Annotated in this window: 55 protein-coding genes (2 of these 55 running past the window's edge); 29 read left to right on the top strand and 26 right to left on the bottom strand. The window is 66.7% G+C overall.

The features are described 5' to 3' along the window. Positions 1–1,613, top strand: partial view of an autotransporter domain-containing protein gene (locus ACQR0Z_RS20110; protein WP_434919761.1) — the 3' portion only. 457 nt of this gene lie to the left of the window's left edge; the window shows 1,613 of its 2,070 coding nt (coding positions 458–2,070); its start codon lies beyond the left edge, outside the window; it ends in the stop codon at positions 1,611–1,613. A gap of 199 nt (positions 1,614–1,812) precedes the next feature. Further along, entirely contained in the window at positions 1,813–2,328 is a 516-nt protein-coding gene (locus ACQR0Z_RS20105; RefSeq protein WP_434919760.1) for a GDSL-type esterase/lipase family protein, read from the top strand. Between the two features lie 40 nt (positions 2,329–2,368). Here the strand turns inward: ACQR0Z_RS20105 and ACQR0Z_RS20100 are convergent, their stop codons facing one another. From ACQR0Z_RS20100 to ACQR0Z_RS20090, 3 genes are all read right to left on the bottom strand, one after another. Further along, a complete protein-coding gene (locus ACQR0Z_RS20100) occupies positions 2,369–2,767 on the bottom strand; it encodes a response regulator transcription factor (protein WP_434857268.1) in 399 nt (132 codons plus the stop codon). Beyond that, the gene (locus ACQR0Z_RS20095; RefSeq protein WP_434857267.1) at positions 2,764–3,630 is read right to left on the bottom strand and encodes a S1C family serine protease; all 867 of its coding nucleotides are present in this window, start codon (positions 3,628–3,630) and stop codon (positions 2,764–2,766) included. Before ACQR0Z_RS20095 ends, ACQR0Z_RS20100 begins: the two co-directional genes overlap by 4 nt. A gap of 169 nt (positions 3,631–3,799) precedes the next feature. Next, the gene (locus tag ACQR0Z_RS20090) at positions 3,800–4,531 is read right to left on the bottom strand and encodes an aspartate/glutamate racemase family protein (protein ID WP_434919812.1); all 732 of its coding nucleotides are present in this window, start codon (positions 4,529–4,531) and stop codon (positions 3,800–3,802) included. 160 nt (positions 4,532–4,691) lie between these two features. On the opposite strand from ACQR0Z_RS20090, the gene ACQR0Z_RS20085 reads away from it, so the two are divergent. The 8 genes from ACQR0Z_RS20085 (at position 4,692) to ACQR0Z_RS20050 (ending at position 13,629) form a co-directional block, all read left to right on the top strand. After that, on the top strand, positions 4,692–5,288 hold the full coding sequence (locus ACQR0Z_RS20085; RefSeq protein WP_434919759.1) for a hypothetical protein: 597 nt from the start codon (positions 4,692–4,694) through the stop codon (positions 5,286–5,288). 424 nt (positions 5,289–5,712) lie between these two features. Then, entirely contained in the window at positions 5,713–6,300 is a 588-nt protein-coding gene (locus ACQR0Z_RS20080) for an NnrU family protein (protein ID WP_434919758.1), read from the top strand. 141 nt (positions 6,301–6,441) lie between these two features. Then, a complete protein-coding gene (locus ACQR0Z_RS20075; protein ID WP_434919757.1) occupies positions 6,442–8,037 on the top strand; it encodes a class I adenylate-forming enzyme family protein in 1,596 nt (531 codons plus the stop codon). A gap of 177 nt (positions 8,038–8,214) precedes the next feature. After that, on the top strand, positions 8,215–8,868 hold the full coding sequence (locus ACQR0Z_RS20070; protein WP_434875764.1) for a tetratricopeptide repeat protein: 654 nt from the start codon (positions 8,215–8,217) through the stop codon (positions 8,866–8,868). Between the two features lie 45 nt (positions 8,869–8,913). Beyond that, positions 8,914–9,447 (top strand): hypothetical protein, encoded by a 534-nt coding sequence (locus ACQR0Z_RS20065; RefSeq protein WP_434862444.1) that lies wholly within the window; start codon positions 8,914–8,916, stop codon positions 9,445–9,447. A gap of 84 nt (positions 9,448–9,531) precedes the next feature. Then, positions 9,532–10,902, top strand: coding sequence for a ribosome biogenesis GTPase Der (gene der / locus ACQR0Z_RS20060; protein WP_434919756.1), 1,371 nt, complete (start codon positions 9,532–9,534; stop codon positions 10,900–10,902). Between the two features lie 243 nt (positions 10,903–11,145). After that, the gene (locus ACQR0Z_RS20055; RefSeq protein ID WP_434919755.1) at positions 11,146–12,279 is read left to right on the top strand and encodes a helix-turn-helix transcriptional regulator; all 1,134 of its coding nucleotides are present in this window, start codon (positions 11,146–11,148) and stop codon (positions 12,277–12,279) included. An 81-nt stretch (positions 12,280–12,360) separates the two neighbouring features. Beyond that, entirely contained in the window at positions 12,361–13,629 is a 1,269-nt protein-coding gene (locus ACQR0Z_RS20050) for a TCR/Tet family MFS transporter (RefSeq protein WP_434875768.1), read from the top strand. Positions 13,630–13,733: 104 nt separating this feature from the next. Here the strand turns inward: ACQR0Z_RS20050 and ACQR0Z_RS20045 are convergent, their stop codons facing one another. The 3 genes from ACQR0Z_RS20045 to ACQR0Z_RS20035 form a co-directional block, all read right to left on the bottom strand. Then, positions 13,734–14,960, bottom strand: a complete 1,227-nt coding sequence (locus ACQR0Z_RS20045; protein WP_434862448.1) for an ABC transporter substrate-binding protein — start codon at positions 14,958–14,960, stop codon at positions 13,734–13,736. A 144-nt stretch (positions 14,961–15,104) separates the two neighbouring features. Continuing rightward, positions 15,105–16,241 (bottom strand): hypothetical protein, encoded by a 1,137-nt coding sequence (locus ACQR0Z_RS20040; RefSeq protein ID WP_434862449.1) that lies wholly within the window; start codon positions 16,239–16,241, stop codon positions 15,105–15,107. Positions 16,242–16,333: 92 nt separating this feature from the next. Further along, positions 16,334–16,954, bottom strand: a complete 621-nt coding sequence (locus tag ACQR0Z_RS20035) for a TetR/AcrR family transcriptional regulator (protein WP_434862450.1) — start codon at positions 16,952–16,954, stop codon at positions 16,334–16,336. Positions 16,955–17,132: 178 nt separating this feature from the next. On the opposite strand from ACQR0Z_RS20035, the gene ACQR0Z_RS20030 reads away from it, so the two are divergent. From ACQR0Z_RS20030 to ACQR0Z_RS20020, 3 genes are read left to right on the top strand one after another with little or no spacing between them, the layout of a single operon-like run. Further along, the gene (locus ACQR0Z_RS20030; RefSeq protein ID WP_434919754.1) at positions 17,133–18,023 is read left to right on the top strand and encodes a DUF3313 family protein; all 891 of its coding nucleotides are present in this window, start codon (positions 17,133–17,135) and stop codon (positions 18,021–18,023) included. Next, entirely contained in the window at positions 18,020–19,258 is a 1,239-nt protein-coding gene (locus ACQR0Z_RS20025; RefSeq protein ID WP_434919753.1) for a patatin-like phospholipase family protein, read from the top strand. The genes ACQR0Z_RS20030 and ACQR0Z_RS20025 overlap by 4 nt, the downstream gene beginning before the upstream one ends. Before the next feature lie 56 nt (positions 19,259–19,314). Then, positions 19,315–19,572 (top strand): hypothetical protein, encoded by a 258-nt coding sequence (locus ACQR0Z_RS20020; protein WP_434919752.1) that lies wholly within the window; start codon positions 19,315–19,317, stop codon positions 19,570–19,572. A gap of 190 nt (positions 19,573–19,762) precedes the next feature. On the opposite strand, the gene ACQR0Z_RS20015 is transcribed toward ACQR0Z_RS20020, so the two are convergent. The 5 genes from ACQR0Z_RS20015 to ACQR0Z_RS19995 all read right to left on the bottom strand — a co-directional run bounded on the left by ACQR0Z_RS20015 (position 19,763) and on the right by ACQR0Z_RS19995 (position 25,408). Then, positions 19,763–20,506, bottom strand: coding sequence for an SDR family NAD(P)-dependent oxidoreductase (locus ACQR0Z_RS20015; RefSeq protein WP_434861201.1), 744 nt, complete (start codon positions 20,504–20,506; stop codon positions 19,763–19,765). A gap of 285 nt (positions 20,507–20,791) precedes the next feature. Next, a complete protein-coding gene (gene purF, locus ACQR0Z_RS20010; protein WP_434919751.1) occupies positions 20,792–22,288 on the bottom strand; it encodes an amidophosphoribosyltransferase in 1,497 nt (498 codons plus the stop codon). A 74-nt stretch (positions 22,289–22,362) separates the two neighbouring features. Continuing rightward, a complete protein-coding gene (locus ACQR0Z_RS20005; protein ID WP_434919750.1) occupies positions 22,363–22,989 on the bottom strand; it encodes a CvpA family protein in 627 nt (208 codons plus the stop codon). Between the two features lie 175 nt (positions 22,990–23,164). Further along, positions 23,165–24,664 carry a DNA repair protein RadA gene (radA, locus tag ACQR0Z_RS20000; RefSeq protein ID WP_434919749.1) on the bottom strand — a complete coding sequence of 500 codons (1,500 nt, stop codon included), beginning with the start codon at positions 24,662–24,664 and terminating at the stop codon, positions 23,165–23,167. Between the two features lie 18 nt (positions 24,665–24,682). Next, a complete protein-coding gene (locus tag ACQR0Z_RS19995) occupies positions 24,683–25,408 on the bottom strand; it encodes a sulfite exporter TauE/SafE family protein (protein ID WP_434919748.1) in 726 nt (241 codons plus the stop codon). A 256-nt stretch (positions 25,409–25,664) separates the two neighbouring features. Here ACQR0Z_RS19995 and ACQR0Z_RS19990 point away from each other — a divergent pair, with 256 nt between their 5' ends. Continuing rightward, positions 25,665–25,949 (top strand): hypothetical protein, encoded by a 285-nt coding sequence (locus ACQR0Z_RS19990; protein WP_434919747.1) that lies wholly within the window; start codon positions 25,665–25,667, stop codon positions 25,947–25,949. Here the strand turns inward: ACQR0Z_RS19990 and ACQR0Z_RS19985 are convergent. After that, a complete protein-coding gene (locus tag ACQR0Z_RS19985; protein ID WP_434919746.1) occupies positions 25,941–26,918 on the bottom strand; it encodes a helix-turn-helix domain-containing protein in 978 nt (325 codons plus the stop codon). The genes ACQR0Z_RS19990 and ACQR0Z_RS19985 overlap by 9 nt on opposite strands. 102 nt (positions 26,919–27,020) lie before the next feature. On the opposite strand from ACQR0Z_RS19985, the gene ACQR0Z_RS19980 reads away from it, so the two are divergent. Together ACQR0Z_RS19980 and ACQR0Z_RS19975 are read left to right on the top strand one after the other, a co-directional pair. Further along, on the top strand, positions 27,021–27,746 hold the full coding sequence (locus ACQR0Z_RS19980; protein ID WP_434919745.1) for an alpha/beta fold hydrolase: 726 nt from the start codon (positions 27,021–27,023) through the stop codon (positions 27,744–27,746). A gap of 154 nt (positions 27,747–27,900) precedes the next feature. Further along, on the top strand, positions 27,901–28,389 hold the full coding sequence (locus ACQR0Z_RS19975; protein ID WP_434919744.1) for a hypothetical protein: 489 nt from the start codon (positions 27,901–27,903) through the stop codon (positions 28,387–28,389). 19 nt (positions 28,390–28,408) lie between these two features. On the opposite strand, the gene xth is transcribed toward ACQR0Z_RS19975, so the two are convergent. Then, on the bottom strand, positions 28,409–29,179 hold the full coding sequence (xth, locus tag ACQR0Z_RS19970; RefSeq protein WP_434919743.1) for an exodeoxyribonuclease III: 771 nt from the start codon (positions 29,177–29,179) through the stop codon (positions 28,409–28,411). Positions 29,180–29,206: 27 nt separating this feature from the next. On the opposite strand from xth, the gene ACQR0Z_RS19965 reads away from it, so the two are divergent. From ACQR0Z_RS19965 to ACQR0Z_RS19955, 3 genes are all read left to right on the top strand, one after another. After that, entirely contained in the window at positions 29,207–29,449 is a 243-nt protein-coding gene (locus tag ACQR0Z_RS19965; RefSeq protein ID WP_434875781.1) for a hypothetical protein, read from the top strand. 68 nt (positions 29,450–29,517) lie between these two features. Then, positions 29,518–30,096 (top strand): GNAT family N-acetyltransferase, encoded by a 579-nt coding sequence (locus ACQR0Z_RS19960; protein WP_434861212.1) that lies wholly within the window; start codon positions 29,518–29,520, stop codon positions 30,094–30,096. Between the two features lie 323 nt (positions 30,097–30,419). Next, entirely contained in the window at positions 30,420–31,382 is a 963-nt protein-coding gene (locus ACQR0Z_RS19955; RefSeq protein ID WP_434919742.1) for a hypothetical protein, read from the top strand. Positions 31,383–31,549: 167 nt separating this feature from the next. Here the strand turns inward: ACQR0Z_RS19955 and ACQR0Z_RS19950 are convergent, their stop codons facing one another. Beyond that, on the bottom strand, positions 31,550–32,128 hold the full coding sequence (locus ACQR0Z_RS19950; RefSeq protein ID WP_434919741.1) for a TetR/AcrR family transcriptional regulator: 579 nt from the start codon (positions 32,126–32,128) through the stop codon (positions 31,550–31,552). Between the two features lie 92 nt (positions 32,129–32,220). Between ACQR0Z_RS19950 and ACQR0Z_RS19945 the strand changes: the two genes are divergently transcribed. Together ACQR0Z_RS19945 and ACQR0Z_RS19940 are read left to right on the top strand one after the other, a co-directional pair. Next, positions 32,221–33,039, top strand: a complete 819-nt coding sequence (locus tag ACQR0Z_RS19945; protein ID WP_434919740.1) for an SDR family NAD(P)-dependent oxidoreductase — start codon at positions 32,221–32,223, stop codon at positions 33,037–33,039. A gap of 33 nt (positions 33,040–33,072) precedes the next feature. Continuing rightward, positions 33,073–34,386 carry an SCP2 sterol-binding domain-containing protein gene (locus ACQR0Z_RS19940; RefSeq protein WP_434875785.1) on the top strand — a complete coding sequence of 438 codons (1,314 nt, stop codon included), beginning with the start codon at positions 33,073–33,075 and terminating at the stop codon, positions 34,384–34,386. 52 nt (positions 34,387–34,438) lie between these two features. On the opposite strand, the gene ACQR0Z_RS19935 is transcribed toward ACQR0Z_RS19940, so the two are convergent. The 6 genes from ACQR0Z_RS19935 to ACQR0Z_RS19910 form a co-directional block, all read right to left on the bottom strand. Then, positions 34,439–35,236 carry a hypothetical protein gene (locus ACQR0Z_RS19935; protein ID WP_434919739.1) on the bottom strand — a complete coding sequence of 266 codons (798 nt, stop codon included), beginning with the start codon at positions 35,234–35,236 and terminating at the stop codon, positions 34,439–34,441. 32 nt (positions 35,237–35,268) lie between these two features. Further along, positions 35,269–35,445, bottom strand: coding sequence for a hypothetical protein (locus ACQR0Z_RS19930; RefSeq protein WP_434919738.1), 177 nt, complete (start codon positions 35,443–35,445; stop codon positions 35,269–35,271). Positions 35,446–36,467: 1,022 nt separating this feature from the next. Then, positions 36,468–37,649: an alanine racemase gene (alr, locus tag ACQR0Z_RS19925; protein ID WP_434919737.1), complete on the bottom strand. Its 1,182-nt coding sequence runs from the start codon at positions 37,647–37,649 to the stop codon at positions 36,468–36,470. Between the two features lie 45 nt (positions 37,650–37,694). Continuing rightward, on the bottom strand, positions 37,695–39,203 hold the full coding sequence (locus ACQR0Z_RS19920) for a replicative DNA helicase (RefSeq protein WP_434875788.1): 1,509 nt from the start codon (positions 39,201–39,203) through the stop codon (positions 37,695–37,697). A gap of 273 nt (positions 39,204–39,476) precedes the next feature. Then, the gene (locus ACQR0Z_RS19915; RefSeq protein WP_434861357.1) at positions 39,477–39,599 is read right to left on the bottom strand and encodes a hypothetical protein; all 123 of its coding nucleotides are present in this window, start codon (positions 39,597–39,599) and stop codon (positions 39,477–39,479) included. Between the two features lie 150 nt (positions 39,600–39,749). Next, positions 39,750–41,000 carry a class I SAM-dependent methyltransferase gene (locus tag ACQR0Z_RS19910; RefSeq protein ID WP_434919736.1) on the bottom strand — a complete coding sequence of 417 codons (1,251 nt, stop codon included), beginning with the start codon at positions 40,998–41,000 and terminating at the stop codon, positions 39,750–39,752. Between the two features lie 389 nt (positions 41,001–41,389). Between ACQR0Z_RS19910 and ACQR0Z_RS19905 the strand changes: the two genes are divergently transcribed. Then, positions 41,390–42,109 (top strand): hypothetical protein, encoded by a 720-nt coding sequence (locus ACQR0Z_RS19905; RefSeq protein ID WP_434919735.1) that lies wholly within the window; start codon positions 41,390–41,392, stop codon positions 42,107–42,109. A gap of 57 nt (positions 42,110–42,166) precedes the next feature. On the opposite strand, the gene rplI is transcribed toward ACQR0Z_RS19905, so the two are convergent. From rplI to rpsF, 4 genes are all read right to left on the bottom strand, one after another. Next, positions 42,167–42,757 carry a 50S ribosomal protein L9 gene (gene rplI / locus ACQR0Z_RS19900; protein WP_434919734.1) on the bottom strand — a complete coding sequence of 197 codons (591 nt, stop codon included), beginning with the start codon at positions 42,755–42,757 and terminating at the stop codon, positions 42,167–42,169. Between the two features lie 50 nt (positions 42,758–42,807). Further along, the gene (locus ACQR0Z_RS19895) at positions 42,808–43,755 is read right to left on the bottom strand and encodes a hypothetical protein (protein WP_434919733.1); all 948 of its coding nucleotides are present in this window, start codon (positions 43,753–43,755) and stop codon (positions 42,808–42,810) included. Between the two features lie 132 nt (positions 43,756–43,887). Continuing rightward, complete coding sequence (rpsR, locus tag ACQR0Z_RS19890) at positions 43,888–44,127, bottom strand: 30S ribosomal protein S18 (RefSeq protein ID WP_008963441.1); 240 nt, start codon at positions 44,125–44,127, stop codon at positions 43,888–43,890. 5 nt (positions 44,128–44,132) lie between these two features. Next, entirely contained in the window at positions 44,133–44,594 is a 462-nt protein-coding gene (rpsF, locus tag ACQR0Z_RS19885; RefSeq protein WP_434861223.1) for a 30S ribosomal protein S6, read from the bottom strand. Between the two features lie 372 nt (positions 44,595–44,966). On the opposite strand from rpsF, the gene fabD reads away from it, so the two are divergent. From fabD to gmk, 7 genes are all read left to right on the top strand, one after another. Beyond that, positions 44,967–45,926 (top strand): ACP S-malonyltransferase, encoded by a 960-nt coding sequence (gene fabD / locus ACQR0Z_RS19880; RefSeq protein WP_434875792.1) that lies wholly within the window; start codon positions 44,967–44,969, stop codon positions 45,924–45,926. A 34-nt stretch (positions 45,927–45,960) separates the two neighbouring features. Beyond that, a complete protein-coding gene (gene fabG / locus ACQR0Z_RS19875; RefSeq protein WP_434919732.1) occupies positions 45,961–46,698 on the top strand; it encodes a 3-oxoacyl-[acyl-carrier-protein] reductase in 738 nt (245 codons plus the stop codon). 438 nt (positions 46,699–47,136) lie between these two features. Beyond that, complete coding sequence (locus ACQR0Z_RS19870; protein ID WP_006610957.1) at positions 47,137–47,376, top strand: acyl carrier protein; 240 nt, start codon at positions 47,137–47,139, stop codon at positions 47,374–47,376. Between the two features lie 222 nt (positions 47,377–47,598). Next, positions 47,599–48,864: a beta-ketoacyl-ACP synthase II gene (gene fabF / locus ACQR0Z_RS19865; RefSeq protein ID WP_434919731.1), complete on the top strand. Its 1,266-nt coding sequence runs from the start codon at positions 47,599–47,601 to the stop codon at positions 48,862–48,864. 298 nt (positions 48,865–49,162) lie between these two features. Further along, positions 49,163–50,446: an endolytic transglycosylase MltG gene (mltG, locus tag ACQR0Z_RS19860; protein ID WP_434861227.1), complete on the top strand. Its 1,284-nt coding sequence runs from the start codon at positions 49,163–49,165 to the stop codon at positions 50,444–50,446. A gap of 121 nt (positions 50,447–50,567) precedes the next feature. After that, the gene (locus ACQR0Z_RS19855) at positions 50,568–51,455 is read left to right on the top strand and encodes a YicC/YloC family endoribonuclease (protein WP_434861228.1); all 888 of its coding nucleotides are present in this window, start codon (positions 50,568–50,570) and stop codon (positions 51,453–51,455) included. A gap of 3 nt (positions 51,456–51,458) precedes the next feature. Then, the gene (gene gmk, locus ACQR0Z_RS19850; RefSeq protein ID WP_434875795.1) at positions 51,459–52,118 is read left to right on the top strand and encodes a guanylate kinase; all 660 of its coding nucleotides are present in this window, start codon (positions 51,459–51,461) and stop codon (positions 52,116–52,118) included. A gap of 9 nt (positions 52,119–52,127) precedes the next feature. Here the strand turns inward: gmk and ACQR0Z_RS19845 are convergent, their stop codons facing one another. Together ACQR0Z_RS19845 and ACQR0Z_RS19840 are read right to left on the bottom strand one after the other, a co-directional pair. Continuing rightward, a complete protein-coding gene (locus ACQR0Z_RS19845; protein ID WP_434919730.1) occupies positions 52,128–54,518 on the bottom strand; it encodes a hypothetical protein in 2,391 nt (796 codons plus the stop codon). 473 nt (positions 54,519–54,991) lie between these two features. Continuing rightward, positions 54,992–55,771, bottom strand: partial view of an alcohol dehydrogenase gene (locus ACQR0Z_RS19840; RefSeq protein ID WP_434919729.1) — the 3' portion only. It continues 279 nt past the right edge of the window; the window shows 780 of its 1,059 coding nt (coding positions 280–1,059); the start codon falls outside the window, past its right edge; it ends in the stop codon at positions 54,992–54,994.

Raw genomic sequence — 55,771 nt, 5'->3', positions numbered from 1 at the left:
ACACCAATGTTGGAAACCTGTTGGGGCCGCCCGTTCCGGTGCTGCCGGGCACCGGCACGGAAATCAGCACGTTTGTTGCGGCGGGCGGGCGTTTCGGCCCGCAAGACCTCGTCAGCATCATCACGGCAGGCGGCAATGACGGTGTGCCGATCCTGTTCAACCCGGCGATCACGCAACCCCAGATGAACGCGGCCGCTGCGCAGACCACGGCCAACATCATGTCCGGCGTTCAGAAACTGGTTCAGGTCGGCGCACGCAACCTCGCGATCATGTCAGTGGGTGATCTGTCCTATCTGCCGATCGCCCCCGGCAATCAAAACATCCACTACTTCCAATCCACGTTGACGCAGATGGAGCAGGCCAACCTGGCGCCGCTGGCGCGCTCCGGCGTTCGCATCTTCTTCTTCGATCTTGCCACCCTGACGCGGAACGTCGTCGCAAACCCCGCCCTCTATGGGTTCACCAACGTCACCCAGGCCTGCACGGCCGTTCCGTCCTGCGTCGGTGGCAGTGTCGCGGCGCAGAACCAGTTTCTGTCCTATGACGGCCTACATTTCACGACTGCAGGCTTCGCCCTGATCGGGCGCTATCAGACCAACCAGATCGATGCGCCGTTGACGGTGGCGCCGCAGGGCGACGTGGCGATGTCGATCGCCAACGGCTTTGCCGGCTCGGTGTTCGGCCATATCGACGCCTATCGCAACGTCGCCGGCGCCGCCAATGCCATGAACGCGATGGCGGCGGACATGCCGGTCAAGGCGATCCGCGCGGCCTCAGCCGGCGTGCAGAACCCCTGGTCCGTCTACGGCGACGTCGCCTATGCCGGAGGCAGCCGCGACTCCCAGCAGTTCCTGTCGAGCTACACCTATCAATCACTCGGCGGACGGATCGGGCTCGACTATCAATTGTCGCCGGACCTGATGGTCGGCGGGCTGTTCAGCTACGCCCAGCCGAACGTGAACCTGTCCGTGCAGAACGCGCATCAGAAGATCGATGCCTATCAGATCGGCGGCTACGCGGCCTATAGCCGCGCCAACTGGTTTGCCGATGCGTTGCTCGCCTATGGCCGCCAGGCGATCGCCACCGATCGTCAGGGCGTCATCGATACGATCCGCGGCTCGACCCATGCGGATACGTTCGCGGTCGCCGCCCGCGGCGGCTATCTCTGGGATCTCGGCGCCTTGCGGATGGGGCCGATCGGCGGCCTGTCCTACACCAATGCGCAGATCGCGGGCTATACGGAGACTGGCGACATCCTGCTCACCAACGTGGTCAACCGCCAGAGCCTGGAGAGCCTCACCGGCAGTGCGGGCGTCCAGTTTCGCGCGCCGTTCACGACCGCCGGAGCGTTCTACAATCCCTATCTGAACCTGACCGTTGAGCACGATTTCATCGGTTCCGCACGGACGCTGATCACGACCCAGGTGACGACGCCCTTGTTGCCGGTACTGACGCCGATCGATGGACGCAAGGCGACCTACGGGAAGGCCGCGGCCGGCCTGGCTGCGGCGATCACCGACAAGATCAGCATCAATCTCGGCGTGATCAGCACGTTCGCCAGGTCCGACCGCAACGACTATGGCGTGAACGGCGGAATCAAGATCGCGTTCTGAGCGCCGGTCCGGACGCGCTCGGACGTCCGGTCGATACTGCTGGCGTTGAAGCTAGGCGCGGTGCATGCCCCGCCTGGCTTTCGCGTTGCGGAACGCAAGCTCCGGCGCGGATTTCCTCGGGTCTTGCCGCTTCGCGCTTCTCGGTAAATCATCCCTGGGTTACGCTCGGCGTGGTCGTCAGCAAAGGGGAGGGCGAGCGATGTCAGTCCGCCGACAGATCGCCACGCTGTTCGCTGTCGTGAGCTGTTTTGCGGCTGCGACGGTCGGAGCGACGGAGGCCGCCGAGGTCGTCGCGCTCGGCGCCAGCAACACCTATGGCAAGGGCGTCAATCGCGGCGAGGATTTTCCGGCGCAGCTCGAGGCCATGCTGCGCGCCAAGGGCGTGCAGGCGAGCGTTGCCAACGCCGGCATCAATGGGGACACCACCGCCGGCATGCTCTCCCGTTTCGACAGCGCGGTCGACGGTTCAACCCGCGTCCTCGTGCTGCAGCCCGGCGGCAACGATGCTCGCAAAGGCGCAGGCGATCAGCGCGCGGGCAACATCGGCGCCATCATGGCCAAGGCCTCGCAGCGCCGGATCAAGGTGGTGATGGTCGAGAACGGCATGTTCCGCGGCCTGCCGCACCAGGTCGACGGCGTGCATCTGACGCCCGAGGGATATCGCATGCTGGCCGCGTCTTTGCTGCCGCGCGTCATGGGCGGCCTGCGCAGGTAGTTCGTTGTCCAATCGCGAAACGCGGCGCGCTCCGGCAATCTCAGAGCTCGATGATCCCGCGCCGCGCGGCATGCGCCACCGCATCGGTCCGGCCGGTGGCGTCGAGCTTGTCGAGCAGCGAGCCGACGTGGAATTTTGCCGTGTGCACGGAGATGCCGAGGCTGCGCGCGATCTCCTTGTTGGAGCATCCTTCCGCCATCAGCGCCAGCACGTCGCGCTCGCGCGCGGTGAGCTGGAAGGCGTCGCTCGCTTCGCTGCGACGCTCGCCGTTGTCACGCGTATCGCTGGGAGGCGCGACGACCGCGACATCGGCACTCTCGCCCGCCGCCACGAGCCGCAGGCCGGCGACGCCGCCGAGCAGCGCCGCCAGCCGGTCGGCCAGTTCGGCATCATCGATCGCGATGGCGATCGTGATCGGCGCGTTGTCGTCCGCGCTCACGCGGGGCGCTCGCCGATGGTCAGGGCCAGCTGCAACGGCTCGCCGCCGCGCAGCGCCGCGATCTCGACCACGGCGCCGACGCTGTCCGGACCGAGCTCGCGCATCAAGGCGCGCATGCCTCGGAACGGCTCCTTGTTGAGCGCGGTGATGACGTCGCCCTGGCGCAGGCCGGCGGCAGCGGCGGGGCCATGTTTGTCGATGCTCATCACCATCGCGCCGAGGCCGTCATCGAGCCGGACCGGCTGCAGCCCCGCGCCGAGATAGCCGCGCGCGATGCGGCCATGGCTCTCGAGCTTGCTTGCGACGCGCGTGATCGTGGCGGCGGGAATGACGAGCGTGCGGCGCGGTCCGCGCACGGCCATGCCGATCGCGCGCCCAGTCGCGTCGAGCACGAGCCCGCCTTCGGAGCTGTGCCGCAGCCGTGTGTCCAGCTCGATCCGCGCGTCGATGTCGCCGCCGCGCAGGCTGCGCCAGGGCCCGCCTGATTTCGACACCAGCGCGAGCGCCGCGACCGGCGTGCCCTGGTCGGCGGCGACGATGACGGCGAGCGCGCCGAGTGGCGGGACATCGATGGCGAGCGGCGCGGCAGGCGCGTCCTTGCCGTCGAAGCGGAGCAGGGCGATGTCGGTGGTATGATCGCGGCCGGCGATGGTTGCGGCGCGCGCGGTGCCGTCGGAAAAGGTCAGCGAAATCTCGCCTTCGTCCGCGAGCGCCTCGTCGGCGGTGACGACCAACCCGGACTTCCAGACAAAGCCGGAGGCACGCGAGCGGTGCGAATGAACGGACACGAGCGACGGCGCGGCAGCGGCGACGGTTGCAGAAAGTGCTGACGACAGCGCGGAGAGGGCAGAGAGGTCGGACATCGAAGGCTCCATGGTTGAAACCAATGTGGAGCCTCGGCCGGCGTTTCGGAACTCCCCGGGTGGGCAGGATGAAGCGCTCTAGCCCGGATGAGCGCAGCGACATCCGGGTTCTCTTCCGACGTCTGCGATGAACCCGGATGTCGCTTGCGCTCATCCGGGCTGCGTCATCTCAAATCGTCGTGCGCGCCTTCGGCAGCGGAAACGCGAGATCGCCATGCTTCGACGTCTTCAAGCCCAGCCCGACCAGCGCCTCGGCGAAGCGCACCGCGGCGGCGACGCCGTCGATCACGGGAATGCCGAGCTCGGTCGAGAGATCATGCGCGAGATCGGCCATGCCGGCGCAGCCGAGCACGATGGCGCCGATGCCGTCGTCGCGCAGCGCCGCCCGGCATTCGCCGAGCAGGGTGCCGCGCACGTTCGATTCCGGCTTGTCGAGATCGAGCACGGCGACATCGACCGCACGCACCTTGCGGCAGTGATGCTCCATGCCGTAGTTGCGCACCAGGTGTTCGGCGATCACCTTGGTGCGCGACAAGGTCGTGACGACGCTGAAATGCGTCGCGACGAAGCTCGCCGCATGCATCGCCGCTTCGGCGATGCCGAGCACCGGCACCGCCGACAATTCGCGCGCCGCCAGCAGGCCGGGATCGCCGAAGCAGGCGATCACATGCGCGTGGGCGCCTTCGGCGTCGCCGGCCTCGATCTCCTTGAGCATGCCGACGGCCGCGATCGCCTCATCATAGTGGCCCTCGATCGACGCCGCGCCGAACCGTGCCGTGCGGCCGACGATCCGCGTGCCCGGGCTGGCGCTGGCCTGCGCGGCCTTCGCGATCAGCTCGGTCATCGTCGCCGTCATGTTCGGGTTGATGACGTTGATCACGGTCTCGCTGGCGCGGCTCATCATTGCATCCGTCTGCTGTCGGGTCCTGCCGTGTTCTAGCCGAGTTCCGCAGGCATGGTCGAGAGCCGTCGGCGACGCGGGAACGCACGGATGTGAACGGGATTGAGCTTGCTTATTCCCTGCCCAGAACCAGCTCTCAATCATCCATTTCGAGCGAGCCATGCTGCGTGCCGTCATCCTTCTCCTGTTGCTGTTGGCCGCTCCGGCCAGCGCGGACGCGCGCCGGCGTCAGATCAACCCGGTGCCCTTCGCGCACACGCCGTGCAGCGTGCTCGACGAGCAGCCGTGCACGCCGTCGTTCTGCAGCGTCTACGGGCCGTGGCCGTGCATTCCCGAGATGAACTATCCCTATGGCCAGAACCTGCAACTGACGATCGAGAGCCGGCCGGCCAAGGACCAGGCAGCCAAGTATGAGAGGCCGGATCACGATCTCGACACGATCGGCGATCTGTTCGCGGCGCTGCGCTCCTGCTGGACTCCACCAGCGGAGAGCGACGCCCGTGCCGGCATGCAGATGACGGTACGCTTCAGCTTCAAGCGAACCGGCGACATGATCGCGCCGCCGCGCGTGACCTTCGCGACCTCGGGCGCGTCGTCCGACACCCGCGAGACCTATCTGAAGGCGATCAATGCCTCCCTGGACTCCTGTCTGCCGCTGAAGTTCACGAAGGGCCTCGGCGGCGCGCTCGCCGGCCGGCCGATCGCGATCCGCTATGTCGACAACCGCGAGCTGAACAAGACGTCGCAGCAGCAATAGCTCCACGGCTCCGCGCTATCGACCGCCGTCATTCCGGGGCGACGCGTCAGCGTCGAACCCGGAATCCCGAGATGGTCTGCAAAGAACGCAAGCCGAGCCCGGGATTCCGGGTTCGGCTCTGCGAGCCGCCCCGGAATGACGGCCGGCCATGGGTAGCGTGATCCGGGGCTCGGTCGACGAGCAATCCTGCCAGTTAGTAATTTCGTCATGCCCGGGCTTGTCCCGGGCATCCACGTCGTTCTCAGCATGCCGAGCGACGTGGATGGCCGGGACAAGCCCGGCCATGACGATGCGGAGAGAGGGAGGCGCAAAACTTGGACGGTCAAATGCGATAGCCATGTCGCAAAGCGCCGCCCACGTTGCGAGGCCGCCCCCGAAGATGATACCCAGTTCCAATCGTTTGCGTGCACGAGAGGGGGACGTCGTGGGACTTGTGGTGATGGTGGTGGGGCTGGTGCTGTTTCTCGGCGCCCATGTGTTCACGACCCGGCGCGAGGCGCGGGCGCAGGTGATCGCGAAGCTGGGCGAGGCCCCGTACAAGCTCGTCTACACCGTCGTGGCGCTCGCGGGGCTGGCACTGATCGTGTGGGGCTTCGCCGAGTATCGCAACGGCGGCGGCTGGATCCAGGTCTGGACGCCGCCGAAGGCGCTCAAGCACATCAATCTTGCGCTGATGCTGCCGGCCGTCATCATGATCGTCGCTTCCTATATTCGCGGCCGCATCTACACCACGCTGAAGCATCCGATGCTGGCCGGCGTGAAGCTGTGGGCGTTCGGCCATCTGCTCAGCAATGGCGATCTCGGCGGCATCATCCTGTTCGGCTCGATCCTGGCCTGGGCCGTGTTCGACCGCATCTCGCTGAAGCGCCGCGCCGACGCCGGCGGACCGCCGATCCCGGTCGGAGGCGTCGGCAACGACGTCATCGCCGTCGTGGTCGGCATCATCGTCTATGCGGCGCTGGCCTTCGCGTTCCATCCCGTCGTGCTCGGTATTCCCGTCATCGGCAATTAGCGGTTCTCGGCGGACGCGTTCTGCCGCACACTTCTCGGCGTCGCCCGGATCCGGGCGACGTCCATGACCGGCGTAAGCCGGCGATCAACATGACCGGCGCCAGCCGGCAATCAACAAGAACACGACAGGGGAGGCGATCCGATGGAGTGGTCGCAACATGCCGCCATCCCGCCGATGCGCAGCGAGCAGCGCTTCGGCGACCGTGTGGTGCCGCTCTTCGCGGAGCGTCCGGCCAGCATCTGGGCGATGGTGCAGGACGCCGCCGCGCGCCATGGCGACGGCGAGGCGCTGGTCTGTGGGGCCCGGAGGCTGTCGTGGCGCGAGACCGCCGCGGCCGCGACACGGATCGCCGGCGGACTGCGGGCGAGGGGGCTTCAGAAAGGCGACCGGCTGGCACTCCTGCTCGGCAATCGCATCGAGTTCGTGCTCACGCTGTTCGCGGCCGCCAAGCTCGGCCTGATCACGGTGCTGCTGTCGACCCGGCAGCAGACGCCTGAAATCGCCTATGTGCTCAACGATTGCGGCGCGCGGCTGCTGTTGCACGAGGCGGCGCTCACCGATCGGCTGCCGCTCGCGGCTGACACGCCCCAGCTCGCCGGTCGTACCGCAGTCGATGACGATCCGGCGCGCTCCGGCTTCGCCGCGCTCGCCGATCACGCGCCTGAGGCCGATGGGGTCGCGGTGGCCGAAGAGGACATCGCGATGATCCTCTACACCTCCGGCACCACCGGCCGGCCGAAAGGTGCGATGCTCGCCCACTGCAACATCGTCCACTCCTCGATGATCTACGAGGTGTGCCTCGGGCTGACGCCGGCGGATCGCTCCATCGCCGCGGTGCCTCTGGGCCACGTCACCGGCGTCGTCGCCAACGTCACCAGCATGGCGCGCTGCGCCGGCACCTTGATCATCATGCCGGAGTTCAAGGCCGGCGAGTATCTCAAGCTCGCGGCGCGCGAGCGCGTGACCTACACGGTCATGGTGCCCGCGATGTATAATCTCTGCCTGCTGCAGAGCGACTTCGACAGCCATGATCTGTCGTCCTGGCGCATCGGCGGCTTTGGCGGCGCGCCTATGCCGGTGGCGACCATCGAGAAGCTGGCGGCGAAGATCCCGGGGTTGCGGCTGGTCAACGCCTACGGCTCGACCGAGACCACCTCGCCATCGACGTTGATGCCGCCTGACCTGACCGCCCGCCACATCGACAGCGTCGGGCTGCCGTGTCCGGGCGCCAGCATCCTGGTGATGGATGCGCAGGGGCGGGAGCTGCCGCGCGGCGAGATCGGCGAGATCTGGATCGGCGGCGGCCAGGTCATCAAGGGCTACTGGAACCGACCGGAGGCGACCGCGGAGAGCTTCACCGCCGGCTACTGGCATTCCGGCGACCTCGGCTCGATCGATGCCGACCATTTCGTGCGGGTGTTCGATCGCCAGAAGGACATGATCAATCGCGGCGGGCTGAAGATCTATTCGGCCGAGGTCGAATCGGTCCTGGCGGGCCACCCGGCCGTGGTCGAGAGCGCCATCCTGGCCAAGCCTTGCCCCGTCCTTGGCGAGCGGGTGCATGCCGTGGTCGTCACGCGCGGCCCGGTCAGTGCCGAGGCGCTGCGCAGCTGGTGCCGCGAACGGCTCTCCGATTACAAGGTGCCGGAAACATTGATCGTCACGCCGGACCCTTTGCCGCGCAATGCGAACGGCAAGGTGATGAAACGGCAGTTGCGCGAGTCCTTGACGGCGTGATAGCCGCCTTGCGACGCCGTGGCCAAACCGGGGAGTAACGCCTTGATTCGGCTGGACTCGCCTTGCCACCGCCATACCGATGCGGTATCCGCGCCGGCGCGTGGGCAATCGGCGGCCCGCGCGGCACCTCACGACCACTGGCGCGCGCTCCTAGCGAACCTGACGGGATGTTCATAAGTGTCTGAATTTATTGATGAAGTAGACGAGGAGGTCCGCCGGGAACAGCTCAAGAAGCTGTGGGACCGCTACTCCATCTACATCATTGCGGTCGCCGTGCTGATCATTGCCGGCGTCGGTGGTTGGCGTGGATACCAGTATGTCGAGGGCCAGAAGGCCGCCGAGGCGGGGTCTGCCTTCAACAAGGCGATCGAGCTGTCCGAGCAGAACAAGCACGCCGAGGCCGAAAAGGCCTTTGCCGACGTGGCGGCCACTGCCCCGTCCGGCTACCGCATGCTCGCCCGATTCCATCAGGCTGCCGAAGCCGCGGTGCGCGACAAGGCGGCTGCTGTCAAACTCTATGACGACCTCGCCGCCGATCGCAGCATCGGCGCGGAGCAGCAGTCGATGGCGCGGCTGCGCGCGGCTGGCCTGCTGGTCGATACCGCGCCCTATGGCGACCTGAAGCCGCGCCTCGAGGGCGATACGGTGGCGGGCGCGCCATTCCGGCACGCCGCCCGCGAGCTGCTGGCCCTGTCGGCCTGGAAGGCCAATGACGCCGCGGCGGCCCGCCAATGGCTCGACATGATTTCGCTGGATGCTGAGACGCCGCCCGGCCTGCGCTCGCGCGCCGAAGCGCTGCAGGCGCTGCTGCCTGCCGTGGCCAAAAGCTGATCGCTGATATCGCGACGGCGAAACTGACCGGATTGGAAGACGACCATGCGCCGCCAACGTCTCATCGCCTTGACCGTCCTTGTCGCGCTCACGGGCGCTCTCGGCGGCTGCGCCAGCGGCGGCAGCTTCGACCCGTCCGACATGCTCGACTTCCTCGATACCAAGAAGAAGCTGCCGGGTGACCGCAAGCCAGTGTTCCCCGAGGGCGTCCCCGGTCTCGAGCAGGGCGTGCCGAAGGAGCTCTACAAGGGCGCGCAGCAGCAGAACGCCGATCCGGCCGCCCAGGCCGCCGTGCCGCCGCCGGCTCCTGCCGAGGAGCCGAAGGCCAAGAAGGGCGCCAAGGGCCGGCAGCAGGCCGCCGTGAGCAATCCGACGTCGGCCGATCCGCAGGACGGCGAGGCCGCCGCGGTCGAGGAGGGGGCCGCCGCCGTGCCGCCCGCGCCCAAGCCCAAGAAGATCGTCCGCCGCCGGACCACCGCACCGCCGCCGGACGACGCGGCCCCCGTGCAGCAGCCGCCGGCCCAGCGGTCCAGCGGCGGTTTCCCGGCGCCGATGCCGAGCGGCTCGTTCAGCCGTTAATCTAAGGCCCGCGAATCCAGCGATCAGGCGTTCGGTTTTGCGCTCCGATGCGCTAAAGCTGCGCGCTCACGCGCACGGAACATCATGTCCTTCACCATCGCCATCATCGGCCGACCCAATGTCGGCAAATCGACCCTGTTCAACCGCCTGGTTGGGCAGAAGCTGGCGCTCGTCGACGACATGCCGGGCGTCACCCGCGACCGCCGCGAGGGCGAGGCGAAGCTCGGCGACCTCCATTTCACGATCATCGACACCGCCGGTCTCGACGAGGGCCCGAAGGGCTCGCTGACGGCGCGCATGCAGGAGCAGACGGAGACGGCGATCGCACTCGCCGACGCGCTGTTCTTCGTGATCGACGCCCGCATTGGTCTCACGCCGGCCGACCGCGCCTTCGCCGATTTCGCCCGCCGCGCCGACAAGCCGGTGCTGCTGCTCGCCAACAAGAGCGAGGGCAAGCATGGCGAACTCGGCGCGATGGAGTCCTACGCGCTCGGGCTCGGCGATCCCATCCAGATCTCCGCCGAGCACGGCGAGGGCATGGGCGAGCTCTACGACGCGCTGAGCCGGATCGTGCCCGAGAGCGAGGACGAAGACGACGAGCGCGAGGAGACCGACGAGGAGCGCGCCAACAGGCCGATCCGCGTCGCCATCGTCGGCCGCCCCAATGCCGGCAAGTCGACCCTGATCAATCATTTGCTCGGCGAGGAGCGGCTGCTGACCAGCCCCGAGGCCGGCACGACTCGCGACTCGATCGCGGTCGAAATCGAGCACAAGGGCCGCAGCTTTCGCGTCTTCGACACCGCCGGCCTGCGCCGCCGGTCGCGGATCGAGGAGAAGCTGGAGAAGCTCTCGGTGGCCGACGCGCTGCGCGCGGTGCGCTTCGCCGAGGTCGTCGTGCTGATGATGGATGCGCAGCACCGCTTCGAGGAGCAGGATCTTCGCATCGCCGATCTGGTCGAGCGCGAGGGCCGGGCACTGGTGCTCGCCGTCAACAAATGGGACCTGATGGAAGCCCAGCCCGGCCAGATCTCGATGCTGCGCCGGGATGCCGACCACTGGCTGCCGCAGGTGGCGGGCGTGCCGATCGTCGCGGTGTCCGGGCTGATGGGCGAGGGCATCGACCGCCTGATGCAGGCGATCGTGGAGGCCTATGCGGTGTGGAACCGGCGCGTGCCGACGTCGGCGCTGAACCGTTGGTTCGAAGGGGCGATAGCCAACAATCCGCCGCCGGCGGTGTCCGGCCGCCGTCTCAAGCTGAACTACATCACCCAGACCAAGGCGCGGCCGCCGAGCTTCGTGCTGTTCTGCTCGCGCGCGGACGCAATCCCGCAATCCTATCTGCGCTATCTCACCAACTCGATGCGCGAGACCTTCGAGCTGCCGGGCACCCCGGTGCGCATCACCCTGCGCGAGAAGGCCAACCCGTTCGCGCACAAGCGCAAGCGGCCGAACTAGGCCGGCTGATCAGCAAGCGCTGCCTGCTGCTCCGCAGGGCAGCGTGACCATCGGCACATTCCCGTCGCTCCCGATAGCGCTAACCCGTGCCTCGCCCCGTCATGTCGACGAGGCGACTGGGATTTCGCTGTGGCCTCGCGTTTCGTCGCGTCCGTCCAAGCTCACGGCCTCCTGCGATCGTATGAGATCGCATGGCGGTGAGCTGTCGGGCGCGCGGCCTGAAGGAGGCGAGGAGAGGTTGCGATGGCGCAGGCCGACGAGTTGCTCGATCTGATCGGAGACATCTACCATGCCGCGCTCGATGCCTCGCGCTGGCCCGATGTCGTCGGCCGTGCCGGACGGTTCGTCGGCGGGCAGGTGGCCTCGATCTTCTCCAAGAGCCCGATCGCCGGCGGCGGCGACGTGCTTTGCCAGTCCGGCATCGATCCGCATTATTGCCGCTTGTACTTCGAGAAATACGTCAAGCTTGACCCGGCCACGACCGGGCAGTACTTCGCCGAGGTCGGGCAGCCGATCGCCGTGTCCGACCTGATGCCGCAGGATGAGCTGCGCGAGAGCCGGTTCTATCAGGAATGGGCGGCGCCGCAGGGCATGGTCGATTTCATCTCGACGGTGATCGACAAGTCGGCGACGACGGCCGCGCTGTTCGGCGTGTTCCGCTTCGAGCAGGATGGTCTCGCCGATGATGCCGCGCGCATGCGCATGCAACTGATCGCGCCGCATATCCGCCGCGCCGTGCTGGTGGGGCGGCTGATCGATCTGAAATCCGCGGAGGCCCAGGCCTTTGGCGCGGCGCTGGAGCGCATGACCGTGGGCGTCGGCCTGGTCGACCGGCTCGGGCGGCTGGTGCATGCCAATGCCGCCGCGCGTGCTTTGCTCGAGGCTGGCGATCCGCTGTTCACGCGCGATGGCCGCGTCGCGGTCCGCGATGGCCGCTCCGATCAGGCGTTGCAGGATCTCATCACGAGATGCGCGGCGGGCGACGCGGCGCTCGGCACGGGCGGCTCGGCGATGCTGATGACGGCGCAGGATGGCACGCATCACATCGCGCATGTGCTGCCGCTGACGTCGCACGCGCGCCGTGCGGTCGGACGGATGGTCGAGGCGACTGCGGCGATCTTCGTCCGCAACGCAGCGCTCGAACCGCCGCAGGCGCCCGAACTGATCGCGAAGGCCTATCGGCTCACGCCCGCCGAATTGCGGGTGCTGCTCGGCATCGTCGATGTCGGCGGGGTTCCCGAGGTCGCCGACCTCCTGGGCGTGGCCGAGACCACTATCAAGACCCATCTGCGCCGCGTCTTCACCAAGACGGGGGCGGCGCGGCAGGCCGACCTCGTGAAGCTCACGGCCGGCTTCGCTCTGCCGGTGTCCGCCTGACGCCCGCCGATTGCTGGTCCCGATGGCGCATGTATAAAGCGGCGCCCGCGTCCGCCGGACGGCGGCAAACCAGGGGCCGCGATGGTCGAGACCGGACTGACGAGTTCCGCTGACGTGCCGTCGCCGCAGGCACCGCGCCGCGGCGCGGTCGCCTTCATCTTCGTCACCATCCTGCTCGACATGCTCGCGCTCGGGCTGATCATGCCGATCCTGCCGAAGCTGATCGAGAGCTTCGTCGGCAACGACACCGCGAGCGCGGCGCGCATCTTCGGCCTGTTCGGCACCGCCTGGGCGGCGATGCAGTTCGTGTTCTCGCCGGTGCTCGGCAGCCTGTCCGATCGGTTCGGCAGGCGTCCGGTGATCCTGCTGTCGAACTTCGGCCTCGCCGCGGACTACGTGCTGATGGCGCTGGCGCCGTCGCTCGCCTGGCTGTTCGTCGGGCGGCTGATCTCAGGCGTCACCTCGGCCAGCATCTCCACCGCCTTCGCCTATATCGCCGACCTGACGCCGCCTGAGCGGCGCGCCGCGATCTTCGGCCGCATTGGCGCAGCTTTCGGTGCCGGCTTCGTGCTCGGCCCCGCCACCGGAGGTCTGCTCGGCGACATCGATCCGCGGCTGCCGTTCTGGGCCGCGGCAGGCCTCAGCTTCGCCAACGCGCTCTACGGCCTGCTGGTGCTACCGGAGTCGCTGCCATCGGAGCGGCGCAGCCCGTTCCGCTGGCGCAGCGCCAACCCGCTGGGCGCGCTGCGCCTGCTGGGCTCGGATCGCATCCTCGCGGGATTGTCGACCGTCAACTTCATCACCCAGCTCGCCCATGTCGTGCTGCCCTCGACCTTCGTGCTCTACGCCACCTATCGCTATGGCTGGGACACGCGCACGGTCGGGCTCACGCTCGCGATGGTCGGCGTTTGCGCGATGATCGTGCAGGGCGGGGCGATCGGGCCGATCGTGCGGATTTTCGGCGAACGCGGCGCGCTGATGCTGGGACTGTCCGCGGGCATGGTCGGCTTCTTCATCTTCGGCGCGGCGCCGACCGGACCGCTGAGCTGGCTCGGCATTCCCGTGATGGCGCTGTGGGGCGTCTCGGGCGCGGCGCTGCAGGCGCTGATGACGCGGCTGGTGGCACCGGACAAACAGGGGCAGTTGCAGGGCGCGACGTCGAGCGTGCAGAGCGTGGCGCAGCTTGCGGGGCCCTTCCTGTTCACGCTGAGCTTCGCTTATTTCATCGGTAGCAGTGCGCCGCTGCATCTGCCCGGCGCGCCGTTCCTGCTGGCGTCTGCGCTGATGATCGTCGCGATCGTGATCGCAGTGCGGACGCTGCGGGCGGCCAACGAAAAACCCTCATCCTGAGACGCGCCCGCGAAGCGTCTGGGATGGGGGTTGATCGAGATCGGGGCCTCATGGTTCGAGACGGCGCTGCGCGCCTCCTCACCATGAGGATCTGGAGATGAGGCCTACTTCTTCACCAGCGGGCACTCGCTGGCTTCGAGCGGCTTGGCGGCATCCTCGGGAGCGATGGTCGCGACCAGCTTGTAATAGTCCCACGGATATTTGGATTCATCCGGCTTCTTGACCTCGAACAGATAGGCCGGGATCAGGCGGCGGCCGTCGGCGCGCAGCGGGCCCTTGCCGAACAGCGGATCGTCGGTCGGGATCTCCTTCATCTTGGCCACGACCTTGGCGCCGTCATGCGGATTGCCGCCGAGCGCTTCGAGCGCCTTCAGGTAATGCAGCGTGCCGGCGTAGTTGCCCGCCACCGTCATCGACGGCATCGTGCCCTTCGGCGACAGCTTCTGGAAGCGCTTCGACCATTCGCGGGTCTTGTCGTTGAGATCCCAGTAGAAGGATTCCGTGAACGTCAGGCCCTGCGCGACCTTCAAGCCCAGCGCATGCACGTCGTTGACGAACAGCAGCAGCGCGGCGAGCTTCTGGCCGCCCTGGACGATGCCGAACTCGGAGGCCTGCTTGATCGAGTTGGTGGTGTCACCGCCGGCATTGGCGAGGCCGATGACCTTGGCCTTCGACGACTGCGCCTGCAGCAGGAAGGACGAGAAGTCGGCGGTGTTGAGCGGATGCTTGACCGAGCCCAGCACCTTGCCGCCATTGGCGGTGACGACGGCCGAGGTATCGCGCTCCAGCGCCGCGCCGAAGGCGTAGTCCGCGGTGAGGAAGAACCAGCTGTCGCCGCCCGCCTTGGTCAGCGCCTTGCCGGTGCCGTTCGCCAGCATGTAGGTGTCGTAGGTGAAGGAGATCGTGTTGGCGTTGCAGGCCTTGCCGGTGAGGTCGGCGGTCGCGGCGCCCGAGTTCAGCAGGATCGAGTTCTTCTCCTTGACCAGGTTGGAGACGGCCAGCGCGACGCCGGAGTTCGGCGTGTCCATGATCACATCGACCTTCTGGGTGTCGATCCACTGCCGGCCGATATTGACGCCGATGTCGGGCTTGTTCTGGTGATCGCCGCTGATGACCTCGATGGTCCAGCCCTTGGCCTTCAGGCCGGAATCCTCGACCGCCATGTTGACGGCCGCGACCGAGTTCGGGCCGCCGATGTCGGCATAAAGGCTCGACATGTCGTTGAGCACGCCGATCTTGACGACCTTGTCGTCGGCGAAGGCGGAACCGGCAAAGCTGAGAGCGGTGGCAGCAAGCAGCGCGGCAATGCGCCGCGCATGAGACGTCGTCATCAAAGTCCTCCCTGGTGTCGTGTCGCGGCGGGGCATCTTGGGCGCCCTTTGCCGTCTGCCATCCTGATTAGCCGGTCTTGTGAGTTGCGGCAATGCGCCAAAAGGGGGGAGGACCGCCCAAGCTTTGGGCGGATGGCGCAAGCGTTAACGCAGCGCGTCCGAGGTCAGCCTGAATTTCTGGATGCGCTTTCCGGTGTCGACCTCGGCGGTATAAACGTTGCCCTGCTTGTCGACCGCCATGGCATGGACCCAGTGGAATTGGCCGGCATTGCGGCCGTTGTGGCCGAAGCTTCCGACCACCTGGCCGTCGGCTCGCCGGATGATCCGGATCTCGTTGTTCTCGCCATCGGCCGACAACAAATAAGTCTGCTTCGGGTCGGGCCAGATCGCAATGTCCCACACCGCGCCATTGCCGAGGGTGTTTTTTTCGAAGAACCATTCGGTCACGAAGGTGCCATCCTTCTTGAACACCTGGATGCGGTCGTTGATGCGGTCGCAGACATAGACCAGGCCGTCGTCCGCGAGCTTCACGCAGTGCACGGGATTGCCGAACTGCTGCGACACCGGCGCCTTGGGATCATAGGCCGGCTGCTTCGCATCATCAGGCACACGGCCATAGGCGCCCCAATGGCGCTTGTAGGCGAGCGTCGTCGCATCGAACACGATGACACGCCTGTTGCCGTAGCCGTCGGCGACGTAGATCTCGTTGGCTTCCTTGTCGATCGCGGTCTCCGCGGGCTTGCCGAGCTGCGTGGTGTCGTTCGAGCCCTTGCTCGGTGCGATCGCTCCGATCTGTGCGACGAATTGGCCGTCGAGGGTGAATTTCAGGATGGCGTTGTCATTGTCGGCATTGCCGCCGATCCAGACGAAGCCGCGCTCGTCGACCTCGATGCCGTGCTCGCGGCCGACCCATTCATAGCCGGGACCGGGCCCGCCCCAGGCGCGCAGCAGATTGCCGTCGGCATCGAATTCGAGCACAGGCGGCGCAGGGATGCAGCATTTGGAGCGCGGCGGATTGAGTGCCGCACCCTTCTCGTCGTCAGTCAGCGAACGCGGCCGGTGGATGACCCAGACGTGGCCTTGCGCATCGACGGTGATGCCGCCGACCTGGCCGAGGATCCAGTTGTTGGGAAGCTGCTTCGGCCAGGACGGCTCGACGGCGAAGGCCGGGATGTCGGCGGCGCCGGCGCTGCGCGGCAGCAGGAGAATGGTGGCTGCTAGCGCGGAGACTAGCGTCATCAGGGCAAGATTGAGCGCGCGTCTGCGCGGTGCTCGCGTCATGGCATCCTCCCCGAGATCGGCTGCGACCGGCCGCTTGTTGCAAGCAGTCAATCGTGCGCAGGGGAGGGTGTCAATTGAAGTGCAGGCGGGCGTCAGCTGTGAGCGGCCGTGTGCCTGGTCGCCGCGGGCGGCGCAAGGAAGCGTCTCAGCATGATCCGCAGATGCGCGCTGCTCGCCGGAATGTCGACGGCCGGATTGCGGATCGGCAGCGCGCGGGCGCCGTCGACGATGGCGAGCAGAAGATTGGCCGTCGCCTCGGGATCGAGCCCGGCATCGATCTCGCCACGCTGCTGCGCCTGGACGATGAACTCGACCAGGAGCGTACGCATCGCGCACGTCTGGGCGTGGACGATCGCCGCGAAGTCGGGATTGCGGCAGGCCTCCGCCAGCGCCTCGGTGCTGAGCATCTGGGCCTGCGGCTGGTGGAGGCTGGTGTTTTCGAGTTCCTGCACCAGCGCGTCGATCACATCAGGCGCTGCCAGCACGGCCTGGAGCCGGGCCTCGGCATGGCTGAGGTTGATCTCGACCAGCGCCTGGATCACGGCCTCCTTGCTCGGGAAGTAGTGATAGAGGTGGCCCGGGCTGATTTTGGCCGCAGCGCAGATGTCGGTGGTGCTGGCGCCGTGAAACCCGCTCCTGACGAAGCATGACAGCGCCGCCTGGAGAATCTCCCGGCGCTTCTGTTCATGCTTGACCGGATCGACCTTCCGCATCGCTTCAATTCCGTCGCCCAACTCTCGCCAAAATCGCGGGCTCCCGACAACTCATTGTAATATAAAATAATATTTCGCGCCGCTGTAATCTAGAGAATTTGATCTAGCTTTGTTGGACAAGCGCCGAGGCTTGTGAGAATAAATAGAGTAAGTTCTCTATCAATGGAATTCCCGCGTCATGCGTGTCGCATCGCTGCAATGGACGGCGCTTCTCTCGGTGGCCCTGTCGCAGTCGGGTTGCGCGACCGCACCGCTGGAACGCGCCGGTTCGCTGCGGAATTACGACCGGCTCGCTGACGCCAACGGTCTCGTGACCCGGGCTCAGATCAAGGCCAACAAGCAAGAGTTGATCGAAGCGAAGACCATCCGGATCGAGCCGACCGCATTTCCGCCGCGTCCCGACGTCACCCTTGACGAATCCGAGCGCAAGCTGGTGGCCAATGTGATCAGCCGCGAAATGTGCCTGCGCTTGAGCGAGCGCTTCCGCATCGTCTCGCCGGGAGAGGATTCCGACCTGACGGTGAAGGCGACCGTGACTCATGCGACCGCCACCAACGCGACCGCATCCGCGGCCTCGCAGGCGGCCTCGGTCGCCAAGAGCGTGGCGCTTCCGGGCGTGCCGGTGCCCGTGCCGCGGCTGCCGGTCGGGCTGGGAACATTGTCGGTCGAGGCCGAGGCGCGCAACTTCGCCGGCTTCCAGGCCGCGGCGATGGTGTGGGCGCGCGGCGCCAGTTCGGTCTCGACGGCCCGCATGGCCAATGACGGCGATGCCTACGATCTCGCGTCCGAGTTCGGTGCCGATTTCGCCAGGCTGGTGTCGACCGGCGAGTCGCCGTTCGGCGGCCTGCCGTCGCTGCCGTCGGCGTCGAGCCTGCCAGCCAAGCTGGGCGGCGCGCCGAAATATGCCGCGTGCGAGCAGTTCGGGCGCTTTCCGGGCGTGAAGGGGTTTGTCGGTGCCGGTCTCGGCCTGCCTCCGGCCTGGACCGACAAGGGCGCCGAGGAGGCGAGCTCCACAGCGCAACCGCCGCCGCCGATGGTCGCGAGCATGGAGCAGAAGCCCGCGCGATGACCCCGGCCGTTGATGTCCGCACCGTCGTTTCGCGTGTGTTGCTGACGCTTGCCGTCGCGCTGCCGCTGGCGGCCTGCGCCGCCATCGTGCCGCGCAATGCCGCGCCCGAGCTTGCGGCCGCCAGCGCCGAGCCGGTCGGTTTTCGCGACGTGCGCTATTGGGGCGATGAGCCGGCGCCGCGCTTTGCCGAAGCTTCCGTGCAGCGCGCCTCGGCCGTGCTTCCGGCCCAGCGCTCGCTGAACTTTCTGGCGATCTCCGGCGGCGCGGAGAACGGCGCGTTCGGCGCCGGGCTGCTGGTCGGCTGGAGCGAGGCCGGCAACCGGCCGAACTTCGACATGGTGACCGGCGTGAGCTCCGGCGCGCTGATCGCGCCATTCGTCTTCCTCGGCCGCGCGCATGACGACCGGCTGCAGGAGGTGTTCACAGCCTATGAGCGCAAGGACATCTTCACCTCCAACATTCCCGGCCTGCTGCAAGGCACCGCGCTCGCCGACAACACGCCGCTGTCGCGGCTGATCGAGAAATACGTCGATCGCGACTTCCTGCGCGACGTCGCCCGTGAGAGCGCCAAGGGCCGGGTGCTGCTTGTCGGCACCACCAATCTCGATGCGCAGCGGCCGGTGCTGTGGGACATGGGCCGCGTCGCCGCCGCCGACACGCCGGAGGCGATCGAGCTGTTCCGCAAGGTGCTGCTGGCCTCGGCGACGGTGCCCGGCGCGTTCGCGCCGGTACGCATCAAGGTGCGGATCGGCGACAAGGATTATGACGAGCTGCATGTCGACGGCGGTGTGACCCGGCAGGTCTTCATCGGACCCTCGGTGCTGCGCCTCGTCTCCGGCCGCGGCCCGCGCCGCAGCGTGAACGGCGCGCATCTCTACGTCATCCGCAATGCCCGCATCGATCCGCAATTCGAGAGCGTCGGTGCCGACATGCTCTCGGTGACGCAGCGCTCGCTCGCCACGCTGATCAAGAACCAGGGCATCGGCGATATCTACCGGATCTACTCGGTGGCGAAGTTCAACGGCATCGACTTCAACCTCGCCAGCGTGCCCGGCGATTTCCAGGTCAAGGCCGACGGCCCGTTCGACCGCACCTACATGACCGCTTTGTTCGATCGCGGCCGCGACATGGGCCGCAGCGGCTATCCCTGGGTGAAGGCGCTGCCGGGACTGCAGTCCAATGAGCATGGCATCACGGCGCAGAGTTCGGCGCCCACGATGGCGCTCGCGCGATGATGTCGCCTCGTGGTCTATCAACGATGGGGCGGACGGCGCTCGCGGCCGCGCTGTTGATGCCGCTCCTGCTCGGCGGCTGCACAACGACCGGCACGACGCCGACGTCCGACAGCGCGCAATACGGCGCCGCGTACAACTATCTCCCCGTCAACGACGTGCCGCATGATGATCAGCGTCCGGTGCTGACCACGGAGCAGCAGGAGAAGCTGCGCAAGGAGTTGGCGGCCGTGCGCGATCGCCAAGTGCCGGCGGCGGTGAAGGCCACCGCCGCAAAATCGGCGCCAGCAAGTTCTTCCACCTCTACTGTGAAATAGCCGCGGCTCACATCACGCGCTTCATCTTCAGGCGAGATGGTTCTCCACCCCGTCATTGCGAGCGCAGCGAAGCAATCCAGAGTCTTCGCGGGACCCCTCTGGATTGCTTCGCTGCGCTCGCAATGACGGAGGATAGAGGAATGGACGCTCTCGACAGTCGTTGTTCAGGATGTACTTGGCAAGCGGACGACTACGCCGGCGGCTGAAAACTCTTCAGCGTGCGGGTCTTGTACTCGTAGATCTTGCCGGTCTCGGTCCAGGACGGCAGACACATCGGCAGGATGAACTCGGCGACCTGCTCGGGCGTCTCCAGCGTCATCGGGTCCTCGCCGGGCATCACCGTGGCGCGCATGCGGGTGCGGATCGGGCCCGGGCTAAACAGATTGACGCGGAGCGGCGTGCGCTCGGTCTCGTGGGCCCAGACGCGCGCCAGGGTCTCCAGCGCGGCCTTCGTGACGGCGTAGGGGCCGAGATAAGCCTGGGCCTTATGGGCGGCGCCCGAGGTCAGGAACACCGCGCGGCCGGCGTCGGAGGCCTTCAGCAGCGGCTCCATGCAGCGGATCAGCTGGAAATTGGCGGAGAGGTTGACGGCGACCACGTCGTTCCACGGCTTCAAATCGATATGGCCGAGCGGCGAGGACGGGCCGGGCACGGCGGCGTTGCCGACGAGGATGTCGAGCTTGCCGTGGCGCTCATGCAGCGCCGCGCCGAGCCGGGCGATGCCGTCGCTGTCGGTCATGCTGAGCGGCACCAAAGTGGCGCCGTTGCCGGTGTCTTTCCGGATCTCGTCGTCGAGCTCCTCCAGCCCTCCTTGCGTGCGGGCGACGGCCACGACATGCGCGCCGGCGCGGGCGAGCGCACGGGCGGTCGCATGGCCGATGCCGCGCGAGGCGCCGGTGACGAGGGCAATCCGATTGGCGAGGGGAAGGGTCATGGCCGCAGGTCTCAATTGTCGTCATCCCCGCGGAAGCGGGGATCGATACTCCGCGGCGGTTATGAGGGAGTTGGCTGGTCGTGGCTAGTCCTGCCGGCCAAACGACGTTCGGTGGCTATGGGTCCCGGCTTTCGCCGGGACGACTGCCAACCTTATGCCGTCATTCCGGGGCGTGGCCGCAGGCCTCGAGCCCGGAATCTCAAGGTGAGTCGCGCAAGACAATGTCGAGATTCCGGGTTCGATGCTGCGCATCGCCCCGGAATGACGTCGTGAGGAGAGAGAGCCTCAGCTCGCCTCGGCCAGCAACGACAGCTGATGCTGGGTCGGCTCGACCAGCGACTGGTCGGTGAGGTTGGTCGGGTAGCTGCCGGTGAAGCAGTGGTCGGCGTATTTCGGCGCCGCGGGGTCGCGGGCCGGTTCGCCCATCGCGCGGTACATGCCGTCGATCGACAGGAACGCCAGCGAATCCGCGCCGATCAGCTCGCGCATCTCCTCGAGCGAATGCGTCGCCGCCAAGAGGCCGCCGCGGTCCGGCAGGTCGATGCCGTAATAGTCGGGATAGAGGATCGGCGGCGAGGCCAGCCGGAAGTGCACCTCGGTGGCGCCGGCGTCGCGCATCATGCGCACGATCTTGCGCGAGGTGGTGCCGCGCACCAGCGAGTCGTCGATCAGGATGATGCGCTTGCCCTCGATGGCGGCGCGGTTCGCGGAATGCTTCATGCGCACGCCGGATTCGCGGATTGCCTGGGTCGGCTGGATGAAGGTGCGGCCGACATAATGATTGCGGATGATGCCGAGCTCGAACGGCACGCCCGAATATTGGCTGTAGCCGATCGCCGCCGGGACGCCGGAATCCGGCACGGGGACGACGACATCCACCTCGGGATGGCTCTCGCGCGCGAGCTGCGCACCGAACGCCTTGCGCACCTCGTAGACCGAGCGGCCGCCGACCACGGAGTCGGGACGCGCGAAGTAGATGTATTCGAACACGCAAGGACGCGCCGGCTTCGGCGGGAACGGCTTGTGGCTGTGCATGCCGGTCTCGTCGAAGATCACGACTTCACCCGGCTCGATGTCGCGGATATACCGCGCGCCGATCATGTCGAGCGCGCAGGTCTCCGATGCCAGGATCGGGCAGCCTTCGAGCTCGCCATAGACCAGCGGACGAATGCCGAGAGGATCGCGGGCGCCGATCAGTTTCTTGTTGGTCATGCAGACCAGCGAGTAGGCGCCTTCGATCGCGCGCAGCGCCTCGATGAAGCGGTCGATGAAATTGCTGCGGCGGGAATGCGCGACCAGATGCAGGATGACCTCGGTGTCCGTGGTCGACTGCATGATCGCGCCGGCGCGCACCAGCTCGCGGCGCAAAGTGAGGCCGTTGGTGAGGTTGCCGTTGTGGCCGACAGCAAAGCCGCCCGCGCCGAGCTCGGCGAACAGCGGTTGCACGTTGCGCAGGATCGTCGCGCCGGTGGTCGCATAGCGGACATGGCCGATCGCGGCATTGCCGGGCAGCCGCTCGATCACCTCGCGGCGGGAGAAGGTATCGCCGACCAGGCCAAGACGACGCTCGCTGTGGAAGCGCGCGCCGTCATAGGAGACGATGCCGGCGGCTTCCTGACCGCGATGCTGGAGCGCATGCAGGCCGAGCGCGGTGATCGCAGCGGCATCGCTGTGCCCATAAATGCCAAACACGCCGCACTCCTCGCGCAGCGTGTCTCCATCTAGGTCTGGGTCTCTGGTGTAGGCTTGGGGTCCGAAGTGCAGATCCGCGTCGGAGTCCATGTGGGCTTGGCCTGAAGAGTGTTGGCCGGAAGAATCGTGGTGCTGGTCCATCGCGCCTCTCTTCTGGGCTTGGCTCACTTGGCCGCGGGTTTCTCGATCAGCTTCTTCAAGCTGTCGCGGGCAGGCTTGCTGTACCCATCGCCGCCCGCTCCGGGCGACTCGGTGTCAGTCTGGTCTTCGTCCGGCTTGTTCTTCTTGAATTTCTTTAAAATGGTGTTCTCGGGATCATCAGGCAAGAGCGACATCAGCCAATCCCCGGTTCCCTGCAGGACCACACGGGATTTTGCGCCTGTAACCCAGTCTGGACGCTGCTTGTCCGGCACCAGCCAGCTGAAGAACAGGAACGCGACCACGACGATGAGCAGGCCGCGGCCCAGTCCAAACAGGAAGCCGAGGGTGCGGTCGAGCGCGCCGATCCGCGAATCGAGGATCATGTCCGAGATCTTGACGGTGATGATCGAGACGATCAGCAGCGTGCCCACAAAAGTACCGGCGACCACGACGACGCTCGCCACCGTATCGTTGTTGAAATAGGTCTTGGCGGTCGGCAGCAGCTTCGAGAATGAATAAAGCGTGACCAGAGCGGCCGCGCCCCAGGCGGCGATCGAGAGAATCTCGCGCATGAAGCCGCGGACCATCGCGAGCAGCCCCGAGATCAGCATGACACCGAGCAGGATGAGATCGAGGATCGTTACGGGCATCGGCTGCTCAGGTCCGCTTCACAGGTCCAAGGTTCGCTTCGAATCGCCCGGGATCGCTGCTGCTCCAGGTGGAGCGGAGCAGGGTTCCCCAGCAAGTCCGGATCCGGCACGATGCCGTGCGCGCGCCCGGTTGCGGCGTTGTATAGCGGCGAGTCACGGGAACGTCACGGTCCGGCTAGCCGTCCTGGCGGCGGAATCTCGCTGGTGTGGCATTTTTTTCGGCATGGCTCGGGGCGCGGCGGCCCTGATCGCGCGAATCGTCGTCGTCTCGGCCGCTGCTGTGGCGCGCGCGTGGCGTACCGCGCGCGGCGATGTCTGCAACCAACGAGGTGAGTCCGCCGACGGTATTGAGGTTGAGGCCGGCATCGCCGCCGGCCTCGCCGCGGGCGCGCTCCGGCAGCACGACGCGGAGAAAGCCAAGCTTGGCGGCTTCCTTCAGCCGCGCGGACGTTTGCGCCACCGGGCGTACGGCGCCGGATAGCGAGATTTCGCCGAAATAAACTGCGTCGGGCGGCAACGGCGCGTTCACCAAGGAAGAGACCAGTGCTGCAGCCGCCGCTAGGTCCGCGGCGGGCTCGTGGATGCGCAGGCCGCCGGCGACGTTGAGATAGACGTCGTGGCCGGACAGCTTGACGCCGCAATGCGCCTCCAGCACCGCCAGCACCATCGACAGCCGGCTCGGATCCCAGCCGACCACGGCCCGGCGCGGCGTGCCGAGCGACGTCGGCGCCACCAGTGCCTGCATTTCGACCAGTACGGGCCGCGTGCCCTCGATGCCGGCAAACACGGCGGTGCCGGGGCTGCCGAGATCGCGCTCCGACAGGAACAGCTCCGAGGGGTTGGTGACCTCGCGTAAACCCAATCCCGTCATTTCGAACACGCCGATCTCGTCGGTCGGGCCGAAGCGGTTCTTCACCGCGCGCAGGATGCGGAACTGCTGCGAGCCTTCGCCCTCGAACGACAAGACAGCATCGACCATGTGCTCGACGACGCGGGGACCCGCGATCTGGCCGTCCTTGGTGACGTGGCCGACCAGGATGATGGCGGCGCCGGATTTCTTGGCGAACCTGATCAGCTTCTGCGCCGAGGCGCGGACCTGGGTCACCGTGCCCGGGGCCGATTCCACCGTGTCGGTCCACATCGTCTGGATCGAATCGATCACGATCAGCCGCGGCACAGTGCCTTCGGACAGGGTCGAGATGATGTCCTCGACCGAGGTCTCGGCCGCCAGTTGCACCGGCGCATCCGCAAGCCCCAGCCGCTCGGCGCGCAGCCGCACCTGGGCGACGGCTTCCTCGCCCGAGATGTAGACGGCGCGGTGGCCGGCACGCGCCATCATCGCGGTGGTCTGGGTCAGCAGGGTCGACTTGCCGATGCCGGGATCGCCGCCGACCAGGAGAATGGAGCCGCGCACAAAACCGCCGCCGGTGACGCGGTCGAGCTCGGTCATGCCCGACGACAGCCGCGGCGCATCGATGCTCTTGCCGGTCAGCGATTCCAGCTGGAAGGTGCGGCCCTTGCGCTTGGAGCGCAGCGACACCGGCGCGGAGGTCGCACCCGTGGTGTCTTCCTCGGCCAGCGTGTTCCACTCGCCGCAGGCCTCGCATTTGCCCTGCCAGCGCGAATAGGCCGCGCCGCAATTCTGGCAGACAAAGGAGAGGGCGTTCTTGGCCATGGGGAAGAATCGATGCGGTCAGGAATGGGTGGCGTTCCATAACATACTTAGGCCCGCGGCCAGCATGATGCCATCCATCACCAGCCGGAACACGTCCGGCTTCATGTGCAGCACGAAGCGCTTGGCGACGAAGGCGCCGGCCATCAGCGAGCCGCCGGCGATCAGGCCTTTCAGCAGGATATCCGGCGTCAGCGCGCCGAACCGCTGGAAGGTGATGGATTTCGAAACGTAGAGCCCAAGCGAGCTCGCCGCCTCCGTGGCGAGGAAGGCGCCCTTCGACAGACCATAGAACAGAAACAGCGGCACACTGAGCGGTCCGGTCGAGACCACGATGCCGGTCAGAAATCCGATCACCGCACCGCCGAGCGCGAGGTGCCAGAGGCTGGCCTTGATCTCATGCCGCGCCAGCCAATGCCGCACCGGCACCATGGCCATGAGAAACAGCCCGATGGTGATGTCGACGGCGTGTGACGGCAGGATCAGGAGCGTGCGCGCGCCGAGGGCCGCGGCGGGAATGCCCGTCACCGAATAGGCTGCGCAGGCGCGCCAGTCGACCTCGCGCCACCACGCCAGGATGCGCGACAGGTTCGCCATCACGGCCGCCACCGCCATGATCGGCACGGCTTCTTTGGGCCCGTACTGATAGGCGAGCACCGGCATCAGCATGATCGAGGAGCCGGTGCCGACGATGCCGGACAGCGTGCCGGCGACAAGGCCGACGGCGAGGACGAACAGGAAGCCCAAGGGTGTCGTCCTCCGCAGGGATGAGGCACGACCTTTCCGCCCGTCATTGCGAGGAGCGAAGCGACGAAGCAATCCAGGGCTACGCCCGCGGCCCTGGATTGCTTCGCTGCGCTAGCAATGACGGAGGAGAGAGCTGCGCCGGTGGTTAACGGGTGGTTCGACCCGACTCGAAATCGCCGATGATTGTGCGTCTGCATCTTTAAAAGTTGAAGCGTATTCGTCGCAACACGATCCGATGTTTTCGAGCGAGACGACGATGCGCAGCGACCACCGGCCGAGACTTACGCCATCCGCATCCGCGTTTCCGCTGTTCGCAGGCGCGATGCTGGCGATGGAGGCGGGCGAGGTGATCCGCCTGCGGCTCGAGAAGTTCGCGCGCTGCGATCAGGACGCCTCTCAAGAGGCGCAGTTGATGGTGGCCGAGAAGATCGCGGCCGCCTTCGAGGCCGCGGCAAGCCTTTGCGCCGGTGCATCTCCGGCGTCGATCGTCGGCCGCTATCGCGAGCACGTCGCGGCCAATGCGCGACGGCTGTCAGCCTGAGTTGGACTGCGCGCGCCAGTCGCGCGGGCGCTGGCCGAAGCGCTGCTTGAAGCGGCGCGTGAAATGCGACAGATCCGAAAATCCCCAATCGAACGCGATGCGGCCGATGTCGCGGTCCGCGCAGGCGGGATCGCGCAAGTCGCGCGCGACGCCGTCGAGCCGGCGCGCCATCACGATCTCCGAGAAGCTGGTGCCGGCGCGCGCCAGGAGCTTGTGCACGTAGCGCTCGCTGATCCCCACGACGGACGCGATGGTGGCGACCGTCAGGCCGGGCTCTCGCAGCCGCTCGTGAATGGCGCGGCGCAGCGCCAAGGTCGTGGCATCCGCAAACGAGGCCGTGGCATGCGCCTCCCCGCTGCGCGACACGCTCAGCGCGACCAGATCGAGCAGCACGTCGAACAGCGCCGTGGCGTCATCAGCCGAGAGTCGCAGCGCATTGGCATTGAGCGAACGGGCGGTCTCGACGATCAGCGCGCCGAGGCAGGGATCGTCCGACAGACGCGTCGGCACGATGTCCTGAACGGCCGGCAGCCGGCCGAACAACGCAGTGGCGGGCACGCGAAACGAGATGACGCCGAGCGACGGGCCGCGATCGTGCTGCAGCACGAAGGTGCGGTCGCTGTCGAAAATGCCGACCTGTCCGGCCGACAGGCTGACCTCGTGCTCGTCCTGCTGGATGGTGCAGCGGCCGGCGAGCTTGAGGTTGAGGTAGAAACAGCGCTGGTCGGAGGCCGCGATGTCGGTGCGCGAGCGGCGCACGATGTGCTCCGGGAAGGTGACGCGATTAATGGCGCCGCTGCCGAGGCTGACATGCTGCACCTCCGCCGTAAAGCCGGTGCCGCGCGCGGGCTCAGGCGTAAGGTTCATGAAGGCCTGGCAGATCGCCTCGCGATAGTACGAGAACTGCTCGGCCGGCCGCACCGCCGCCGTATTCCAGCTCCGCTGACGCTCAGCCTCCACGCCCGGCATCGGTTCACTCCGAGACCAATTGGTTCAGTTGCAGCCAAGCGCGGCGACCGCGGTCCGGCCATCCTCCTTGCACCGTCCCTCATCGTGCAAAGGAACAAGATCATGTCAACCTACGTCCTGGTCCACGGCGCCTGGCATACCGGCGCCGAGCTCGAGCCGGTCGCTGCGCCGATCCGCGCCGCCGGCCACACCGTGCATCTGCCGACCATCCGCGGCAACCGTCCGGGCGATCCCAAGACCGTGGGCCTCGACGAGGCCATCAGCTCGATCGTCGACTACTTCACCGCGCACGACATCACCGACGCCGTGCTGATGGGTCATTCCTATGGCGGCATGGTCATCACCGGGGTCGCCGATCGCATCCCGGAGCGCATCCGCCGCCTGATCTACTGGAATGCGTTCGTGCCCAATGACGGCGAATGCCTCAACGACATGGTGCCGCCGCACTATGTCGCGCTGTTCGATGCCGTCAGTAAAGAGCGCGGCGACGGCTCGGTGGTGCTGCCGTTTCCGATCTGGCGCGAGGCCTTCATCAACGATGCCGATCTCGCCACTGCAACGCGGACCTATGAGATCCTCAATCCGCATCCGAACAAGACCTTCACGGATCCGATCAAGCTGAAGACCAATCCCGCCGAAATGACGATCGCCAAATCCTACATCAACTGCACCGAGGACACGGCGCTGCCGCACAGCCTGTCATGGCATCCGCGCCTGTCCGGCAAGCTCGGCCTGTTCCGGCTGGTGCAGGTGCCCGGCAGCCACGAGCTGTGCTTCTCCGATCCCGCGCGGCTGGCGCAGGCGATCATGGATGCCGGGCGGGACTGACGCCGCGACGGTTCTCCGTGTGACGCCGGTTCGACAATCATTTCTGGTTGTGACCGGCGTCACATTCGCTGGGCGCGGGACCTGTCAGATTAATCTCCGATGAACGGACCCGGTTGGTCAGCAGTCTCTGTCACAGGCATCGGAGAACGCAGTCATGGCCCAGCTCCATCTCACCTCGTCCAAGCTTCTCAGTTCGAAATCGGCCGCGCCGTCGGGCGGATCGAAAACCGGCTGGCTCGCGATGGCCGCCGGCGTGATCACCACGGTGTTCGCCGCGATCGGCGCGGTCAACAGCGTCATCCCCGCCGCCGCCAATGTCGGCACCAAGGTGCTCGAGACGCTGAACCTGCCGGCCTGCCTGCGCTACAGCGACCGCTATGAGGGCACGCAGAGCGCCTTCCGCAAGGAGGGCAAGCTGTGGCGCGAATATCCGCGGGGGTCGGAGACCTTCAGCTACGAGTTCAAGGAGATCCGGCGCACGCCCCAGGAGATCATGCTGTGGAACGTGACGCCGCGCGCCAACGTGCCGGATGCGGCAAGCCTCGTCGTGCATCTGCCGGTGTGCGGCGGCATGGCGGTGCTGACGGAGGGGCTGCCGGAGCACTCCACCAATCTCGAGCAGGTCTGGCCGGATCGCGGCTGACGCCGTGACGCGGCCGCGCCTACTTCAACACGATCCAGGCCGGCGCGTGATCACTGGCGCCGTCCTCGCCGCGAATGGCGCGATCGACGCCGGCTTTCTTGAGCCGCGGCGCGAGTTGCGGGCTGAGCAGCAGATGATCGAGCCGCAGTCCGGCATCGCGTGGCCAGCGGTTGCGCTTGTAGTCCCAGAACGTGAACATCGGCGCCTCCGGATGCAGCATGCGGATCGCGTCGCACCAGCCCTGATCGACCAGCGCGCGAAAGGCCGCGCGGCTCTTCGGCTGGATCAGCGCATCCTTGTCCCACGACTTCGTTGGGTAGATATCCAGCGGTGTCGGCGCGACATTGTAGTCGCCGGCGAGCACGACCGGCAGATTGTCCTTGATGAACTTGGCCGCATGCCTGTGCAGCCGCTTGAACCAGGCGAGCTTATAGTCGAATTTCGGCCCCGGCTGCGGATTGCCGTTCGGCAGATAGAGACAGCCGACGACGATGCCGCGCACGGCGGCCTCGATGTAGCGCGCCTCCTTGTCGGCGGGCGCGCCGGGCAGGGCGGTGCGGATCAGCACCGGCTCCGCCTTGCGCGCGAGGATCGCGACGCCGTTCCAGGTCTTCTGCCCCTGCCACACCGCGCCATAGCCGGCCTTTCCGATCTCATCGATCGGAAATTCGCCTTGCGCACATTTCAGCTCCTGCAGGCAGACGATGTCCGGCTTGGCGGCGCGCATCCAGGCCAGCAAGTTGGGGAGACGCCGCCGGACATTGTTGATGTTGAACGTCGCGATCTTCATGATGCCGCCGCTTGGGGGAAGGGTCGGATGAAAAAGCTCGCAACCGCCATTTTGTTCACGCTGACGATTGCCGCCGTCCCTGCGGCGCAGGCGCAGCGGCTGCCGACCGACGAGGAGCGTGCCGCCTGCCAGGCCGATTACGACAAGTTCTGTATCGGCCTGATCCCCGGCGGCGGCCGCATCATCGCCTGCCTCACGCGGAACTATGCGCAACTCGCCGACGCCTGCAAGAAGATGGTCGACGCCTACAAGGCCGAGGTCAAGGAGTAGATTGCATCGGAGATGCGTCCGGCGCTCAGTGCTGCTACGCTGGCAGGATCAATGCACGAGTACGTCCCATGGCCAAGCCGCCGATCCCGCATCCGATCCTGTCGACCTCGCGGCTGACGCTGCGCCAGTTTCGCCCCGATGATGCGGAAGGCCTGCATCGCTGCTACGGCGACGCGGCCGCGATGCGGTTCTGGAATCACACCGCTCACACCAAGCTCAGCGAGAGCGAGCGGAGCGCCCGCCGCTTCATCGATTGCACGCCGTCCTACTACCGGTTCTGGGCCGTGGCGGAGGCCAAGAGCGACCGCTGCATCGGCATGGTCAACTATCACGACGGTCAGATGAAGAGCCGGCGCGTCACGATCGGCTACATCGTCGATCCCGCCCGGCAGCGCGAGGGCATCGCCTTCGAGGCTGTGGCTGCGATGCTCGACTTCTGTTTCGGCGAGCTCGGCCTGCGTCGGGTGCAGGCGCTCATCCATCCCGACAACGCCGCCTCGCGCGGATTGGCGGAAAAGCTCGGCTTCCACTGCGAGGGCCGGCTGCGCGATCATCTGCGCGTCGGCGGCGAATGGCGCGACGACATGCTCTACGCGCTGTTGGCGACGGACGCGCGCGGGTGGACGCCGGGTCTCCGGACCACCTGAGCGCGGCGCCCCGCCGGTTGTGTCGGGCGTGTTTGGGGGCCATGCGGCCGAATGCGGTCGCCCGCCTTTGGCCAGGCTTGCCGCGGGGGATCTCGCGCGGGCCGCATGCGGCGCGTTAGGAGGATCTTAACTACGATCCGGTCGCCGCAACTATCGAGCTACCGCTCGAAGTGTTTCTGAATGTATCATGTAACCTCTCACTCTTGACCCTCACCTCGGCAACCCACGAGCCCCAGGCGGCCAGACGCTCGCCTGGATGTTCGACCTCAGGTCGAGAAATGGGAAGAGCGCCATTCAAGAATTGAAACGCGCGAGATAGTGACATGAATGTTCCTGCACTTCTGATTGCGACCGCTTTCGGCGCGGCATTTCTGGCCGCGGAGCTGCGCTGGCAGATCCATCCGTCGACCACGATCAGCCCCACCGTGGTCATGAGCGCCCTGTCTTCCGAGCACATGAAAGCGCGAACGGCGGTTCGCAATGTGCTGCTCGACCCGGACTCGGCGCAGTTCGAGAGCATGCGCTCGGTGACCGAGGGCACCTCGAAGCTCGTTTGCGGCCTCGTCAAGGCGAGGGATCGAAGCGGCAGTCTTTCCCAGGCCGCCTTCGTCTATGCCGTCGACATCGATTTCGCCCGTGTCGATGATGGCGGACGGATGACGCGCCAGCAGTCGGCCTACAGGCCATGTCCGGCGCCGGAGGCCGAGCAGACGATCGCGCAGACCGACAAGAAACTCACGCTATCGCCGACCGCGCTCGCTCTGGTGAAGACCGCCCAGAAGCTGATCCCCGAGGGCGATCCCGCGACCTTGACCGAGTTGTCGGCGACGCTCGCACCTGGGGGAGCCTCCGGTGGAGGCGGGGCAGGCGGCCAGCGCCTGGAGCAGCAGATCGGCGCGCTCGCCGCGCGCACGGCGCTTCCCGCGTCGGGCGGCATTTCAGGGCAGGGTGGCGCTGGGACCGAAAGAGTCGCCGTCAGCAAGCCGGTCGAATGGCGCGCCGATCAGCCGCCACGTGCCTGGCCAAAGTTTCCGCAAGGCCATCCGCTGGCGGAGCCGGCGCCGAAGCGACCGCCGGCGGACGCGCTGGCCATGGCGAAAGACGTCGAGGAGCGCTGGAAAAAAGCGGAAGCCGCCGGCGATCCGCGGCTGCGTCCGTCATCGAAGCAGATCAGGGAGGCCTGCCGGGCGCTGCTGACGATCGACACCATCGACATCGAGTATCGCCAGGCCTGGGCGGCGTTCGTCCGCCTGCAGGAGATGGATAGGGTCGTCGCGGCTGGCTAGTCCGCCGGGATCACCAGCATCGGGCCAAACGAGGCTACGCGACCGCCCCGTAGCCAGCGTGAGCGTCGTGACAGGGAGGCCGGCCTGTCATGCGCGGTTTGCGTCGCATGTCGCTGCAGGCGACCGAGGCGTGGAACGCCGCAACGACGAGGGAGAGCGCCGCGCGGTCACGGCGCGGCGAGCCGATCCTGTGCGGCCGCGATGATCTCGTCCTGGAGCGGCGAGGGACCGAGCGCGCGCGCCATCACGACCGTGCCGACCAGCATCGTCAGCGTGCGGATCGCGTCCGCGCGCGCCGCCTCGGTGGCCACGCCGCGCGCAACCAGGCCGGCCGTCACGCGGGCAATCAGGTGTTCGGCGCCGTCGGCAAACTCCGCGCCGAGCACCTCCGGCATCCGTCCGGCGTCGGTGCCGAAGCCCGCGGCAGGGCAGCCCATGCCCGGGTTGGCGACGTGCTCGCGGGACAGATAGCGCGCCACATAGGCGGAGAGCGCGGCGTCGGCGCCGGCCGCGTCGATGTCGCGGTCGATGCCGCTCGCCATGGTCGCGAAGGCGTGCCGCGAGGCGGCAGTCAGCATGTCGTTCTTCGAGGCGAAGTGCCGATAGAAGCCGCCCTGGGTCATGCCGGCGGCCGCCATGACGTCCGCAATGCTTGCGCCTGCGACCCCGCGCTCGCGCAGCAGCCGCGCCGCCGTTTCGATGATTTTCTCTTTGCTTTCAGCGGCTTGTTCTCTGGTCTTGCGCATCCGGTCGAGCCTGTTCCGTTTCGCTTGACAATTTAGCGGTCGTTCGACATCTTTGCAATTAGAGTTCGATCGTAATCTAAAAGGGGTGATCCATGACCAGCCGAGTTCAATTGCCCCTGGCCGAAGCCCAGCGCCTCCGGCGGGCCTATGGGGCCTGCGCGGTCGTCACCGGAGCGTCTGACGGGATCGGACGGGCAGTGGCGATGCGGCTCGCCGAAGCCGGCTTCGAGCTCGTGCTGGTCGCGCGGCGTCTGGCGGTGCTGGACGCGCTCGCCGATGAACTGGCGCCGCAGATGCGCGTCCGTCCCTTCGTGATCTCAGCCGATCTCTCGCGGCCCGACGATGTTGCCGGTGTCGCGCAGCAGACCGCGCATCTCGATGTCGGCCTGCTGGTTGCGGCCGCAGGTTTCGGCACCTCTGGTCCGTTCGTCGAGGGTGATCTGGCAGCCGAACTCGACATGATCGACGTCAACTGCCGTGCGCTGGCGCAGCTCACGCATCTGTTCGGCCGCCGCTTTGCCGCGCGACGGCGCGGCGGCATCGTGCTGATGAGTTCGCTGGTGGCGTTCCAGGGCGTGCCGCGCGCCGCCAACTACGCGGCGACCAAGGCGTTCGTGCAGAGCCTTGCCGAGGGGCTGGCACCGGAGCTCAGGCCGCTTGGCGTCGACGTCCTGGCCTCGGCGCCGGGGCCTGTGATGAGCGGCTTCGGCCGGCGCGCCCGGATGACGATTGCGAGCGGCCAGACGCCCGACGAGGTCGCGGTCGGCACGCTCAAGATGCTGGGCCGCCGCACCACGGTGCGGCCCGGCTTTCTCGCCAAGGCGCTGGAGGCGAGCCTGATGCTGCTGCCGCGCTCAGGCCGTGCCGCGATGCTGGCGCGGGTGATGGCCGGCATGACGAAGACGGCGTGAGCCGATGCGTCCCAAAGCCCGGAGCGCGAAACCATGACCACCGAGACGCTGTCCGCCTTTGCCGTTCCGTCGCCTGCGCCGCCGCGGCTCTCGGCCCAAGAGCTGCTCGATCTCGCCCGCGCCTGCGGCGCCGACGATAGCGGGCTGGCCTCGATCGAGGATCCCAGCCTCGCCGAGGATCGTCCGCATATCCTCGCGGCGTTTCCGAAGGCACGGACGCTGCTGGTGCTGGTCGGGCGAATGCATCGCGAGCCGGTCCGCTCGCCCGCGCGCTCGGTCGCCAATCTCGAGTTTCATCGTTCGGGCGACCACATCGACGAGGTCGCGCGCGGCATCGTGCGCGCGCTCGAGGATCGCGGCATCCGCGCGCTCAATCCGGCGATGGCGTTTCCGATGGAGATGGACAACTTCCCGGACCGCGCCTGGATCGTGTCGCACAAGCGCGCCGCCGAGGCCGCCGGGCTCGGCCGCATGGGCATCCATCGCAGCGTGATTCATCCGCGCTTCGGCAGCTTCATCCTGCTCGGTACGGTGCTGATCGCCGCCGAGGTCGATGCGGTCGCAACCCCGCTCGATCACAATCCATGCCTGGAGTGCAAGCTGTGCGTCGCCGCCTGCCCGGTCGGCGCGATCAAGCCCGACGGCGCGTTCGACTTCTCCGCCTGCCTCACCCACAATTATCAGCAGTTCATGGGCGGCTTCGTCAACTTCGTCGAGGACATCGCCGAGGCGAAGTCCGTGAAGGATTTGCGCGGCCGCACCAGCTACGCCGAGACGGTGACGCGCTGGCAGAGCCTCGCCTATGGGCCGAACTACAACGCCGCCTATTGCCTCGCGGTCTGTCCGGCGGGTCACGACGTCATCGGCCCCTATCTCGCCGACCGCAAGCAGCACGTGACGGATGTGCTCGAGCCGCTGACGCGCAAGACCGAGCCGGTCTATGTCGTGCCCGGAAGCGACGCCGCCGACTACGTGACGCGGCGCTTTCCGCACAAGAAGGTCCGCTTCGTCCGGTCGAGCGCGCGGGCGACCTCGATCCGCGGCTTCCTGCAGGGCATGCCGCTGACCTTCCAGCCCGGCAAGTCGAAGGGCCTGGAAGCGACCTATCACTTCACCTTTACCGGCCAGGAGGCGGCGCAGGCCACCGTTACCATCCGCGACCGGCGTTTGACGGTTCAGCCGGGCCATGTCGGCAGGGCCGACCTCAGCATCACCGCCGATGGCAAGGCGTGGCTGCGCTTCCTCGCCAAGGAGATCTCGGTGGCGCGGCTGATCCTGACCCGCGCGCTGCGGCTGAAGGGGCCGGTCCGCCTGATGGCGGCGTTCGGCAAGTGCTTTCCGTCCTGATGCCGGACAAGGCGTCAACCCAGTGAGGCAAGGAAGCGCTGTTGCCGGGATTTCACACGGTCCGGTCGGATCGGTGGTCCTGATGAAGCGGTCCTTCGCTCACCTGACGGTCGTCATCCGCCAGGCTGCTGTGGTTTGATGGTTGTTCGGCGCTGGTGCCGCCGCCCGTGTCTGTCGAGGCGGCAGGCGCGTCAACGTGTTGCTCCTCTGCCGGCGATGAAGATGGTTGCGGTTGATCGTCGTCGCGACCGCCGCGCAGACGCCGGTGCAGCTTTTCGCCCTGGTCGAAGATGATGCCGAGCAGCCAGCCGGCGATCGGCCGCGCGATCGCGCGGAACGATCGGGCGATGATGAAGCCGCCCTTGACGTTCTCGATCGGGAAGGCAAGCGCGTTGATCAGCGTGTCCGCTGTGACGTGCCGGTAGTTGTTCGCCAGATGCTCGGAGTTGATCAGCATCTGGATGGCAGGCTTGTCGTCGTCGCCGTTGACCAGGATCTTCGCGAAGAACCTGACCGACCCGGTCACTTCATTGGCGGCCGCCGCGGGGAGGGGATGCAGGCGCACCACGCTGGCTTCGGTTTCCTTGCGGTAGTGGATCGCGAGCGTGAGCTCGCCCATCTGCACGGCGGCCAGCAGCGTGTCGAGGTAGGCCGCATCGATCTCGGGGCGCTCGAATTTGACGCCCGGCACCATCTCGATGATATCGAGAATGCGGCCGAGATCCGCCGCCGCCGCCGCACGGGTCGCGAGGCTCGCGGCGAGGTCGGCAATGGCGCTGGAGGCTTTAGCAAACTGCCCGCCGACGCTTTTGGCGGCGCCGCTGGCAAGATCCTTGAGCTTGGAGAACACGGCTCACTCCCCTCCGTGACCATGCGGCAGCATTATGCGGTTGCCTCATGGGCCGCCATCAGCATCTGCTCGACGATCGCATCGAATTCTGACTTGCCAATGGGATCGGTCGCAGCCAGTTCGTCGTACGATTTGCGGTAAGGCTCCCACCAATGGTGATGAACTCCCGCGCGATGAAGCACCCGAGCAGCGGCCTCGACTTCTGCCAATGATGGCCGCCACATGCCCGATACCCCCTGAGCCGCGTTCTGTCGACGGACGGTCCGACTGATAGCTTTTCACGCCGCTTGCCTGATTTGGAGGGCAAACATGATCGTTGCAAGAGCGTGTACAGCCGAAGGGTGCGCCGAGATGCCAATTTGTCGAATGATCTCAAGGCGACTCACCCTGTCCAGTGCTACGCGGAAAAATATTTGCCTTTCGTTTTTCCGAAAATCATGATTGTATAGCGCCGTCCCGCCTCGATACGAGGGGCGCATCGCGATCGTCACGACACGCGGGGTGGGATGCGGTGGGCGCTTCGGGTCGCAGCATGGCTTGGCCGTGCGGACGAACGGCTCGGGGCGCACGTCGAAAACGTATGGTCCTGGCATCTCGACGCTGATGCTACGCCGGCGGTGATGATCCGCTAGCTACGGGGGCAAGAACGCCCGATCCCCGGGGAGAGTACGCATAAGGCGTAGACCCATCGCGCAGGGAATGCCGGTTGACCGGCTGGACCTGTGGTGACTGCCGCCTGCTACATTTTCTGCAGGCGGGCCATGGGTTGCGGCCAGCACCCGGCATTCCCTGCGCCCTCGTTTTGAGAAGAGGGCGAAAACGAGATGCAAGCCTCGGCGCAAACTGCGCGCGAGAACGATGAGACGTGTCCTGTCATGAGGCGGAATGACAGCTCTTCAAACGCGGTCGTCATCCCCGCGAAGGCGGGGATCCAGTACGCCGCGGCCCATCGAGAACTCACAGCTGTCTCTGGAATACTGGATCGCCCGGTCAAGCCGGGCGATGACAGCAGAGGGGGCGGACGATCATCGGGCTTGCAGGCGCAGAGCAGCGCAATTGGGCTACGGCCGCGAGAGGCGTCGCAAATTCGGGCCGATATCTATCAGTTCGTCATTGCGAGCGTGGCGAAGCAATCCAGGGCGGCGGGCGGGATTCTGGATTGCTTCGCTGCGCTCGCAATGACGTCGAGGAGGCAGCAACGCAAAACAACGTCGACCGCCGCTGCGAAAACTCAGCTCTCCGCGAGCGCCGCACCACCTTTGTAGATGCGATGATAGCGCCGGCCGAGATTGGTCAGGACTTCGTAGCCAATGGTGCCGAAATGATGCGCGAGTTCGTCGACGGTGATGCCTTCACCCAGCAGGGTGGCGAAGTGGCCGCGGCGGGCGGCTTTCGGCGGCAGGTCAGTGACGTCGACGGCGATCAGGTCCATCGACACGCGGCCGGCGACCGGGCAGCGCTGGCCGGCGATGATGACGTCGGCGCCGCGGGTGCCGTCGTTGGACGAGGCCGCGCGGAAATAGCCGTCGGCATAGCCGGCGGAGAGAATGGCGATCTTCGTCGGCCGGCGCGCCGTCCAGGTGCCGCCATAGCCGACCGTGTCGCCGCGGGCGAGGTCGCGCAGCTGCACGATGCGGGCCTTGATCTCGGCGACCGGCTGCATCGGGTTGTCGGCCTCCGGCGTCGGGTTGACGCCGTAGAGCGCCGCGCCGGGGCGCACCATGTCGAACTGGAAGGAGGCGCCGAGGAAGATGCCGGAAGAGGCCGCGAGCGCGGCCGGCACGCCGGGGAACACGCTGGTGACCTCGCGAAAGGTCGCGAGCTGGCGCGCATTCGCGGGGCTGTTGACCTGCTCGGCGGAGGCGAGATGGCTCATGACGAGGGTGATGCCATGGTCGCCGCTCTGGATGCGCGGGATCATGCCTTGCGCATCAAGCGGCGTCAGGCCGAGCCGGTTCATGCCGGTATCGACATGAATGGCGGCGCCGCCCTTCCAGCCGGTGCGGCGGCAGAACATGTCCCACTCGGCGAGCTCGTTGAGATCACCGATCACGGGGCGGCAATTGATCGCGGCGTAGTCGTCGCCGGTGTTCTGGAAGAAGCCGTCGAGCACATAGAGCGCGGCCGAGTCAGGCAGGGCGCTGCGGGCGACCTTGGCTTCGCCGAGCGTGGCGACGAAGAAGGTCTTGCAGCCGGCCGCGGCCAGCGTGCGCGCCACCTGCGGGATGCCGCAGCCGTAGGCGTCGGCCTTGATCACGCCGGCGCATTCGGCCGGTACCGCGGTCTTTTCCAGCTTGCGCCAATTGGCGGCGAGCGCGTCGAGATCGATGGTCAGCACGCCGGTGGCGCTGGCGGGGATGTCGTCCACCGCCGAAGCGGAGGGCTCGGCGGGTTTCGGTTCGGGAACAGTCATGCGGCGCTTTTACGCGCCGCAGCGCATCCGTTCAACAGCACACGGTCAATAGTCGTGATGCTGCGGCGGCATACCATCATGCGCAAGATCGCCGAACCGGGTGACCGAGGCGTCGAAGTGCAGCTCGACGGTGCCGGTCGGACCGTGACGCTGCTTGCCGATGATCACTTCGGCCTTGCCCAGCGCCTGTTCCATTTCCATCTGCCACTTCTGGTGCTCCTCGGTGCCGGGGCGCGGCTCCTTGGCGGCGAGGTAGTATTCGCCGCGGTACACGAACAGCACGACGTCGGCGTCCTGCTCGATCGAGCCGGATTCACGCAGGTCGGACAGTTGCGGCCGCTTGTCGTCGCGGTTTTCGACCTGGCGCGACAGCTGCGACAGCGCGATGATCGGAACGTTGAGCTCCTTGGCCAGCGCCTTCAGGCTGGTGGTGATCTCGGTGATTTCCTGCACGCGGTTGTCGCTGCCGCGTTTGCCGGAGCCGGCAAGCAGCTGGATGTAGTCGATCACCAAGAGGTCGAGGCCCTTCTGACGCTTCAGCCTTCGGGCGCGCGCCATGACCTGAGAGATCGAGATGCCGCCGGTTTCGTCGACATAGAACGGCAGCGACTGCAATTCGATCGAGCATTCGCGCAGCTTCTCGAAATCGGCCTCGGTGATGCCGCCGCGGCGGATCATGCTGGAGGGAATGCCCGAGCGCTCGGCGACGATACGGGTGGCGAGCTGCTCGCCGCTCATTTCGCACGAGAAGAACCCGACGACGCCGCCCTGCGCCGCCTTGTAGGTGCCGTCAGGCTGCAGTTCCGGAACGTAGGCCTGGGCGACGTTATAGGCGATGTTGGTGGCGAGCGAGGTCTTGCCCATGCCGGGACGGCCGGCGAGGATGATCAAGTCGGAATGCTGCAGGCCGCCCATCTTGGCATCGAGGTCGCGCAGTCCCGTCGAGATGCCCGACAGCTTGCCGTCGCGCTGGAACGCCTTCGCGGCCATATCGAGGGCGGTGGTCAGCGCCTGCGAGAATTTCTGGAAGCCGCCGTCATAGCGGCCGGATTCGGCGAGCTCATAGAGCCGGCGCTCGGCGTCCTCGATCTGGTTGCGCGGCGCGAAGTCGACCGGCGCGTCATAGGCGACGTTGACCATGTCCTCGCCGATGCCGATCAGGTCGCGTCGCAACGACAGGTCGTAGATGGTGCGGCCATAGTCCTGCGCGTTGATGATCGTCGTGGCTTCGGCGGCGAGCCGCGCGAGATATTGCCCGACGGTCATGCCGCCGAGATCGACGTCCGCCGGCAGGAATGTCTTCAACGTCACGGGCGTGGCGATCTTGCCCATGCGGATGAGACTCGCCGTCGTCTCGAAGATCGTCTGGTGCAGCGGCTCGTAGAAATGCTTCGGCTCAAGGAAGTCGGAGACGCGATAGAACGCGTCGTTGTTGACGAGGATCGCGCCGAGCAGACCCTGTTCCGCCTCGATGTTGTGAGGCGCGCTGCGATAGGTCGGCGTCGCGGCGTCCGTCGGAGCAAGCTTGAGTACGTTCGAATCGGTCAATGCCATGGCCGTGTTTAGCAGCTTTGAAGGGGAGGGGATAAAGCGCCAGTCGCCGACGAAGCGGAAGCGAAAGCTGCGCGCTATTCACCGTCCGGTAAATTTGGTGGATGAATCCGGACTCGCCAGATGCCGTGCTTGACGGAACCTGGAGGACTCAAAGCCGCACTGGCCGGAATTCACGTTTCATGCCGGGGAAGGGTGCAGCACGTTCGATGGTCTGCGAGACGGAGACAGGAACTGGCGCGTCCACTGCGGCGGCGCGTGGACCGGCGCGGCGGGTCAGACCAGCAGCAGATAAATCAAGGCGATGAGGGACGCGCCCACACCGGCAGCAATCAGCGCGTAGTCGGTGCTGAAGTCGGTCTGAGGTTCCAACATGGCTCGTGCAGTGCTCTGGGACATGCCGGGACTTTACGGCCGGAGTTCACCGGGGTCTGTGAGCCAGTTCACAGACCGCACGGTTTGTTCGAAAATTTGAGACGGATCAGCGGGAATTCGTGCTGGAGATGTCTCTTTACAATTTGTCAGCCTGAGATTGAGGCGCCGCGCGTCCTACTCGCCCGCCATCCGCAACGCCGGCCGATAGCCCCGCTCGACGGCGCGCAGGCGCGCCTCCTCGCGATGGATGTAGTCGCGCGTCATCGGCACGATGCCCTGCCGCTTCGTCAGCTGGATCTGGAAGTTCATCATGTTCTGCTTGCGGAACGCCATTTCGGAGGCGGCAAGGTAGAACTCCCACATCCGCGCGAAGCGCTCGTCATAGAGCTGCACGGCGTCTTCGCGGCGGGCCATGAAGCGCTCGCGCCACGCCTTCAGCGTCTCGGCGTAATGCAGCCTGAGGATCTCGATGTCACACACCAGCAGGCCGGCGCGCTCGATCGCGGGCAGCACTTCCGAGAGCGCCGGAATGTAGCCGCCGGGGAAGATGTATTTGGCGATCCACGGATTGGTGGAATCCGGTCCCTCCGAGCGGCCGATCGAGTGCAGCAGCATCACGCCGTCGTCGTCGAGCAGCTCGGCGCAGCGGCGGAAGAACGTATCGTAGAACGCGACGCCGACATGCTCGAACATGCCGACCGAAACGATGCGGTCGAAGGTGCCGGGCACGTCGCGATAGTCCTGCAGCAGGAAGCGCGCGGATGCGGAGAGATCGCGCTCGGCCGCGCGGGTGTTGGCGACCTGCAATTGCTCGGACGACAGCGTGACGCCGGTGACGTCGGCGTTGCACATCTCCGCGAGGTAAAGTCCGAGCCCGCCCCAGCCGCAGCCGATGTCGAGGATCCGCTGGCCGGGATCGATCAGCAGCTTTGCCGCGAGGTGGCGCTTCTTGGCGAGCTGGGCGTCATCCAGCGTGGTGTCGGGCGTGTCGAAATAGGCGCAGGAGTATTGCCGGTCGGCATCGAGGAACAGCGCATAGAGCCGGCCGTCGAGATCGTAGTGATGCGCAACGTTTTGGCGCGACCGTGCCCGGATGTTGAGCTGGCGCAGATGCCGGACGAGGTAGCGCAGCCACCATTGCGGCTTGGCCCATTCCGGCATCACGGCCGGCTGGCTCATCACGATGGACAAGAGGTCCGTGATCGATCCGCGCTCGATCACGAACGTCCCGTCCATATAGGTCTCGCCGAGGGCGAGCTCGGGATTGACGAGCAGCCGGCGCTCGGCGTCCCGGGTCAGAAAACGCGCCGCCACGGGGACGCCGGTCCCGTCTCCGCAAGCGAAGGTAACACCGTCGGCGGTCGTGAAGCTGATCGACCCACGGCAGATAAAACGACTCAACAGACTACGCAGCAAACGGTCCATTCCCACCACCCAACGAGCTATCCCCGTGAGATGCTGACTTGCCCGGCCGTCGCACTCGACGCGTTGAGAACCGATTGGTTCCCATTCTACCTTTCCATATGTTAGTCAGCAGGCATAAAGCGTGCCATGGCCACGGACACAAAGCCGTTATTCCGAAATCACATGAGCACGGGACATCTCCGCGCAGGAACACATGTGCGCTTTCAATCCCGCCGCAATTCGCTAAAAAGGCCGCGGCCAACGGCCTTTGGGCCGGTGTCCGGCGGGGGAGCCGGGCCAGGTCTTCGAGGGTACGTCGTCGACGATTGCGAGACGGCGTGAAGGGAACACGGTTGCGGATGTCGCGCAGAACGGCGCCGTGTGGGCAGAACCATAGCTGGAGAATGAGAATGGTGGGCCGAGCGCTCAATTTGGCGACGGTGGTGGCTTTGTTCTGCATCGGCTTGGCCGGTGCGGCTGCGGCGCAGGAAAATCTCGACGCGGGCAAGAGCCCGGCGCAGATCTTCAACGGCACCTGCGTGGTCTGCCACAAATCACCGCGCGGTCTCGCCAAGAACACATCGCCGGGATCGCTGCCGGGCTTTCTGCGCCAGCACTATACCACCAGCCCCGAAATGGCCGGCGTGCTCGCCAACTACCTGATCTCCAATGGCGCCACCGATGCCCGCTACATGGGGCATTCGGGCAAGGACGCCCGCGAGACGCGCTCCGAGCGCCGCGCCCGGTCGGCCGCGACCGAGCCCGCCGAGGCGAAGCCGGAGGCCGATGGTGCTGCTCAGCAGGACGGTCGCCGCGGACACCATTCCAAGCGACGGTCGGCCCCGACCGAGGCCAAGCCGGAAGCAGGGGCTGAGCCGCCGGTGGCGGCGCCCGACGGCGAGGCGCGTCCGAAGAGCAAGGGCAAGCGCAAGAAGCCGGACCAGGACGGTGCCTCCTCCGAGGACACGCCGAGCGAAGCGACCGGCGCGACCAGGGCGTCGGCCGTGCGCGGCGAGAGTGCGGCGCGCTCCGAGCCTCCCGCGCTGGAGACGCCGAAATCGAGCGATGCAGCGCCTGCGCTGCGTGCCGATCCGGTTCCGCCGGTGACGCCGGCGCCGGCCAAGGACTGAATGAAAAAAGCCCGGCTCGATGAGCCGGGCTTCGTTTTTTGGCAGATGCCGCGCGGCTTACTGCGCAGCCGGCTCGGCAGCGCCTTCGTCCTGGGCCTCCGGATCGAAGAACTCGCCGGCGGCGGCGATGGCTTCGGCGGCGGCGTCGAGGTCCTCCTGGCGGGTCGAGATGTCCTCGCCGCGCTTGATGCGCTCGGCCTCGTCGGCGCTGCGGGCCACTGTCACGGTCACCGAGGTCTCGACCTCCGGGTGGATCGCGATGGTGATCTTCTGCTGGCCGATGGTCTTGATCGGCGCATCCAGCCAGACCTGCGGACGGCTGACGGTGATGCCGTCGGCGGCGAGCGCGTCGACGATGTCGCGGACCGAGACCGAGCCGAACAGCTGGCCGGATTCGGAAGCTTGGCGGATGACGACGATGTCGCGGCCGTCGATCTTCTCGGCAACCTTGGACGCCTCGCCCTTGGCCTTGATGTTGTTGGCCTCGAGCTCGGCCTTCATGCCCTCATACTTGGCCTTGTTCTCGGCGGTGGCCCGCAGCGCCTTCTTGCGCTTGAGCAGGAAGTTGCGGGCGAACCCGTCCTTCACTTTGACGATCTCGCCCATCTGGCCGAGCTTGGCGACACGTTCCAGCAGAATGACTTCCATCGATGTTCTCCTTCAAGATGTTCGGAAGCGGTTGGTGTGAGGTTGGTCTTTCAGGGCACCGGCAACGGCGGCGGCCGCCGCGGCCCAAACCGGTGGCGGAGGTCGAAGGCGGCGTCGGCGAGGCCGAGCGCGACCATGGCGAAGACAGGGATTGGCCAGATGAAGGTCAGCATCAGCGCATAGGCGAGGCCGAGCCAGAGCGGGCGGGTTCGCAGCGGCAAGGTCAGCGTATGCAGCACGGCAAAGCCGGTGAGCGCATAGGCCGTCAGCAGCGCCGCCGCGGCGATCCGCGCCAGCAGGCCGATCAGGCCGTCCGGGAAGCAGAAGGCGATGATGGCGAACAGCGCGGGGAGCGTCATCACCGGCAGCTTGGTCTCGCGCAGACGCGGCCATGGGCGCATCAGCCGGCCGGAGATCGCGGTGATCTTGGCGGCGATCACCACGTTCAGCGCCAGCACCGTGGTCATGATCATCGCGACCATCATCGGCGCCAGGAAGACCAGCAGGTCGAGCAGCCGGGGAATGTCGACGCCGTCGGGCGCACCGGTCTTGGCCAGCACGCGTTCCAGCATCCGCCTGAAGGATTGATTCGTGGCCGTCGCATCCGTCCCGAAGGCGAACGCGATGATCAGCGCGGCGATCACGGCGATCCAGAGCAGGATATGGCCCGCCGGATACCATTCGACGAAGTCTTGACCCGATGGGCCGGTCGTCGCCCGGCCGAGCAGGATCAGGTGGCCGAGCCACCAGGCGGGAAGGGCAACGGAGATCGCAAAGATCTCGGCGCGCGTAAAGCTGAAGGCGGCCAGAACGCAGGCCGTCGCGAACAGCCCGCCGATGACGGCGCAGAGGCGGCCCCAGGTGATGCCGGCGACCAGCAATGGAACGGGAGCGAACAGCGCGAGCACGATCGACATCATCACGCCCGACATCGTCGAGGCGAACATGACAGCGGAGGCAGCGCCTGCCGCGAGCGCGATGAGAATCTGTGCGATCATCAGCTGTCCCGCTCCCTTCGAGCGGTTAGAGGCGACGGGGCCCCAACCATCGGCGACCGGACGACCCGGAAGCCTTATGAGAATTCGAGAAAGAGAACCGGCGGCGCGAGGCCGCCGGTCTCGGGTCCACTATCAGCGGATGACGTAGGGCAGCAGGCCGAGGAAGCGGGCGCGCTTGATGGCGCGGGCCAGCTCACGCTGCTTCTTGGCCGAGACGGCCGTGATGCGGCTCGGCACGATCTTGCCGCGCTCGGAGACGTAGCGCATGAGCAGCTTCGAATCCTTGTAATCGATCTTCGGCGCGTTCGGGCCCGAGAACGGGCAGGTCTTGCGGCGGCGGAAGAACGGGCGACGTGCGGGGGCTTCAGCCATTGATGTTACTCCTCGTCCGCAGTTTCTTCGTCACGGGGCCGGCGCGGGCCACGATCGCCACGGTCACCGCGATCGCCACGGAAGCCGCCGCCATCGCGCTCACCACGGAAGCCACCGCCACGGTCGTCGCGCTCACGGTCGCGATCGGCCTTGCGCATCATCGCCGACGGGCCTTCCTCGAGCTCCTCGACGCGGACGCTGAGGTAGCGGATGACGTCCTCGCTGATCCGCTCCTGGCGCTCGATCTCGGCGATCGCCGCGGACGGCGCGTCGATGTTGAGCAGCACGAAGTGCGCCTTGCGGTTCTTGTTCATGCGGTAGGTGAGGGAGCGAACGCCCCAATTCTCGGTCTTCGTGACCTTACCGCCGAGACCCTCGACGATACCGGTCATCTGAGCCGTCAGTTCTTCCACCTGCTGGGTGCTCGCGTCCTGACGCGCGAGGAAAACATGCTCGTAAAGCGGCATGGCTGTCCTTTCCAAGTTGGCGCAAATCCCGGCGTCAAGCCCTTCGAGACCTTGTGGAAAGGACTCGCAGACGTCAGCTCAGAAGGCGGGAACACGGGACGACGGGCCGACTGGCCCTGCCACATCAAAGCCGCCTGGACGTCCTGGAGGTTGGAATTCCCCAGGATGAAGCAAAGCGATTTTGCTGGGACCGTCCGTTCAGCTCCCGGCTCGGGATTCACGGATGGCGGGCCTTATACCGATTTTCGCAGCCGAGGCAAGGGAAAGTGGTCGAAGTGCGCCCGTCGCGCGCTTGACATCACGGGGCCGGCCAGTGTCTTTCCGGCCAAAGTTACTCAATTCCAGGGATTTTGGAACGTTCAGGGAGCGGCCATGACGGCAGCATTCACTTTTCCGGGGCAGGGGTCCCAGGCCGTCGGCATGGGCAAGGCGCTCGCGGACGCGTTTCCGGCGGCCCGCGCCGTGTTCGATGAGGTCGATGCCGCGCTCGGCGAGAAGCTGACCGCGACGATCTGGGAAGGCCCCGCCGAAACCTTGCAGCTGACCGAAAATGCCCAGCCGGCCCTGATGGCGGTGTCGATGGCGACCCTGCGCGTGCTGGAGACCGAGGCCGGGTTCGCGGTCGGCCGCGACGCCGCCTTCGTGGCAGGCCATTCGCTCGGCGAGTATTCGGCGCTGGCCGCCGCCGGCAGTCTGACGATCGCCGATACCGCCCGCCTGCTGCGGACGCGCGGGCTGGCCATGCAGAAGGCTGTTCCCGTGGGTGTCGGCGCCATGGCTGCGCTGCTGGGGATGGATTACGAGGCGGCGGTGGCTGTCGCCGAGGAGGCGGCCCAGGGCGAGGTCTGCCAGGCAGCCAATGACAATGGCGGTGGCCAGGTGGTGGTGTCCGGCAACAAAGCTGCCGTTGACCGCGCCGTGGAGATCGCACGCGGCAAGGGCGCCAAGCGCGCCATGCTGCTGCCGGTCTCCGCGCCCTTCCACTGCCAGCTGATGCAGCCGGCTGCGGACGTCATGGCCGAGGCGCTGGCGAGGGTCACGATCAAGGCTCCGGCCGCGCCGCTGGTGTCCAACGTCCTGGCCGCGCCGATCAGTGATCCCGAGGAGATTCGCCGGCGCCTGGTCGAGCAGGTCACGGGAACGGTGCGCTGGCGCGAATCGGTCGCCTATATGGCGGGTCAGGGCGTCACGCGCTTCTTCGAGATCGGCGCCGGCAAGGTGCTGAGCGGGCTGGTCAAGCGGATCGCCGACGGCGCGGTCGGCGTCGCCGTCGGCGGGCCGGCGGATATTGCGGCGGCGAAGGATGCGCTGGCCGCGGCGAAGGCATCGTAAGAGGCTGCGTCAAAGCGGCAGTGAGGAGAGTTGAATGTTCGATCTGAGTGGCAGGACCGCACTGGTGACTGGCGCGACCGGCGGCATCGGCAATGCGATCGCCAGGGCGATGCATGCCCAGGGTGCGACCGTGGCCATCTCCGGCACGCGCCGCGAGGTGTTGGAGACGCTGGCGGGCGAGCTGGGCAGTCGTGTGCACGTGCTGCCTTGCAACCTGTCGGACGCGGCCGAGGTCGAGGCGCTCGTTCCGGCGGCCGAGCAGGCCATGGGACAGCTCGACATTCTCGTCGCCAACGCCGGAATCACCCGGGACAACCTGTTCGTGCAGCTGCGCGACGAGGACTGGGACGAGGTCATCAAGGTCAATCTGACCGCCACCTTCCGGCTGTCGCGCGCCGCCACCAAGCTGATGATGCGCAAGCGCTTCGGCCGCATCATCGCGATCACCTCGATCGTCGGCGTCACCGGCAATCCGGGGCAGGGCAACTACACCGCGTCCAAGGCGGGCATCATCGGCATGATCAAGACGCTCGGCGCCGAATACGCCAAGCGCGGCGTCACGGCCAACTGCATTGCCCCCGGCTTCATTAAGACGCCGATGACGGACGCGCTCAACGACAAGCAGCGCGAGACCATTCTCGCCAAGGTGCCCGCTGCCCGACTCGGGACTCCCGAGGATATTGCTGCAGCTGCGGTCTATCTCGCCTCCAACGAGGCCGGCTACGTGACCGGCCAGACCATTCACGTCAACGGCGGGATGGCCATGATCTAACCGGCGCCCGCGGGGCGGAATGCGGCGAAAAAACGTCGCATCGGCCGCCCCGGATGCCGTGGGCAATGATTCGCGTGTATGGTAACCGGAGCACTCACGGCGGACCGAAGAACGCCATTGCAGGATTTCGAAACCCTGTATATTGGCGGGGCGAGCTGCCATCGTTCGCCGGGCCTCCGACGGCTGGTGCTGCTGATCCGGGTTCCTGTTTGAGCGCTCGGGGTTGGAGGCGTACCGGACTCAAGGAGTCCTCAGGATTGGAGTTTGTGAGTGGCCCCGTTTCCGAAGTTTTCGGACCGCAAGTTGTCCGCCAAACTTCGGTAAAGGGGCGCTGCGGGGCAAATCTGGTTTTGCGCGATCGCGAAGGAAGTTTAACGGCCGGGGTGACGCGGATCATCCGGGGGTCGGGTCTTAAAGGAACAAGCACGAGGTTGAACGATGAGTGAGATTGGCGAGCGGGTTAAGAAGATCGTGGTCGAACACCTTGGTGTCGAGCCCGAGAAAGTGGTCGACAACGCGAGCTTCATCGACGATCTCGGTGCTGACAGCCTCGATACCGTTGAGCTCGTGATGGCGTTCGAGGAAGAGTTCGGTTGCGAGATTCCGGACGACGCCGCCGAGACGATCCTCACGGTCGGCGACGCCACCAAGTTCCTCGAGAAGAACGCCAAGAGCTGACGCTCACGGCGAGAGTTCTTTGAAACCGGCCGATCGTCACGCGCGGTCGACCGGTTTCTTGCTGTTGGCGGCGTTGTTGCGGCTGCTGCCGCCAGCCACCGGCGTACGACCAGCAAGCTCCGTCATGCGCCGGGAGAGTGTTGCTCGAAACGATGACCCGAGGCGCAGGTGTCGGCCGCAAGCCCACCGGTTGCGCGCGAGGGCTGTTCTGGAGAAACGGATATGAGGCGGGTTGTCGTCACGGGCCTTGGCATGGTTTCGCCGCTTGGCTGCGGGGTGGAAACGACCTGGCAGCGAATCCTCCAGGGCAAGAGCGGCGCCCGCGTGATCCAGACGTTCGACGTTTCCGATCTGCCGGCCAAGGTGGCCTGCCAGGTGCCGCGTGGTGATGGCACGGACGGCACATTCAATGCTGATCAGTGGATGGAGCCGAAGGACCAGCGCAAGGTCGACGACTTCATCATCTTCGCGATGGCTGCGGCGCGCCAGGCGCTCGATGACGCCAACTGGCATCCTGCGACCGAAGAGGACCGCTGTGCTACGGGCACGCTGATCGGTTCCGGTATCGGCGGTCTCTCCGGCATCGCCGACACCGCGATCCTCCTGAAGGAGCGCGGCCCGCGCAAGGTTTCGCCGTTCTTCATTCCCGGACGTCTCATCAACCTGGCCTCGGGCTATGTCTCGATCGAGCACGGGCTCAAGGGGCCGAACCATTCGGTGGTCACCGCCTGTTCGACCGGGGCTCACGCGATCGGCGACGCGAGTCGTCTGATTGCGCTCGGCGATGCCGACGTCATGGTCGCGGGGGGCACGGAGTCGCCGATCTGCCGGATCGGCATGGCCGGCTTCTGCGCGGCGCGCGCGCTGTCGACGGGCTTCAACGAGACGCCGGAGCGGGCCTCGCGTCCCTATGACAAGGATCGCGACGGCTTCGTCATGGGCGAGGGTGCCGGCGTCGTCGTGCTCGAGGAGTACGAGCATGCGAAGGCGCGCGGCGCGCGGATCTACGCCGAGGTCTGCGGCTACGGCCTGTCGGGCGACGCCTATCACATCACCTCGCCGTCTCCGGATGGCGATGGCGGCTTCCGCAGCATGAGCGCGGCGATGAAGCGCGCCGGAATCACCGCCGCCGACATCGACTACATCAACGCCCACGGCACCTCGACTCAGGTCGGCGACGAGATCGAACTCGGCGCCGTCGAACGCCTTCTCGGCAATGCCGCGTCGAAGATCTCGATGTCCTCGACGAAGTCCTCGATCGGGCATCTGCTGGGAGCTGCCGGCGCGGTCGAAGCGATCTTCAGCATTCTCGCGATTCGGGATAACATCGCGCCGCCGACGATCAATATCGAGAACCCGTCGGTCCAGACCGCGATCGACCTCGTCCCGCACACGCCTCGCAAGCGCGAGATCAACGTGGCGCTGTCGAACTCGTTTGGTTTCGGCGGCACCAATGCGTCGGTGATCCTGCGGCGCGTGGTGAACTAGTGCGGAAGGACGGACTGCCGCTTGGGCCCGTTATCTCTTGGTCACGCGGATATCCGACTGCAGCCACACTAGAACCCAAGACTTCGCGTGTGTTGACTTCGCGTGTCTTGACTTCGCATGTCTTTCGCCGATCGGACGCTGGCCGACGCGGGAGGCAGATGCGCACGGCGGCAAGGCCCGGCGTAAACACCTTTTCGCCGTATTCGATGACGAATCGTTAGGATGGGCGTGGACTTCAGGTCGCTTGCGTGGGGAGCGCACGGCCGCGACGAGAGCGACAGGACTGAAGGTTGCATCGATGAGTGAACGGCCGCCCATCTCGCCCCGTAGTCCGCGCGCAGCGCTGGAGCCCGAACGCGTGCCGCCGCCGCCGCGGCGCTCGGAGCGCGCCCGCAATCCGTTCGTTGTCGTGGGCAATGCGATCATCACGCTGCTGTTGTTCGCGATGCTCGGCGCCGGCGCCGCCTACTACTACGGGCGGCAGATCCTGGAGACGGCCGGACCGCTGCAGGAGGACAAGATCGTCAACATTCCGCAGCGTGCCGGCAAACGCGACATTGCCGACGTGCTCGCGCGTGAGGGCGTCATCGACGTCAATCCCTGGATCTTCATCGGCGGCGTGTACGCACTGAAGGCGAGTTCCGACCTCAAGCCGGGCGAGTATGCATTCCAGAAGAACGCATCGCTGCGCGACGTCATCGGCGTGATCGTCGAGGGCAAGGTCGTCCAGCATTCGGTCACGGTGCCCGAAGGTTTGACCTCGGAGCAGATCGTCGCCCGCCTGTCCGAGAACGAGATCTTCACCGGCAGCGTGCGCGAGATTCCGCGCGAGGGAACGCTGCTGCCCGAGACCTACAAGTTCCCGCGCGGCACCAGCCGCGATCAGGTGATCCAGCGCATGCAGCAGGCGCAGAAGCGCGTGCTGGCCGAGATCTGGGAGCGCCGCAGCGCGGACCTTCCGGTGAAGACGCCCGAGCAGCTGGTCACCCTTGCTTCGATCGTCGAGAAGGAAACCGGCAAGCCGGACGAGCGCAGCCGTGTCGCTGCGGTGTTCGTGAACCGGCTCAAGCAGAGGATCAAGCTGCAGTCCGATCCGACCATCATCTACGGCCTGGTCGGGGGCAAGGGAACGCTGGGGCGCCCGATCAAGCGTAGCGAGATCACGCAGCCATCGCCTTACAATACCTATGTGATCGAGGGCCTGCCGCCCGGGCCGATCTCGAATCCCGGCCGTGCCTCGCTCGAGGCGACTGCGAATCCGGCGCGCACGCGTGACCTCTATTTCGTCGCCGACGGCACCGGCGGTCACGCCTTCACCGAGACCTACGACCTGCATCAGAAGAACGTCGCCAAGCTCCGGGCGATGGAACGGCAGACCCAGAACGACACTGTCGAACCGGACGAGGCGCCGGCCCCGGCCGTCGCCGGCTCGCCGGTGGATCCGGCTGCCGGAGCGGCGTCCCCGCGGACGCCGGCCGGCGCCAAGAAACCGCCGGCCAACCGCGCAACCGGCGGCGCCGCTCCCGGCAACGGTGCGCGGCAGGGCGCGGCCCAGCCGAGCCCGCCGGTCGTTCAGCAATAATTTCCCACGCAGACCGGCCGCGCAGAACCGGGCTTAACATTTGCCCAAAAGACCGTAAGGTTCGCGCACTTTTGGCGGGCGAGTCTGTCGCCCGTGCTGATCTGCCGGAGACATTGACGAAATGGCGCTGTCGAGCATGACCGGCTTTGCCCGTCACCACGGGGCAAGCGGTCCCTACTCGTTCGAGTGGGAGTTGAAGTCCGTCAACGCCAAGGGATTGGACGTCCGGGTGCGGCTACCGCAGGGCTGGGACGAGGTCGAGGCCTTCGCGAAGAAGCGAGCCACCGAGGTGCTGTCGCGCGGCACCGTCTATGCGAACCTCACCGTCAAGCGCACCGAGACCGGCTCGACGGTGCGCATCAACGAGGACGTGCTGGCGGCGGTCGTGAAGGTGGCGAGCTCGCTGTCCGGCCGGATCGACGCGGTCGCGCCGAGCATCGACGGGCTGCTGTCGATCAAGGGCGTCATCGAAGTGGCGGAGCCGGAGACCGACGAGGCCGAGGAGAAGGCCGCCAAGGACGCCGCGATCGCGGCGTTCGAGACCGGGCTGAAGCACCTCGTCGAGATGCGCCGGCGAGAGGGAGATTCGCTGGGCCAGATCCTGAACCAGCGCGTCGATGAGATCGAGGCGCTGGCGAAGCGGGCGGAAGCGTCGCCCGGCCGCAAGCCCGAGGCGATCAAGGCACGGCTCGCCGAACAGGTCGCGGCCCTGCTCGAGACATCCGACCGTTTCGATCCCGATCGCCTTGCGCAGGAGGCGCTGCTGATCGCGGCCAAGGCCGACGTGCGCGAGGAGCTCGACCGCATCGCCTCGCACATCGCGCAGGCGCGCGAGATGCTCGGCAAGGGCGGACCGGTCGGCCGCCGGCTCGACTTCCTGTCCCAGGAATTCCATCGCGAGGTCAACACCACCTGCTCGAAGTCGAACGACATCGAGCTGACCAATATCGGCCTCGAGCTGAAGACCGTGGTCGAGCAGTTTCGCGAACAGGTTCAGAATCTGGAGTGATCCATGGCGGCTCACGACGGAAGCTTCGATGGAGTTGAGCGGCGCGGCCTGATGTTCGTGCTGTCGTCGCCCTCCGGCGCCGGCAAGACGACCTTGTCCCGCCTGCTGATCGATCGCATGCCCGGACTGCAGATGTCGGTCTCGGCGACGACGCGGCCGATGCGGCCGGGCGAGGTCGACGGCCGCGACTATCACTTCGTCGACCGCGCGCGCTTCGAGGAGATGGTCAAGCGCAGCGAGCTGCTCGAATGGGCGACCGTGTTCGACAACCGCTACGGCACGCCGCGCGGTCCGGTCGAGGCCGCGCTCTCGGCCGGCAAGGACGTGCTGTTCGACATCGACTGGCAGGGCACGCAGCAGCTGCGCGAGAAGGCCCGGCAGGACGTCGTCAGCGTGTTCATCCTGCCACCGTCTGCCGCTGATCTGGAAAAGCGGCTGCACACGCGGGCGCAGGATTCGCACGAGGTCATCCGCGGGCGGATGAGCCGCGCCAGCCATGAGATGAGCCACTGGGCGGAGTACGACTACATCGTCATCAACCGCAACGTCGACGATGCCTTCGCCGAGGTGCAGTCGATCCTCAAGGCCGAGCGGCTGAAGCGTGAGCGGCGCACCGGGCTGACGACGTTCGTACGCGAACTGCAGAGCCAGCTCGACAGCTGAAGCGCTTCGTCAGGCCCGGCGGCCGAGGCGCGCCAGGATATCCTGGATGCCGTCGAGCGACTCGTCGTGCTGAATGCTGTGCGCGCGCGGCCGCAGCGCCTGCGGTCGCGGGATGAAGTCGAGCGGCGGCGAGGCCGGATCCTCGAACGGCGCGGGAGCGAATTGCGGACGCCGCTGCTGAACCGGTTGCTGCCGCTGTGGCTGCTGCTGCCGTTGCGGCGGTGGCTGCCGCTCCACGGCAGTCGGTGCGGCGGGTATGCTGGACCGTGACTCCAACATGCTCAACAACTGAGCCGCCGGATCTTCGTGGAAGTGGGCAACGGTCTGCGGCGGCTCGGGCGCCGACGTCTCGGGCGTGTCCTGCGCCGTGTCCGGCTCCAGTTCATCTTCGGGCAGTGAGAACCGCGACTGTAGCAGATTGATCAGCGCCGCCGCGGGATCGTCGAGCTCGTCGTCCTCAGCGGACGCGGGCGCGTTCGACATCGGCATCCGCCCGGCCGGGGTGTCGTGCTCCTGGCCGTCCCGCTCATAGGTCGGCTGCCGCGCGGCATGGGCGCGAAGTGTCTCGATGAGCGCAGCGGCCGGATCGCCTGACTGAGCAGCCTCAGGTGCAGCCATGGCCTGAGCCGGCATGAGGGGAGCGGGCTGTCCGGCTTCCTCTCTGCCGTCCCGGAAGCGATCGATGAGATGCTGGGCGGCCTGCATCGTCTGCACCGCGGCAACATCGGCCGCCGGCTGCGGGGCCGCCTGGGTCATGGCGCCGGCAGCAGGGCGCGCGGCACCGGCTTCGTCTGGACCAGATTGAGCCGCGCGCCGCTTGGCGGCGCGCGACACCAGCAGGGCCGCGATGACCTTGGCGGCGTCCACCGGCGCGCCGCCGCCGGCTGCAGGGCCGGCTTCGCCCGCGCGGGCCTTGCGCAGGGCTGAAACGATTTCGCCCACGTCGACCGGTGCCGGTGGGGCGGATGCGGGTTCCGGTGCAGGGGCAGGCGCGAACGGCATGGCCGCTCGGTTGGGGGGCGGACCGGCCGGCGCACCTCTCTGTGCGTTCGGCCAGGGCTCTACCGGCGGCATCGGCGCGGTGTGGTAGGGCGGACTTTGTTGCGGACCGCTTGCGGCCGGGGCGTTGCCGGCGGGGATCGGGGGTGCCGCGATCTTCGCGTTGGCGGCCTGGGCGGCTGCCATCTGGATTGCGGTGACCTGGGCGGCCGTCATTTGCGTCCGTGGCGTGGGTGCAAGATTAGCTGTTGCGAACGGTTGTGCGTCGGGCGTCGGTGCTGGTCGTGCCGCGTCCACGGGCCCGCCATGCGACGGGATGCGGTCGGCGAGTTGATCGACGGCCTGCCAAACCGCCTCGTCGTTGGCCTGTGTCCGCTGCATCTCGTCGGCTGCGTCGCGGTCACGCCGGCGCGCCGCCAGCGCGGGATGGTCCTGTTGAGGGGCCGGATGGGCAGGGCGGTACACGCGGGGATCAACCGGCTCCGGGTCGGCCGCGGACAGCCGCGCGCTGGCGAGGTCGAGCGCCGACTGCGGCGGATACGAGCTGCGTCCGCCGCCCGCCGGGGCCGCTGAGCCGCCGCGGTTTCCGCGCATGGCGGTTTGCGTCGCGGTGTGCGTTTTGGGCCGCGACTTCATGCGGCCACGTCGCGCTCTTGCGTCCGCATGCCAGCTGCCGTTGCGCCGCCGCTGCCGTCCCATCCGGCTGAGCCGATAGAGCGCGCTCGCCAGCAGGCCGGAGATCGCCAGCGCGCCGATCACGACCAGCATCAGCACATGGATCGGCGCTTCCGGCTTGGACGACTTTGCGGGTGAGATGATCGGACCATCCGCTGACGGCGGCGTGTTGGCGTCCGGGTCGAGGTTGCCATCGTCGGCCATCGCCGCGGGAGCGACGCCGGTGGTCGTGGGCTCAGCCGGTTGCGGTGGTGCGGAGGACCAGGGTGAGGTGTCGAGGTTACGCGGCAGGCTGGCGTCCGACGCGGTGAGCGTCGTCGGCGTGATCGCAACGTTTTGCGGCCGCGGCGTGCCTCGCACGGCAAGGTCGGTGCGCAGGCGCGGCTGCGGCGTCTCGGCGAGCGCGTCGCTGCTGCGTACCACCGGACCGTCGGCGCGCTTCGGCGTCAGCTTCGGTGGGGCGGGCTGGGCGAAATCCCACGGCGCCGGCTGCTGCCCGGCGCGCACGGGAGCCGTCGTGTTGCCGTTGGCATCCTTCAGGTACCAGCAGCGGCGGTTGGTGCCGCGGTCGAAGCGGTAATACCAGCGCTGCGCATCGGTTTTCTCGCCGGTGGGCTCGGTCAGACAGTCCTCGGCAGCGACGACGGCGCGCGGCACCACCAGCACAGCCGTTCCGAGGAATCCGGCTGCAATGGCGAATGCAACTCCTGCCGTTCGGCTTGCCATTGACGACTCCGGATACGCGACGCAACGGCGCGTTCTCGGAAACAAGTTGGGTCGCAATGAGCCGCAATTCCGGATTAATTCTGTCTCGGTTTTTTCGCTGTGGACTGCGTCTTTTTTCCCACAAGAGAGTCTGCGCGGCGTCGCGATTTCGGCCGCGATGTCGCGCCAAATCGGTCACATCGGTGAAGATCGACGGCGTAACTCGGCTATGCGGATCATCGACGTCGAATCCGCAATCCCCGGCGTTTGTGGACAAATGATCTGCGCCGACGTCACGCGGCTGAGTTCCGGAATCCGGGCGTTGCGGTCGCAGAGCAGCGGATCAAAACGGCGAGCCGCAGGCGGCAACCGCATTCGCGGCTCGCCGCAAAGTCGTCGGCTCCATCATCGTGTCCGATCCAGGCGATGAGCAGAGGAGAAGCGAGCGGCGAGGGTGCAAGCACCGCCGCCCGCCAGTTCGAACGACGAACTAATCAGTTCGTCAGCACCACGCGGCCGACGACGTGGCCGGCGCGCAGCGCGTCGATCCATTTCTGGACGTCGGTCATCGGCTCCTCGCGCATCGGCGGCGGCTTGATCTGACCGGCGCGCGCCAGCGCCATCAATTCATGGCCCTCGGCCAGCGTACCGACCATGAAGCCTTCGATGGTCATGCGCTTGTACACCCATTGAACCATCGGCAGCGTGAACTGGCCGCCCATCAGGCCGGAGACGACGATCTTGCCGCCGCGTGCGACGGCCGCGACGGCGAACGCCATCGACTTCTCGTTTCCGGCGAAGTCGACGACCTCGTCGAACCCACCCCCGGTTTCCTTGAGGATGCGCTTGATCACGTCCGGTTCGGCCGGATCGTAGGCCGTGGCGGCACCATTCTTGAGCGCGGTCTCGCGCGCGGCGGCCGAGAGATCGGCCACGGAAATCGGCTGCTTGAACATCGCCTGCGCGAACGACAGCCCCATCATGCCGACGCCGCCGAGACCGATCAGCAGGAGATTGCGCTGGCGCGGACGATCGACGAGGCGCTTGAGCGCGCCATAGGCCGTGACGCCCGAGCACATCAAGGTCGCGGCCTGGTTCACCGGCAGCGGGTCATATTCGAGCAGATATTTCGCGTCGGGCACCAGCACATGCGTGGCGAAGCCGCCGTCGATCGAGACACCGAGGAAACGCTGCTTGGCGCAGAGGTTCTCGTCGCCGTTGACGCAGTCCCGGCATTGGCCGCAGCCGATCCACGGAAACACCGCGCGCTTGGC

Origin of the sequence: Bradyrhizobium sp. HKCCYLS3077 (assembly GCF_051167555.1) — a bacterium.
Lineage (GTDB): Bacteria > Pseudomonadota > Alphaproteobacteria > Rhizobiales > Xanthobacteraceae > Bradyrhizobium.
This window is presented reverse-complemented; position numbering and strand designations above follow the sequence as displayed.

Coding starts and splice junctions, on each gene's coding strand:
- ACQR0Z_RS20105 (WP_434919760.1), top strand. CDS start 1,813: ATGTCAGTCCGCCGACAGATCGCCACGCTGTTCGCTGTCGTGAGCTGT.
- ACQR0Z_RS20095 (WP_434857267.1), bottom strand. CDS start 3,630: ATGTCCGACCTCTCTGCCCTCTCCGCGCTGTCGTCAGCACTTTCTGCA.
- ACQR0Z_RS20090 (WP_434919812.1), bottom strand. CDS start 4,531: ATGAGCCGCGCCAGCGAGACCGTGATCAACGTCATCAACCCGAACATG.
- ACQR0Z_RS20085 (WP_434919759.1), top strand. CDS start 4,692: ATGCTGCGTGCCGTCATCCTTCTCCTGTTGCTGTTGGCCGCTCCGGCC.
- ACQR0Z_RS20075 (WP_434919757.1), top strand. CDS start 6,442: ATGGAGTGGTCGCAACATGCCGCCATCCCGCCGATGCGCAGCGAGCAG.
- ACQR0Z_RS20065 (WP_434862444.1), top strand. CDS start 8,914: ATGCGCCGCCAACGTCTCATCGCCTTGACCGTCCTTGTCGCGCTCACG.
- der (WP_434919756.1), top strand. CDS start 9,532: ATGTCCTTCACCATCGCCATCATCGGCCGACCCAATGTCGGCAAATCG.
- ACQR0Z_RS20055 (WP_434919755.1), top strand. CDS start 11,146: ATGGCGCAGGCCGACGAGTTGCTCGATCTGATCGGAGACATCTACCAT.
- ACQR0Z_RS20050 (WP_434875768.1), top strand. CDS start 12,361: ATGGTCGAGACCGGACTGACGAGTTCCGCTGACGTGCCGTCGCCGCAG.
- ACQR0Z_RS20045 (WP_434862448.1), bottom strand. CDS start 14,960: ATGACGACGTCTCATGCGCGGCGCATTGCCGCGCTGCTTGCTGCCACC.
- ACQR0Z_RS20040 (WP_434862449.1), bottom strand. CDS start 16,241: ATGACGCGAGCACCGCGCAGACGCGCGCTCAATCTTGCCCTGATGACG.
- ACQR0Z_RS20035 (WP_434862450.1), bottom strand. CDS start 16,954: ATGCGGAAGGTCGATCCGGTCAAGCATGAACAGAAGCGCCGGGAGATT.
- ACQR0Z_RS20030 (WP_434919754.1), top strand. CDS start 17,133: ATGCGTGTCGCATCGCTGCAATGGACGGCGCTTCTCTCGGTGGCCCTG.
- ACQR0Z_RS20025 (WP_434919753.1), top strand. CDS start 18,020: ATGACCCCGGCCGTTGATGTCCGCACCGTCGTTTCGCGTGTGTTGCTG.
- ACQR0Z_RS20020 (WP_434919752.1), top strand. CDS start 19,315: ATGCCGCTCCTGCTCGGCGGCTGCACAACGACCGGCACGACGCCGACG.
- ACQR0Z_RS20015 (WP_434861201.1), bottom strand. CDS start 20,506: ATGACCCTTCCCCTCGCCAATCGGATTGCCCTCGTCACCGGCGCCTCG.
- purF (WP_434919751.1), bottom strand. CDS start 22,288: ATGGACTCCGACGCGGATCTGCACTTCGGACCCCAAGCCTACACCAGA.
- ACQR0Z_RS20005 (WP_434919750.1), bottom strand. CDS start 22,989: ATGCCCGTAACGATCCTCGATCTCATCCTGCTCGGTGTCATGCTGATC.
- radA (WP_434919749.1), bottom strand. CDS start 24,664: ATGGCCAAGAACGCCCTCTCCTTTGTCTGCCAGAATTGCGGCGCGGCC.
- ACQR0Z_RS19990 (WP_434919747.1), top strand. CDS start 25,665: ATGCGCAGCGACCACCGGCCGAGACTTACGCCATCCGCATCCGCGTTT.
- ACQR0Z_RS19985 (WP_434919746.1), bottom strand. CDS start 26,918: ATGCCGGGCGTGGAGGCTGAGCGTCAGCGGAGCTGGAATACGGCGGCG.
- ACQR0Z_RS19980 (WP_434919745.1), top strand. CDS start 27,021: ATGTCAACCTACGTCCTGGTCCACGGCGCCTGGCATACCGGCGCCGAG.
- ACQR0Z_RS19975 (WP_434919744.1), top strand. CDS start 27,901: ATGGCCCAGCTCCATCTCACCTCGTCCAAGCTTCTCAGTTCGAAATCG.
- xth (WP_434919743.1), bottom strand. CDS start 29,179: ATGAAGATCGCGACGTTCAACATCAACAATGTCCGGCGGCGTCTCCCC.
- ACQR0Z_RS19965 (WP_434875781.1), top strand. CDS start 29,207: ATGAAAAAGCTCGCAACCGCCATTTTGTTCACGCTGACGATTGCCGCC.
- ACQR0Z_RS19960 (WP_434861212.1), top strand. CDS start 29,518: ATGGCCAAGCCGCCGATCCCGCATCCGATCCTGTCGACCTCGCGGCTG.
- ACQR0Z_RS19955 (WP_434919742.1), top strand. CDS start 30,420: ATGAATGTTCCTGCACTTCTGATTGCGACCGCTTTCGGCGCGGCATTT.
- ACQR0Z_RS19950 (WP_434919741.1), bottom strand. CDS start 32,128: ATGCGCAAGACCAGAGAACAAGCCGCTGAAAGCAAAGAGAAAATCATC.
- ACQR0Z_RS19945 (WP_434919740.1), top strand. CDS start 32,221: ATGACCAGCCGAGTTCAATTGCCCCTGGCCGAAGCCCAGCGCCTCCGG.
- ACQR0Z_RS19940 (WP_434875785.1), top strand. CDS start 33,073: ATGACCACCGAGACGCTGTCCGCCTTTGCCGTTCCGTCGCCTGCGCCG.
- alr (WP_434919737.1), bottom strand. CDS start 37,649: ATGACTGTTCCCGAACCGAAACCCGCCGAGCCCTCCGCTTCGGCGGTG.
- ACQR0Z_RS19920 (WP_434875788.1), bottom strand. CDS start 39,203: ATGGCATTGACCGATTCGAACGTACTCAAGCTTGCTCCGACGGACGCC.
- ACQR0Z_RS19915 (WP_434861357.1), bottom strand. CDS start 39,599: ATGTCCCAGAGCACTGCACGAGCCATGTTGGAACCTCAGACCGACTTC.
- ACQR0Z_RS19910 (WP_434919736.1), bottom strand. CDS start 41,000: ATGGACCGTTTGCTGCGTAGTCTGTTGAGTCGTTTTATCTGCCGTGGG.
- ACQR0Z_RS19905 (WP_434919735.1), top strand. CDS start 41,390: ATGGTGGGCCGAGCGCTCAATTTGGCGACGGTGGTGGCTTTGTTCTGC.
- rplI (WP_434919734.1), bottom strand. CDS start 42,757: ATGGAAGTCATTCTGCTGGAACGTGTCGCCAAGCTCGGCCAGATGGGC.
- ACQR0Z_RS19895 (WP_434919733.1), bottom strand. CDS start 43,755: ATGATCGCACAGATTCTCATCGCGCTCGCGGCAGGCGCTGCCTCCGCT.
- rpsR (WP_008963441.1), bottom strand. CDS start 44,127: ATGGCTGAAGCCCCCGCACGTCGCCCGTTCTTCCGCCGCCGCAAGACC.
- rpsF (WP_434861223.1), bottom strand. CDS start 44,594: ATGCCGCTTTACGAGCATGTTTTCCTCGCGCGTCAGGACGCGAGCACC.
- fabD (WP_434875792.1), top strand. CDS start 44,967: ATGACGGCAGCATTCACTTTTCCGGGGCAGGGGTCCCAGGCCGTCGGC.
- fabG (WP_434919732.1), top strand. CDS start 45,961: ATGTTCGATCTGAGTGGCAGGACCGCACTGGTGACTGGCGCGACCGGC.
- ACQR0Z_RS19870 (WP_006610957.1), top strand. CDS start 47,137: ATGAGTGAGATTGGCGAGCGGGTTAAGAAGATCGTGGTCGAACACCTT.
- fabF (WP_434919731.1), top strand. CDS start 47,599: ATGAGGCGGGTTGTCGTCACGGGCCTTGGCATGGTTTCGCCGCTTGGC.
- mltG (WP_434861227.1), top strand. CDS start 49,163: ATGAGTGAACGGCCGCCCATCTCGCCCCGTAGTCCGCGCGCAGCGCTG.
- ACQR0Z_RS19855 (WP_434861228.1), top strand. CDS start 50,568: ATGGCGCTGTCGAGCATGACCGGCTTTGCCCGTCACCACGGGGCAAGC.
- gmk (WP_434875795.1), top strand. CDS start 51,459: ATGGCGGCTCACGACGGAAGCTTCGATGGAGTTGAGCGGCGCGGCCTG.
- ACQR0Z_RS19845 (WP_434919730.1), bottom strand. CDS start 54,518: ATGGCAAGCCGAACGGCAGGAGTTGCATTCGCCATTGCAGCCGGATTC.